This is a genomic window from Nocardioides sp. WJ219, from assembly GCF_058559815.1.
In genome coordinates, this window is the sequence record NZ_JBZUJV010000002.1 from 618524 (window position 1) to 674016 (window position 55493).

56 protein-coding genes and 1 pseudogene (2 of these 57 running past the window's edge) are annotated in these 55493 nt (G+C 74.2%); 18 read left to right on the forward strand and 39 right to left on the reverse strand.

What is annotated here, in order from left to right; genetic code table 11:
• The 5 genes in view from bioB to gdhA are tightly spaced (at most 33 nt apart) and all read left to right on the forward strand, a layout consistent with a single transcriptional unit that may run on beyond the window.
• Window positions 1–591 carry the 3' portion of a biotin synthase BioB gene (bioB, locus tag AC4MBH_RS07035; protein ID WP_491793802.1) on the forward strand. 489 nt of this gene lie to the left of the window's left edge, so 591 of the gene's 1080 nt are visible here — the last part of the coding sequence; its start codon lies off the left edge, out of view; its stop codon occupies window positions 589–591.
• Between the two features lie 21 nt (window positions 592–612).
• Window positions 613–1860, forward strand: coding sequence for an adenosylmethionine--8-amino-7-oxononanoate transaminase (locus AC4MBH_RS07040; protein WP_491793804.1), 1248 nt, complete (start codon window positions 613–615; stop codon window positions 1858–1860).
• A complete protein-coding gene (locus tag AC4MBH_RS07045) occupies window positions 1860–2981 on the forward strand; it encodes an 8-amino-7-oxononanoate synthase (RefSeq protein ID WP_491793806.1) in 1122 nt (373 codons plus the stop codon). The genes AC4MBH_RS07040 and AC4MBH_RS07045 overlap by 1 nt, the downstream gene beginning before the upstream one ends.
• Complete coding sequence (gene bioD, locus AC4MBH_RS07050; RefSeq protein WP_491793808.1) at window positions 2978–3658, forward strand: dethiobiotin synthase; 681 nt, start codon at window positions 2978–2980, stop codon at window positions 3656–3658. Before AC4MBH_RS07045 ends, bioD begins: the two co-directional genes overlap by 4 nt.
• Before the next feature lie 33 nt (window positions 3659–3691).
• Window positions 3692–5038, forward strand: coding sequence for an NADP-specific glutamate dehydrogenase (gdhA, locus tag AC4MBH_RS07055; protein ID WP_491793810.1), 1347 nt, complete (start codon window positions 3692–3694; stop codon window positions 5036–5038).
• Between the two features lie 111 nt (window positions 5039–5149).
• Here the strand turns inward: gdhA and AC4MBH_RS07060 are convergent, their stop codons facing one another.
• On the reverse strand, window positions 5150–5536 hold the full coding sequence (locus tag AC4MBH_RS07060; protein ID WP_491793812.1) for a VOC family protein: 387 nt from the start codon (window positions 5534–5536) through the stop codon (window positions 5150–5152).
• Window positions 5537–5559: 23 nt separating this feature from the next.
• Here AC4MBH_RS07060 and AC4MBH_RS07065 point away from each other — a divergent pair, with 23 nt between their 5' ends.
• Entirely contained in the window at window positions 5560–5865 is a 306-nt protein-coding gene (locus AC4MBH_RS07065; RefSeq protein WP_491793814.1) for a hypothetical protein, read from the forward strand.
• 36 nt (window positions 5866–5901) lie between these two features.
• Here the strand turns inward: AC4MBH_RS07065 and AC4MBH_RS07070 are convergent, their stop codons facing one another.
• The 5 genes from AC4MBH_RS07070 to AC4MBH_RS07090 all read right to left on the reverse strand — a co-directional run bounded on the left by AC4MBH_RS07070 (window position 5902) and on the right by AC4MBH_RS07090 (window position 12676).
• Complete coding sequence (locus tag AC4MBH_RS07070; RefSeq protein ID WP_491793816.1) at window positions 5902–9327, reverse strand: Ig-like domain repeat protein; 3426 nt, start codon at window positions 9325–9327, stop codon at window positions 5902–5904.
• 101 nt (window positions 9328–9428) lie between these two features.
• Complete coding sequence (locus AC4MBH_RS07075) at window positions 9429–10163, reverse strand: hypothetical protein (RefSeq protein ID WP_491793818.1); 735 nt, start codon at window positions 10161–10163, stop codon at window positions 9429–9431.
• A gap of 156 nt (window positions 10164–10319) precedes the next feature.
• Window positions 10320–11114 carry a HoxN/HupN/NixA family nickel/cobalt transporter gene (locus AC4MBH_RS07080; RefSeq protein ID WP_491793820.1) on the reverse strand — a complete coding sequence of 265 codons (795 nt, stop codon included), beginning with the start codon at window positions 11112–11114 and terminating at the stop codon, window positions 10320–10322.
• Window positions 11115–11312: 198 nt separating this feature from the next.
• Entirely contained in the window at window positions 11313–12113 is an 801-nt protein-coding gene (locus AC4MBH_RS07085) for a hypothetical protein (RefSeq protein WP_491793822.1), read from the reverse strand.
• Window positions 12110–12676 carry an RNA polymerase sigma factor gene (locus AC4MBH_RS07090; RefSeq protein WP_491793824.1) on the reverse strand — a complete coding sequence of 189 codons (567 nt, stop codon included), beginning with the start codon at window positions 12674–12676 and terminating at the stop codon, window positions 12110–12112. The genes AC4MBH_RS07085 and AC4MBH_RS07090 overlap by 4 nt, the downstream gene beginning before the upstream one ends.
• Window positions 12677–12759: 83 nt before the next feature.
• Here AC4MBH_RS07090 and AC4MBH_RS07095 point away from each other — a divergent pair, with 83 nt between their 5' ends.
• Window positions 12760–13326 (forward strand): hypothetical protein, encoded by a 567-nt coding sequence (locus AC4MBH_RS07095; protein ID WP_491793825.1) that lies wholly within the window; start codon window positions 12760–12762, stop codon window positions 13324–13326.
• 18 nt (window positions 13327–13344) lie between these two features.
• On the opposite strand, the gene AC4MBH_RS07100 is transcribed toward AC4MBH_RS07095, so the two are convergent.
• The 4 genes and pseudogenes from AC4MBH_RS07100 to AC4MBH_RS07115 all read right to left on the reverse strand — a co-directional run bounded on the left by AC4MBH_RS07100 (window position 13345) and on the right by AC4MBH_RS07115 (window position 16346).
• The gene (locus tag AC4MBH_RS07100; protein WP_491793827.1) at window positions 13345–13857 is read right to left on the reverse strand and encodes a GNAT family N-acetyltransferase; all 513 of its coding nucleotides are present in this window, start codon (window positions 13855–13857) and stop codon (window positions 13345–13347) included.
• On the reverse strand, window positions 13851–15299 hold the full coding sequence (locus tag AC4MBH_RS07105) for an amidase (RefSeq protein WP_491793829.1): 1449 nt from the start codon (window positions 15297–15299) through the stop codon (window positions 13851–13853). The genes AC4MBH_RS07100 and AC4MBH_RS07105 overlap by 7 nt, the downstream gene beginning before the upstream one ends.
• A 29-nt stretch (window positions 15300–15328) precedes the next feature.
• Window positions 15329–15763 (reverse strand): annotated as a pseudogene (locus AC4MBH_RS07110) (DUF6264 family protein); the annotation flags it as partial.
• A 31-nt stretch (window positions 15764–15794) separates the two neighbouring features.
• The gene (locus AC4MBH_RS07115; RefSeq protein ID WP_491793831.1) at window positions 15795–16346 is read right to left on the reverse strand and encodes an NAD(P)H-dependent oxidoreductase; all 552 of its coding nucleotides are present in this window, start codon (window positions 16344–16346) and stop codon (window positions 15795–15797) included.
• A gap of 73 nt (window positions 16347–16419) precedes the next feature.
• On the opposite strand from AC4MBH_RS07115, the gene AC4MBH_RS07120 reads away from it, so the two are divergent.
• Entirely contained in the window at window positions 16420–17013 is a 594-nt protein-coding gene (locus AC4MBH_RS07120) for a TetR/AcrR family transcriptional regulator (protein ID WP_491793833.1), read from the forward strand.
• A 40-nt stretch (window positions 17014–17053) separates the two neighbouring features.
• On the opposite strand, the gene cimA is transcribed toward AC4MBH_RS07120, so the two are convergent.
• Complete coding sequence (gene cimA, locus AC4MBH_RS07125; protein WP_491793835.1) at window positions 17054–18649, reverse strand: citramalate synthase; 1596 nt, start codon at window positions 18647–18649, stop codon at window positions 17054–17056.
• Window positions 18650–18863: 214 nt separating this feature from the next.
• On the opposite strand from cimA, the gene AC4MBH_RS07130 reads away from it, so the two are divergent.
• Window positions 18864–19496: a TetR/AcrR family transcriptional regulator gene (locus AC4MBH_RS07130; protein WP_491793837.1), complete on the forward strand. Its 633-nt coding sequence runs from the start codon at window positions 18864–18866 to the stop codon at window positions 19494–19496.
• Here AC4MBH_RS07130 and AC4MBH_RS07135 read toward each other — a convergent pair.
• The 7 genes from AC4MBH_RS07135 to AC4MBH_RS07165 all read right to left on the reverse strand — a co-directional run bounded on the left by AC4MBH_RS07135 (window position 19482) and on the right by AC4MBH_RS07165 (window position 27063).
• Window positions 19482–20165, reverse strand: coding sequence for a response regulator (locus AC4MBH_RS07135; protein ID WP_491793839.1), 684 nt, complete (start codon window positions 20163–20165; stop codon window positions 19482–19484). The genes AC4MBH_RS07130 and AC4MBH_RS07135 overlap by 15 nt on opposite strands.
• A complete protein-coding gene (locus tag AC4MBH_RS07140) occupies window positions 20162–21241 on the reverse strand; it encodes a sensor histidine kinase (RefSeq protein ID WP_491793841.1) in 1080 nt (359 codons plus the stop codon). Before AC4MBH_RS07140 ends, AC4MBH_RS07135 begins: the two co-directional genes overlap by 4 nt.
• A gap of 207 nt (window positions 21242–21448) precedes the next feature.
• Entirely contained in the window at window positions 21449–23164 is a 1716-nt protein-coding gene (locus AC4MBH_RS07145) for a serine/threonine-protein kinase (RefSeq protein ID WP_491793843.1), read from the reverse strand.
• Between the two features lie 66 nt (window positions 23165–23230).
• Complete coding sequence (locus AC4MBH_RS07150; protein ID WP_491793844.1) at window positions 23231–24073, reverse strand: helix-turn-helix transcriptional regulator; 843 nt, start codon at window positions 24071–24073, stop codon at window positions 23231–23233.
• A 33-nt stretch (window positions 24074–24106) separates the two neighbouring features.
• Window positions 24107–25000 carry an aldo/keto reductase gene (locus tag AC4MBH_RS07155; protein ID WP_491793846.1) on the reverse strand — a complete coding sequence of 298 codons (894 nt, stop codon included), beginning with the start codon at window positions 24998–25000 and terminating at the stop codon, window positions 24107–24109.
• 78 nt (window positions 25001–25078) lie between these two features.
• Complete coding sequence (locus AC4MBH_RS07160) at window positions 25079–25573, reverse strand: DinB family protein (protein ID WP_491793848.1); 495 nt, start codon at window positions 25571–25573, stop codon at window positions 25079–25081.
• A gap of 41 nt (window positions 25574–25614) precedes the next feature.
• Entirely contained in the window at window positions 25615–27063 is a 1449-nt protein-coding gene (locus tag AC4MBH_RS07165) for an FAD-dependent oxidoreductase (protein WP_491793850.1), read from the reverse strand.
• A gap of 144 nt (window positions 27064–27207) precedes the next feature.
• Between AC4MBH_RS07165 and AC4MBH_RS07170 the strand changes: the two genes are divergently transcribed.
• The gene (locus tag AC4MBH_RS07170) at window positions 27208–27828 is read left to right on the forward strand and encodes an SRPBCC family protein (RefSeq protein ID WP_491793852.1); all 621 of its coding nucleotides are present in this window, start codon (window positions 27208–27210) and stop codon (window positions 27826–27828) included.
• Window positions 27828–28154 carry an ArsR/SmtB family transcription factor gene (locus tag AC4MBH_RS07175; protein WP_491793854.1) on the forward strand — a complete coding sequence of 109 codons (327 nt, stop codon included), beginning with the start codon at window positions 27828–27830 and terminating at the stop codon, window positions 28152–28154. Before AC4MBH_RS07170 ends, AC4MBH_RS07175 begins: the two co-directional genes overlap by 1 nt.
• Here AC4MBH_RS07175 and AC4MBH_RS07180 read toward each other — a convergent pair.
• The 4 genes from AC4MBH_RS07180 to AC4MBH_RS07195 form a co-directional block, all read right to left on the reverse strand.
• Window positions 28151–29050 carry a matrixin family metalloprotease gene (locus tag AC4MBH_RS07180; protein WP_491793855.1) on the reverse strand — a complete coding sequence of 300 codons (900 nt, stop codon included), beginning with the start codon at window positions 29048–29050 and terminating at the stop codon, window positions 28151–28153. The genes AC4MBH_RS07175 and AC4MBH_RS07180 overlap by 4 nt on opposite strands.
• Before the next feature lie 493 nt (window positions 29051–29543).
• Window positions 29544–30614, reverse strand: coding sequence for a branched-chain amino acid aminotransferase (locus AC4MBH_RS07185; protein WP_491793857.1), 1071 nt, complete (start codon window positions 30612–30614; stop codon window positions 29544–29546).
• A gap of 81 nt (window positions 30615–30695) precedes the next feature.
• The gene (locus tag AC4MBH_RS07190; protein WP_491793859.1) at window positions 30696–31781 is read right to left on the reverse strand and encodes a 3-isopropylmalate dehydrogenase; all 1086 of its coding nucleotides are present in this window, start codon (window positions 31779–31781) and stop codon (window positions 30696–30698) included.
• A 10-nt stretch (window positions 31782–31791) separates the two neighbouring features.
• On the reverse strand, window positions 31792–31917 hold the full coding sequence (locus tag AC4MBH_RS07195; RefSeq protein ID WP_491793861.1) for a hypothetical protein: 126 nt from the start codon (window positions 31915–31917) through the stop codon (window positions 31792–31794).
• A 402-nt stretch (window positions 31918–32319) separates the two neighbouring features.
• Between AC4MBH_RS07195 and AC4MBH_RS07200 the strand changes: the two genes are divergently transcribed.
• Window positions 32320–32913, forward strand: coding sequence for an O-methyltransferase (locus AC4MBH_RS07200; protein WP_491793863.1), 594 nt, complete (start codon window positions 32320–32322; stop codon window positions 32911–32913).
• Between the two features lie 310 nt (window positions 32914–33223).
• Here AC4MBH_RS07200 and AC4MBH_RS07205 read toward each other — a convergent pair whose 3' ends face one another.
• Both AC4MBH_RS07205 and yczE read right to left on the reverse strand, forming a co-directional pair.
• Entirely contained in the window at window positions 33224–33460 is a 237-nt protein-coding gene (locus AC4MBH_RS07205) for a hypothetical protein (RefSeq protein ID WP_491793865.1), read from the reverse strand.
• A gap of 42 nt (window positions 33461–33502) precedes the next feature.
• Entirely contained in the window at window positions 33503–34180 is a 678-nt protein-coding gene (gene yczE / locus AC4MBH_RS07210; RefSeq protein ID WP_491793867.1) for a membrane protein YczE, read from the reverse strand.
• Window positions 34181–34241: 61 nt separating this feature from the next.
• On the opposite strand from yczE, the gene yczR reads away from it, so the two are divergent.
• Window positions 34242–35702, forward strand: coding sequence for a MocR-like transcription factor YczR (gene yczR, locus AC4MBH_RS07215; protein WP_491793869.1), 1461 nt, complete (start codon window positions 34242–34244; stop codon window positions 35700–35702).
• 85 nt (window positions 35703–35787) lie between these two features.
• Here yczR and serA read toward each other — a convergent pair whose 3' ends face one another.
• Window positions 35788–37386, reverse strand: coding sequence for a phosphoglycerate dehydrogenase (serA, locus tag AC4MBH_RS07220; RefSeq protein WP_491793871.1), 1599 nt, complete (start codon window positions 37384–37386; stop codon window positions 35788–35790).
• Between the two features lie 220 nt (window positions 37387–37606).
• On the opposite strand from serA, the gene AC4MBH_RS07225 reads away from it, so the two are divergent.
• Together AC4MBH_RS07225 and AC4MBH_RS07230 are read left to right on the forward strand one after the other, a co-directional pair.
• Window positions 37607–39217: an ABC-F family ATP-binding cassette domain-containing protein gene (locus AC4MBH_RS07225; protein ID WP_491793872.1), complete on the forward strand. Its 1611-nt coding sequence runs from the start codon at window positions 37607–37609 to the stop codon at window positions 39215–39217.
• A 7-nt stretch (window positions 39218–39224) separates the two neighbouring features.
• Complete coding sequence (locus AC4MBH_RS07230) at window positions 39225–39500, forward strand: hypothetical protein (protein ID WP_491793874.1); 276 nt, start codon at window positions 39225–39227, stop codon at window positions 39498–39500.
• Window positions 39501–39503: 3 nt separating this feature from the next.
• Here AC4MBH_RS07230 and AC4MBH_RS07235 read toward each other — a convergent pair whose 3' ends face one another.
• The 5 genes from AC4MBH_RS07235 to AC4MBH_RS07255 form a co-directional block, all read right to left on the reverse strand.
• Entirely contained in the window at window positions 39504–39962 is a 459-nt protein-coding gene (locus AC4MBH_RS07235; protein ID WP_491793875.1) for a response regulator, read from the reverse strand.
• Window positions 39963–40066: 104 nt separating this feature from the next.
• Window positions 40067–41311, reverse strand: coding sequence for an iron uptake transporter deferrochelatase/peroxidase subunit (gene efeB / locus AC4MBH_RS07240; RefSeq protein ID WP_491793877.1), 1245 nt, complete (start codon window positions 41309–41311; stop codon window positions 40067–40069).
• A gap of 2 nt (window positions 41312–41313) precedes the next feature.
• Window positions 41314–42474, reverse strand: coding sequence for an iron uptake system protein EfeO (efeO, locus tag AC4MBH_RS07245; protein WP_491793879.1), 1161 nt, complete (start codon window positions 42472–42474; stop codon window positions 41314–41316).
• Window positions 42471–43355: an iron uptake transporter permease EfeU gene (gene efeU, locus AC4MBH_RS07250; protein ID WP_491793881.1), complete on the reverse strand. Its 885-nt coding sequence runs from the start codon at window positions 43353–43355 to the stop codon at window positions 42471–42473. Before efeU ends, efeO begins: the two co-directional genes overlap by 4 nt.
• Window positions 43356–43419: 64 nt before the next feature.
• A complete protein-coding gene (locus AC4MBH_RS07255; protein WP_491793883.1) occupies window positions 43420–45615 on the reverse strand; it encodes an acyltransferase family protein in 2196 nt (731 codons plus the stop codon).
• 266 nt (window positions 45616–45881) lie between these two features.
• Here AC4MBH_RS07255 and AC4MBH_RS07260 point away from each other — a divergent pair, with 266 nt between their 5' ends.
• Window positions 45882–46778 (forward strand): ABC transporter ATP-binding protein, encoded by an 897-nt coding sequence (locus AC4MBH_RS07260; protein WP_491793885.1) that lies wholly within the window; start codon window positions 45882–45884, stop codon window positions 46776–46778.
• Entirely contained in the window at window positions 46775–47581 is an 807-nt protein-coding gene (locus AC4MBH_RS07265; RefSeq protein ID WP_491793887.1) for an ABC-2 transporter permease, read from the forward strand. The genes AC4MBH_RS07260 and AC4MBH_RS07265 overlap by 4 nt, the downstream gene beginning before the upstream one ends.
• Window positions 47582–47679: 98 nt before the next feature.
• Here AC4MBH_RS07265 and ilvC read toward each other — a convergent pair whose 3' ends face one another.
• The 7 genes from ilvC to AC4MBH_RS07300 form a co-directional block, all read right to left on the reverse strand.
• Complete coding sequence (ilvC, locus tag AC4MBH_RS07270; RefSeq protein ID WP_491793889.1) at window positions 47680–48705, reverse strand: ketol-acid reductoisomerase; 1026 nt, start codon at window positions 48703–48705, stop codon at window positions 47680–47682.
• Between the two features lie 32 nt (window positions 48706–48737).
• Window positions 48738–49280, reverse strand: a complete 543-nt coding sequence (ilvN, locus tag AC4MBH_RS07275; RefSeq protein WP_491793891.1) for an acetolactate synthase small subunit — start codon at window positions 49278–49280, stop codon at window positions 48738–48740.
• Between the two features lie 5 nt (window positions 49281–49285).
• Window positions 49286–51058: an acetolactate synthase large subunit gene (locus AC4MBH_RS07280; RefSeq protein WP_491793892.1), complete on the reverse strand. Its 1773-nt coding sequence runs from the start codon at window positions 51056–51058 to the stop codon at window positions 49286–49288.
• Window positions 51059–51305: 247 nt separating this feature from the next.
• Window positions 51306–51986, reverse strand: coding sequence for a 4a-hydroxytetrahydrobiopterin dehydratase (locus AC4MBH_RS07285; RefSeq protein WP_491793893.1), 681 nt, complete (start codon window positions 51984–51986; stop codon window positions 51306–51308).
• Window positions 51979–52713 carry a 4a-hydroxytetrahydrobiopterin dehydratase gene (locus tag AC4MBH_RS07290; RefSeq protein WP_491793895.1) on the reverse strand — a complete coding sequence of 245 codons (735 nt, stop codon included), beginning with the start codon at window positions 52711–52713 and terminating at the stop codon, window positions 51979–51981. The genes AC4MBH_RS07285 and AC4MBH_RS07290 overlap by 8 nt, the downstream gene beginning before the upstream one ends.
• Window positions 52710–53135, reverse strand: a complete 426-nt coding sequence (locus tag AC4MBH_RS07295) for a VOC family protein (RefSeq protein WP_491793897.1) — start codon at window positions 53133–53135, stop codon at window positions 52710–52712. The genes AC4MBH_RS07290 and AC4MBH_RS07295 overlap by 4 nt, the downstream gene beginning before the upstream one ends.
• Window positions 53136–53164: 29 nt before the next feature.
• On the reverse strand, window positions 53165–53857 hold the full coding sequence (locus AC4MBH_RS07300; protein ID WP_491793899.1) for a GNAT family N-acetyltransferase: 693 nt from the start codon (window positions 53855–53857) through the stop codon (window positions 53165–53167).
• A 19-nt stretch (window positions 53858–53876) separates the two neighbouring features.
• On the opposite strand from AC4MBH_RS07300, the gene AC4MBH_RS07305 reads away from it, so the two are divergent.
• A complete protein-coding gene (locus tag AC4MBH_RS07305) occupies window positions 53877–54233 on the forward strand; it encodes a UBP-type zinc finger domain-containing protein (protein WP_491793900.1) in 357 nt (118 codons plus the stop codon).
• A 33-nt stretch (window positions 54234–54266) separates the two neighbouring features.
• On the opposite strand, the gene AC4MBH_RS07310 is transcribed toward AC4MBH_RS07305, so the two are convergent.
• A complete protein-coding gene (locus AC4MBH_RS07310; RefSeq protein ID WP_491793902.1) occupies window positions 54267–55490 on the reverse strand; it encodes an FAD-binding domain-containing protein in 1224 nt (407 codons plus the stop codon).
• Window positions 55487–55493 carry the 3' end of a S66 family peptidase gene (locus AC4MBH_RS07315; protein ID WP_491793903.1) on the reverse strand. Its footprint extends 1013 nt past the window's final position, so only the last 7 of its 1020 coding nucleotides appear in the window; its start codon lies beyond the right edge, outside the window — the gene reads right to left on this strand; it ends in the stop codon at window positions 55487–55489. The genes AC4MBH_RS07310 and AC4MBH_RS07315 overlap by 4 nt, the downstream gene beginning before the upstream one ends.

The window sequence follows — 55493 nt, forward strand, 5'->3', positions numbered from 1 at the left end:
GTCGACGCCTACAACCACAACATCAACACCGCCGAGTCCCACCACGACAACATCGTCCAGACCCACACCTACGCCGACCGCGTCGACACCGTCGGCAAGGCCAAGGCGGCCGGGCTCTCGGCGTGCAGCGGCCTGATCGCGGGGCTGGGCGAGTCCGACGAGCAGCTGGTGGAGGCGCTGTTCGCGCTGCGCGACCTCGGGTCCGACTCCATCCCGGTCAACTTCCTGATGCCGTTCGACGGCACCCCGTACGAGAACACCTGGGAGCTCGAGCCGGCCCGCTGCCTGCGGATCCTCGCGATGGCGCGCTTCGTGTGCCCCGACCGCGAGGTGCGCATCGCCGCCGGCCGCGAGATGCACCTGCGCTCGATGCAGGGCCTGGCCCTGCACGTCGCCAACTCCATCTTCCTCGGCGACTACCTGACCTCCGAGGGCCAGGCCGCGGAGGCCGACCTCGAGCTGATCCGCGACCACGGGTTCGTGGTGCTCGGCGCGGCGCCCGCGCCCGCCGACGTCCCGACCGGTGACGTGACCCGTGACCCGGCCAAGCGTCGTCGCGGCGCCGGCACGACGGTCGCACCGAACGCGTGACGGTGGGCAGGTCCGACCACCATGTCTGACCACCTGCTCGCCTTCGACCGCGAGCACGTGTGGCACCCCTACACCTCGATGACCGACCCCACGCCGGTCCGGATGGTGACCGGCGCCCACGGCACCCGGCTGCGCCTCGACGACGGCACCGAGCTCGTCGACGGGATGTCGTCGTGGTGGGCCGCGATCCACGGCTACGGCCAGCCCGCGCTCGACGCGGCGCTGCGCTCGGTCGACCTCGCGCACGTGATGTTCGGCGGACTCACCAACGCGCCCGCCGTCCGGCTCGCCGAACGGCTCGTCTCGCTGGCCCCCGGCGGGCTGGAGCGGGTCTTCCTGGCCGACTCCGGGTCGGTGTCGGTGGAGGTCGCGCTCAAGATGGCGCTGCAGTGGCAGCGCGGACGCGGGCGACCCGAGCGCACGCGGATGCTCACCGTGCGCGGCGGCTACCACGGCGACACGTTCGGCTGCATGAGCGTGTGCGACCCCGACGGCGGCATGCACGCGATGTGGGCCGGCGTGCTGCCGGAGCAGCTGTTCGCGCCGCGACCACCGGCCCCGGGCGGTGACGTCGAGGGGTGGGCGGCCGCGTTCCGCGCCCTCGCGGCCGAGCACCGCGACGAGGTGGCGGCCGTGATCGTCGAGCCGGTGCTCCAGGGGGCCGGGGGCATGTGGGTCTACGACGCCGCGTGCCTGCGGGTGATGCGCGAGGTGTGCGACGAGCACGGGTTCCTGCTGGTGCTCGACGAGATCGCCACCGGCTTCGGCCGCACCGGCGAGCTGTGGGCCGCCGACCACGCCGGCGTGGTGCCTGACGTGATGTGCGTCGGCAAGGCGCTCGCCGGCGGCTACGTCACCCTCGCCGCGACGCTGTGCACCGACGAGGTCGCCCGCGGCATCTCGGCGTCGGACTCCGGTGTGCTGATGCACGGACCGACCTTCATGGGCAACGCGCTCGCCTGCACCGTGGCGCTGGCCTCGCTCGACCTGCTCGACGCCCACGACTGGCGCACCCAGGTCGCGCGCATCCGCGCGCGGCTCGACGCGGGCCTGGCCGGGCTGCCCGGCGTCCGCGTGATCGGGGCGGTGGGCGTCGTCCAGCTCGACCACCCCGTCGACGTGGTCAGGGCCACCGCCGCGGCGGCCACCGAGGGCGTGTGGCTGCGGCCGTTCCGCGACCTCGTCTACACGATGCCGCCGTACGTCGCGACCGACGACGACGTTGACCGGATCTGCCGCGCCGTGGCCCGGGCCGCCGAGGTCGCCTGATGACCTGGGAGACCTGGCTCGCCGAGCAGGCGTCGACGCGAGCGGCGTCGTCGCTGCAGCGGACCCTGCGCCCCCGCGGCGCCGACGACCCGACCGTCGACCTCGCCGGCAACGACTACCTCGGGCTCGCGCGCGACCCCCGGGTGGTGGCGGGCGCGGTCGCGGCCGCCGAGCGCTGGGGCGGCGGCGCCGGTGCCTCGCGCCTGGTCACCGGCACCCTCGAGCTGCACGCCGACCTCGAGCGCGAGCTCGCCGACTACCTCGGCCAGCCGGCCGCCCTGGTCTTCTCCACCGGCTACCACGCCAACCTCGGCGTCGTCTCCGCGCTGGCCGACCGCGACACCCTGGTCGTCTCCGACGCCCACGTGCACGCCTCGCTGATCGACGCCGTCCGCCTCTCCCGGGCCGCGGTCGAGGTGGTGCCGCACGACGACGTCGACGCCGTACGCCGCGCGCTCGCCGCCGCCTGCGGCCGGCGGGCGATGGTGCTCGTCGAGTCGGTCTACTCGGTGCTCGGTGACGCCGCGTCGCTCGTCGCCCTGGCGTCGGTGTGCGCCGAGCACGACGCGTTGCTGGTGGTAGACGAGGCGCACGGCGTGGGGGTGCACGGCCCCGGCCTGGTCGCGGGCGCCGGCCTCGCCGGGCTCCCCCACGTGCTCGTCACCGCCACCCTGTCCAAGTCGCTCGGGTCGCAGGGCGGGGCGGTGCTCGGCCCGCGGGCCGTCGTCGACCACCTGGTCAACCGGGCGCGCCCGTTCGTCTTCGACACCGGTCTCGCGCCCGCCTCGGCCGGCGCGGCGCTGGCCGCGCTGCGGGTGCTGCGGTCCTCCCCCGGACTGCCGGCCCTGGTGCAGCAGCGCATCCGCGACCTCGCGGCATCCCTCGGAGTCGAGCCGTCGGTGGGAGCGGTGCTCTCGGTCCCGATGCCGTCGCCGTCGGTGGCGCTCGCCGCGCAGGCGGCTGCGCTGGCCCAGGGCGTCCGGGTCGGCTGCTTCCGGCCGCCGTCGGTGCCCGACGGCGTGTCCCGCCTGCGGATCACCGTCAACGCCGGCCTCGCCGACGCCGACTGGGCGCGCGCGGTCGACGTGCTCGTGGCCGTCGTCAAGGAGCACACCGCATGACCCGGGTCGTGGTCGTCACCGGCACCTCGACCGAGGTGGGCAAGACCATCGTCACGGCGGCGCTGGCCGCCACCGCCGAGGGCCGGGTGCTCGTCGTCAAGCCCGTCCAGACCGGTGTGACGTCCGGCGAGCCCGGCGATGCCGACGTCGTGGCGCGCCTGGCCGGCGTCGACGTGGTCACCCTCGCGAGCCTCGACGAGCCGCTCGCCCCCGACACGGCCGCCCGGCGCGCCGGGGTGGCGCTGCCGCCCGTCGCCGACCACGCGGCCCGCGTGCGCGGGCTCGCGGCGTCGTACGACGTGGTGGTCGTCGAGGGCGCGGGCGGGCTGCTGGTGCGCCTCGACACCGACGGCGGCACGGTGCTCGACCTGGCCGCCGACCTGGCGACCACCCATCCCGTCGCGGTCGTGGTCGTGTGCGCCGCCGGTCTCGGCACGCTCAACCACGCCGAGCTGACCGTGGGTGCCCTGCGCTCCCGCGGGCTGGACCCGGCGGGGCTGGTGATCGGGTCGTGGCCCGCCGAGCCGGGGCTGGCCGAGCGCTGCAACGCCGACGACCTGCCCCGGGTGACCGGTGCGCCGCTGCTCGGGCGGGTACCGGCCGGTGCCGGGTCGCTCGACCCCGCCGCCTTCACCGCCGCGGCGGCTGGTTGGCTGGCCCTTCCCCCGTCCCGCTGAGGTCGGGTCGACCGACCACGACAGGAGACCGGCGTGCCCACGCTCGACGAGAAGCTGGTGGACGACTACGACGAGGTGCTGCGCCGCAACCCCGCCGAGACCGAGTTCCACCAGGCCGTGCACGAGGTGCTCGACAGCCTGGGCCCGGTGGTGGCCAAGCACCCGCAGTACCGCGACGCGGCCGTCATCCGCCGCCTGTGCGAGCCGGAGCGGCAGATCATCTTCCGGGTGCCGTGGGTCGACGACCAGGGGCAGGTGCAGCTCAACCGCGGCTTCCGCGTGGAGTTCAACTCCGCGCTCGGGCCCTACAAGGGCGGGCTGCGGTTCCACCCGAGCGTCAACCTCGGCATCGTGAAGTTCCTCGGGTTCGAGCAGATCTTCAAGAACGCGCTCACCGGCATGCCCATCGGCGGCGGCAAGGGCGGGTCGGACTTCGACCCCAAGGGCCGCTCCGACGGCGAGGTGATGCGCTTCTGCCAGGCGTTCATGACCGAGCTCTACCGCCACATCGGGGAGTACACCGACGTGCCGGCGGGCGACATCGGCGTCGGCGGCCGCGAGATCGGCTACCTGTTCGGTCAGTACAAGAAGATCACCAACCGCTACGAGTCCGGCGTGCTCACCGGCAAGGGCCTGTCCTGGGGCGGGTCGCGGGTGCGCACCGAGGCCACCGGCTTCGGCACCGTGTTCTTCGTCGACGAGATCCTCAAGGCGCGCCAGGACTCCTTCGACGGCAAGTCGGTCGTGGTGTCCGGCTCGGGCAACGTCGCGATCTACGCCATCGCCAAGGCCCAGCAGCTCGGGGCCACCGTCGTGGCGTGCTCCGACTCCGGCGGCTACGTCGTCGACGAGCGCGGCATCGACCTCGAGACGGTGCGCCGGATCAAGGAGGTCGAGCGCGGCCGCATCGCGGCGTACGTCGACCACCACCCGCACGCGCGCCACGTCGAGGACGGCTCGGTCTGGGACGTCCCGTGCGACATCGCCCTGCCGTGCGCCACCCAGAACGAGCTCACCGGCCGCGACGCCACCACCCTGGCCCGCCACGGCTGCACCGTCGTCGCCGAGGGCGCCAACATGCCGTGCACACCCGAGGCCGTCAAGGTGCTGGGCGAGGCCGGCGTCGTCTTCGCCCCCGGCAAGGCCGCCAACGCCGGCGGGGTCGCCACCAGCGCCCTGGAGATGCAGCAGAACGCCTCGCGCGACTCGTGGTCCTTCGCGCACACCGAGCAGCGGCTCGAGGAGATCATGCGCGGCATCCACGAGCGGTGCCTCGCGACCGCCGACGAGTACGGCAGCCCCGGCAACTACGTCGCCGGAGCCAACATCGCCGGCTTCGTGCACGTCGCCGACGCGATGCTCGCCCAGGGCGTCATCTGAGCCAGCGTCGGCAGACGCAGAAGGGCGACCAGATGTCGGCGGGCCTCCCCCTCCCGCGCCTGGGCACCGCCGCCGGGACGGACATTCGGTCGTCCGTCTGCGGCGCGACGACTACGCCGCCGGGGAGTTGAGGAACCAGCGGTGCCCGAACGGGTCGATGAACACCGCGACCCGGCCCGCCGGCTGGCTGTCCTCCGGCCCTCGGGTCATCGGGGTGCCGGCCTCCTCGACCCGGGCCGCGAGCGCGTCGACGTCGGTGACGGCCAGGTGGAGGGTCACGCTCGAGCCCCGGTCGGCGGCGGGCGCCGCCACACCGGCCTCGGGGAACTCCTCCGAGAGCATCCACCCCGCCCCGTCGACCGCGAGCTCGCAGTGGCCGATGCTCCCGTCGTCCATGACGATCGGGTCGAGGGTCACCACAGCACCGAGGGTGGCGACGTACCACTCGATGGCGGCGCGCCCGTCGTGGACGCAGAGGTAGGGCGTCAGCTGGGTCATGGGGTCGAACCTACGCTGGAACCATGACCGCGACCCTCGAACCGCTGGCCGCCGGCGAGGTCTACCTCCTCGGGCTCGAGCCGCGGCGCCGCCGCCGGCTCGGCCGGGTCGTCGCCGGGGCCCTGGACCTGTGGTGCGCCACGACCGGCGGCCGGTTCGAGCTGACCGGCGAGGGCGTCGTCGTCGTGCGCCGACGCAGCGACGGCGTCGCCGAGCTCGAGGTCCCGGTGGGTGGGCCCGACGACGCCGCCGTGCTGATGGCCCTGCTGCGCGACCACCTCGACGAGATGGCCCCCGACGAGTTCCGGGCGGCCTGGGCGATCGACTGACCGGCCACCGGGGTCACGACGGCCGGCGCCCGGCTGCTACCGCCGCTTGGTGAAGGTGAAGGTGTCGCGATCCGGCAGGTAGCTGCCGTTGCCCGGGTAGGTCGCGACGACGGTGTGGCGCCCCGGCTCGAGCGTGGCGCCGATCCGGCACGAGGCCCGGCCCGCACTGATCGTGGCGCTGCACGACGTCGTCCCGCGCGTCCTGAACACCACCTTGCCGGTGACGCCGGAGGCCACGGTGGCCTTGAGGACCACGGGCTTCCGGCGCGCCACCTGCCTGGGCGCGGCCGACGCCTCCAGCCTCGGGTCGGCCTTGGCCACGTGCAGCCGGAGGGCACCTGAGGACGGCGCGTGCCCGTCGTCCCCGCCGTAGGCGAGCGTCACCCGGTGGGTGCCGGCTCCGACCCGGCCGAGCGAGCAGGTCGCTGCACCGTCGACCAGGGGTGCCCGGCAGCTCGTCGCACCCGCGGCGAAGGTCACGGTCCCGGTGGCCTCGACCGGGTCGACCTCCGCGCGGACCGTGGCCGCGGCGCCGTAGGTGATCCGCACGGGGTCGCCCGACACCGCCGTCGCGGTCGGCTCGGGCGCGACCTCCTCGCCGGTCGTGAACTCCCAGACCGGTGACGTCGCGCGGTACCCGTCGGCGTCGGTGACCTGGGCGTACCACTGGTAGGTGGTGCTCGGCGTCAGGTCACCCGCGTCGACCGTCGCCCGGCTCCCCGACGCGACCCCGGTGGCCAGGCCGACGCGACTGGTGCCGAGGGCCGTCACCTCGAGGTGGTCGGTGGAGATCGCCCGGGTCGGGGTGTCGATCTGCAGCTCGGTGGTGAAGTTCTCGGCGGCGGGGTCGCCGAACGCGCTCTCGGCCTCGGGGTTGAGCACCGAGAACGAGTCGTGCGTCATGGTGTCGTCGGCCGCGTCGAGGTCGATGGTCCGCATCCAGCCACCGCCGGACGTGGGCAGCTCCTGGGTGTCGTAGAGGACCTCGACCACCACGCGCCCGTCGTCGAGGTGCTTGATGTTGTAGGCCGTGTTGTGGATGTGCCCGCACAGCACCAGGTCGACGTTCTTGTTCGGGACGACGACCTCGTTGAAGATCCGCTCGCCCACGCCCGTGAACGCACCGCCGCCGCCGATGTACCAGTGCGTCGCGATGATGACGTTGTGGTCCGGGTGGCCCTGGATCACCTCGTTGGCCCACGCGATCTCGTCGTCGTCGAGGGTCCAGTCGAGGTACATGACCAGGTAGTCGGCCTTGGGCGTCGAGACCAGGTCGAAGTGCTGGACGTTGTCGTGGACGGTCCCGCCGTACCAGGGGTTGTCGTCGTACCGCTTCGCGCCGAAGTGCTCGCGGTAGGGGCGGTACTCACCGGTGCCGCCGACGTCGTCGTGGTTGCCGGGCACGACGCCGTACGGGAGGTCGGCCTCGTCCCAGGTGCGCATCACCTCCGAGGCCCGCGCCCACTCCATCGAGGCCGTCGGCGTCTGGACGATGTCGCCGGTGTGCACGCCGTACCCGATGTCCTCGGCCTCCCGGTTCTCCACCGCCCAGTCGACCATCTTCTGGAAGGTCTGCGGCTCCCGCTCGGAGTAGTGCTGGGTGTCGGTGATCCAGGCGAAGGTCGCCTCGTCGTCCTCGTCGACGACGGCCGGCGGCACGTCCTGGACCATCAGCTGGGCCACCTCGTCGCGGACGGTGTCGGCGACGGCGGCGTCGGCCGACAGGGCGAGCGGCTCGCCGCCCTGGCCCTCGGCCAGCAGCTGCCACGAGCGGGTCGTGTGGTTCCACACCGAGAGCGCGGCACGGTGACCGAGCTCCACCTCGCCCGCCCACTCCACGGTGAACCGCGGGGCGTGGATGTCGTCCGGCACCGCGACGTCGAACTGCTGGAAGGGGTAGGCCCCCTCGGCGGACGTCGTCAGCCCGGACGCGTCCACCGCCTCGATCGCCGACCCGTCGGCGACCGTGTCGCCGGCGCGACGGCCGGGCACCGCGGTCGTGGACGACCCCTGCCGCACCGCTGCTGCGCCGTCGGCCCGGTGGCCCCACCGGAAGGCCACGTCGAGCGCGTCGCCGGCGGGGTCCGCGGCGGTCACCGAGAGCTCGGCGCCGGTCGGGGTCACCTCGGCGGCACCGTCGGCGGGCGTCGGCTCGGACGGCACGTCCGGCGAGTTCCCGCTCGTGGTGAAGGTGACGGTCTCCTCGCTGGTGTTGAGCACGCCGTCGGTGGCCGTGACGACGAGCGTGTGGGCCCCGTCCTCGACCACGTCGGGGTCGACCACCGAGCCGTTCTCGACCGGCACCCCGTCGAGCACGAGCTCGAGGGCGTCGACGCCGGCCGGGTCCTCGGCCGTCACGTCGATCGTCAGGGGCTCCCCGACGTAGTCCGTCCCGTCGACGGGCGAGGCGACGGTGATCTCCGGGCCGGTGGCGTCGACGCTGAAGGCGACCGTCTCGGACTCGGTCGTGCCGTCGGCCGCCTCCGCGACGACCTCCAGGCGGTGGTCACCCGTGGTGACACCGGTGACCTGGCCGTCGAACGTCCCGTCGAAGTCGCCGAGGTCGACGGTCGCGCCGCCGTCGAGGGTGTAGGAGACCGATGCCGGCTCCGTCAGCAGGCCGGCGATGGCGACGCTCCCGCCACCGACCGTCGACCCGTCCTTCGGCGACCGGAGGGTGACCAGCGAGTCCGCCTCCTCGAACGTCTGGTCGGCGAGGACCGCCACCTGCTCGGCCGTCAGCGCTCGGCTGTAGACCCGGCTGGTCGCGACCGACGACAGGCTGTAGTTCTGGATCCCGCCCTGGCCCGCGGAGTCGGCCCCGACGACCCAGTTCTGGGCGTGGGCCGGCGGGGGTCGCAGCGCACCGGTCGCCGCGGCCTGCGCTGCCACCTCACCGTCGAGGTAGAGCTTGACGGTGGCGCCGTCCCAGACCGCCATGACGTGGTTCCAGCGGTTGCCGACGAGGGGCGCGTTGATGCGCTTGTAGGCACCGCCGACGTGGGCCCAGAGCTCGATGATGTTGCCGCCGACGTCGATCGCGACACCGCCGCCCTCGGCGTTGGAGCAGACGTTGCCCTGGGCGGCCGGGGTGGACCCGTCGTACCGGAACACGCACTCGACGCTGAACCCGGTGGCCAGCTTGCCCCACTCCTGGACGAACGGGTAGGCGTACGCGTCGTTGCCGTCGAACGTCGCGATCGGGCCGGGGACGCCCGGGTCGGTGCCGATGACGGGAGCGCCGACGGTCCGCGCGGGGAGCGCCTGGGCGCGGTCGGTCGGAGTGCCGTCGGCGAGGTCGACGTCGAGCACGTCGGCGACGGGGACGACGATCGGGGCAGCCGTCGGCACCGGGTCGGGTGCGGCGTGGCTCGGCTGCCCGATCAGGCCGCCGGCCACGGCGGCGAGGCCGGCGACGGCCACGATCGCGCGGCGGACAGGACGGTTCGGTCGTGGGGTCACGACAGCTCTCTCCTCGGGTGGGACGGACGGAAGGCGACACCTGTCGGCCGGACGCCGCAGGTGGGGAAGGAAGTGAGGGACGCACCCGCGACGGTCATCGGTCAGGCCGTCCGTCCGCGTCGGCGCAGCCACCGGAGGCTCGCCACGGCGACGAGCAGGACGAGGAGCGCGCCCCCGACGGCCGACAGCTGGATCGCGGCGCTGCGGCCCAGGTCCTGGCCGGCGCCGTCCGAGCCTTGGAGCTGCTGGTCGGTCGCACCCCCGGCCCCACCATCGGCAGCGGAGAACGTCCAACGGGCGGTGTCGGCCGCTGCCGTGTAGACGTGCCGCTGGCCGTCGTGGCCGGTGGCGAGCGTCTTGTAGGCCGGGTGGACGTCGAGCAGCGTCGACACCGTGACCTCGGCCGCGGCCACGTCGGCCGAGCACACGAACTCCAGGTCGGCGCCCTCACCGCCGAGGTCCTCGAGCGAGGTCACCTCCCCCGCGCACCCGCGCCCGTCGACCGTGACCGCGATCCGCTCGAGCAGGTAGTCGGCCAGCCGGGGTCCGGCCGTCAGCGCCTGGATGTCGGTGGGGTCCGACTCCTCGGGGACGAGGGCGCCGTCCTGGTAGACGAAGGTGCGTCGGTCGTCGACGACCCCGAGCGCGAGGGCGAGGGCGGTGAGGTCGTCGGGTGCCGCCTGCCAGCGGACCTGGACGTGGGCGCCGTCCGCGGTGATCTCGACGGTCTGGGGATCGCCGAAGGGGTGGGCGTACGCCGTGCCCGCTCCGAGGACGCTCACCGCGACGGCGACGTGCAGCACGGCGGCCACCCGCAGCGCCCACCGCCAGGTCATCGCCACTGCCGTCCCTCCCCGGGGCCGAGGCCCCGTCGCGGCCCGGGCGGCCGCTGACCCGGCCACCGTGGACACGGGCGTTGACGGCCGCCGCTCACCTCGGTGGCCGGACCGGGTCGAGCGCGTTAACACTCGAGGCGTCGCGCGGACCGGCCCTCACGCCGCGGTCCCGGTGAGGTCGGTCAGGGCCACGACCGTCAGGCCGGCCCCCAGGATCGCGATGGCGCCGGCCGCGAGCACGGGCGCCACCCGGGTGGACAGCCAGAGGACCCCCCGCGACTCCGCGCTCCGGACCAGCACGCTGCTGCCGGCAAGGGCGAGCAGGCCGACGCCCACCAGCACCACGGCCATCCCCAGCCCGAACGTCGCGACCAGCAGGAACGCGAACGCCGCCCGGCCGGCGAACAGGCCGGTGGTGAGGACCAGGAACGCGGACGGCGACGGCACCAGGCCACCCGACGCGCCGAGCAGCACCAGCCCCGGGCGCGTCGTCTCCGGCCGCGCGCCGTGGCCGTGTCCGTGGCCGTGTCCGTGTCCGTGGCCATGTCCGTGGCCGTGGCCATGTCCGTGGCCGTGGCCGTGGCCGTCGTCCCCGAGCTGGCGGACCCAGCGGCGCAGGAGCCAGCCGCCGGTGGCGAGCACCACCAACCCGGCGGCCAGCTGCAGCAGCGTCGTCAGCGTCTCGAGCTCGACGAGGTCGGAGAGCGAGAAGAACGTCCACGCGAGCGCGATCACCAGGACCGAGAAGGTGTGCATGAGCGCGACCGAGGCACCCATCCAGAACGCGTCGCGCACCCGGCCCTGCGTGCCCACCAGGTAGGCCGCCGCCAGGCTCTTGCCGTGGCCCGGTCCCGCCGCGTGGGCGGCGCCGGCGAGGAACGCCACGACGAACGCCGTCACCGCGATCCCCGGCGTCGTCACGAACCCCTGCAGCCGTTCGTCGAGGCTCACTGCTGCCACTCCCTCGGGACGGTTCGCCGGCCGCGCGCGCCGGAGGCGCTCCGCGCGGCTGCGACTGTGGCGGCACGGCGTGAACCACCGAGTCGCGCCAGCGAGCCTCCCGGTAGCCACCGCGTGAACGACAGGCAGCGGGGCCGCAGGGCACCCGCCCCGCGTCCTCGCTTTCCCCGGGCCCGGCCGAGGGCGGGCTCAGAGCCGCAGGGTCACGGTCCCCGTCGTGCCGTCGCGGTAGGTCACGTCGACGACGACGCCCGCGCGGTCGGCGTCCGCGAGCTCGTCGCCGGGGAACCAGAGCGCGAAGTGCCCGTCGGACACGGTGGCCGCGACGGTGCCGTGGGCACCGCTGCGGTAGGCGACCGCGGCCACGTCCGCCCCGGCGGAACCGGCGGCCAGGGACAGGTCGCCCGCGTCGAGGGTGCCGCTGCCCAGGTCGGTGGCGACGAGGTCACGCGGGGCGGGCGTCGCGTGGTCGGTGGGGGTCCCGACGGAGCCGATCCAGTCGTGCGCGAACAGCCGGGTCGACTGGTCGGTGATGCACAGCGCCGCGAAGCCGGCGTCGCCCGCCAGGAGCACGGTGGTCCATGCCCCGCGGCGCTCGGCGACGGCGACCGTGGCGGCGTCCAGCTCGCGGCTGAGGTCCGGGGCCGGGCCGCTGCGCTGGGCGTCGCGACACTCCTCGGCCGCCGCAGCGCGCGTCGCGGGGTCCGCCAGGGGCTCGGGGGTCGGGGTCCAGGTCGCGAACGCCCGGTCACCGCCGGTGACGGAGGGGAGCACGACGACGGCCGTGGCGGCGACCGTGACCGCGCCACCCGCCGCCACGAGCCTCCAGCCGCGGCGACCACGGTGCGGCCGGCGACCCGCGGACGGCGGGCGGGGGCTGGACACGATGCGTGCGAGGTCGTCCCGAGCCCGTGGACCCTGCGGGTCGGGGTCCCGGTCGGCAGCGTCGAGCGAGCGGAGGACGGCCAGGGTGTCGTGGGTGGAGGTCATGACTGGGTGGTCCTCTCGGGGATGCCGGCGGGGGTCGCCGACGGTCGGGGCAGGTGGTCCAGGTGGAGCCGCAGCGCTCGGCGGCCGCGACTGAGTCGCAACCGGAACGCCACGGGAGAGATGCCGAGCACGGCCGCTCCCTGAGGTGCGGTCATGCCCTCGAAGACCGCCAGGCCCAGCGCCTCCTGGTGCACGGCGGACAGCCGCTTCCAGGCGCGCACGAGGTCGACCTGTCGGGCCACGAGGTCGGCATCCACGTCCGCCGCCGCCTCCACGGGGAGCTCGGTGAGCCGGACGCCGAGAGCGCGCTCTCGCACGGCCCCCCGGGCGTCGTTGAGGATCACGTGGCGAGCGATGCCGAACAGCCACGCGCGGGCGTCGTCGCCGTCCCGAGGGAGCTGGTCGATCCGGCGCCACGCGACCAGGAACGCGTCGGCGACGACGTCCTCGGCGTGCGTGGGGTGCGTGCGTCGCTGCACGAACCTCAGGAGGTCGGCGTAGGTCGACTCGTAGAGGGGGACGAAGATCGACTCCGGGTCCGGAGCCCGTCTCGAGGTGCTCATGCCCCTACCTGTCCGCCACGCACCGAAGTGTGTCGCAGACCTTCGTCGCGCCAGGGCCTCGGACCGGGTCTAGGGTCTCGTCGATGACCCGAGCACCAGGCAGTCACCGCCGCACCTTCGTCCTGGCAGCCGTCGCGGTCGCGACCGTGGGGTGCGGGGCGCGGGACGGTGCGGAGGGCGGTTCGCCGCCACTGGCCGGGCCCGGCGAGCGGCCCACCCGGTTCACGATCGTCCCCGACGACTACCACGTCCCCTACGCCGGCACCGCCGGGGACGGACGCAGGTTCTTCCTCAGCGAGGAGCTGTTCTCCGCCAGGCAGGGCTACGTCGGCCTCTTCCTGTGGAAGGCCGACGGCACCTTCGACGAGGTCGTCGTGACACCGGTCCCGCGGGGCGTCGAGCGCCCGCTACCGCCCGGCCAGGCCGGACCGGCCGGACCGGCCGGTCGCGACCTCGTCGAGGCACACCTGGCCGAGCTGGGCGACTACGAGCTCGAGCCCGTCGTCGTGGAGCCCTTCACGACCGAGGTCGACGGGACCACCTTCGGGTGGGAGGTCAGCCGGTACGCCGGCGAGTACTCGATCAACGTCGTCCCGGGAGACTTCATCGCCTACTACGCACCGTGGGACGGGTTGTCCTACGACACCTAGGCCGCAGGCACGGACGGCTCACCAGACGTCGCCGTCGCGCCAGTCGCAGGCGATCGGGGCGTCGAGGTCGAGGCCGGTGCCGCCGAGCACGTAGATGGCGCCGTCGTCCTCGGGCGTCGCCAGCAGCCCGTCGGGCGTCAGCACCGACGACGGCCCGCGCCACAGGTGCCACCCGCGGGCCTCGTAGAACGCGACGGCGGCGCTGGACGCGCTCAGCGCCAGCACGTCGTACGCCGTGGCGTGCGCCTCGACCTCGGCCATCACCTCCGAGCCGAGCCCGCGGCGCTGGAGGCGCGGGTCGACCGCGACGGCCTCGACGTAGCCGCAGCGCAGCGACCGGCCCCGCACGAGGAGCCGGCGCTGGACCAGGGCGGCGTGGGCGACGACCTGGCCGTCGTGGCGCACGATCGCGTGCAGCCCGCCGAGGGAGTGCGACCAGTCGTGGTCGGTGAAGTCGTCGAACGCCGCGTCCATGAGGTCGCGCACCTGGCGCGCCTCCTCGGTGCTCAGCAGCGCGGTGGGGGTCACCATCCGGGCGGTCTCCTGTCGTGCCAGGGGCGGGCGGCCTCGACCTGGGCGGCGAGGGCGAGCAGGGCTTCCTCGCCGGCGGGACGGCCGGCGAGCATCACGCCCACGGGGAGCGGGTCGGGGTCGTCGGTCCAGTGCAGCGGCAGCGAGATCGCGGGCATGCCGGTCACGTTCCAGGCCGACGTCCAGGGGGTGAACGCCTTCTGGGCCTCGAAGTCGGCAGCCGGGTCGGCGTCGTCACGGATCGCACCGACCGGGAGCGGCACCCGCGCCAGGGTGGGGGTGAGCACCGCGTCGTAGGGGTCGAGAGCGGTGATCGCGGCCGCGGCGTACCGCCGCATCGCCGCGATGGCCAGGCCGAGGTCGGGCCCGGAGACCGCCTGGCCGCGTGCCGCCAGCCAGCGGGTCAGGGGCCGCAGCAGGTGCTCGCGCTCGGGCGGCACCGGGCTCAGCGCGGTCAGCACCGCCCAGCAGGTCTCGAACACCGGGACCGCCTCCGGCGGCAGCGGCACCGGGACGTCGACGACGTCGTGACCCAGGCTCTCGAGCAGGCGGGACGCGTCCTCGTACGCCGTGACGACGGCGTCGTCCACAGGGGTACCGCCGGCACCGCCCGGACTGTCGGCGGTCGGTGCTGTGATCACGGGGGTGAGGAACCGGGCGATCCGGAGCCGCCCCGGGTCCCGGTCGCACGCCGAGACGAACGACGCGGAAGGCGGTGGCGCCCACGACGGATCCCCGACCCGATGACCGGCCATGACGTCGAGCAGCGCCGCTGCGTCCCGCACGGTGCGCGCGATGGAGCCGGCAGTCGCCAGTCCCACTGGATCCCCGTACGCGGGGAAACCGCTGATCCGCCCGCGCGTGGGCTTCAGGCCCACCAGTCCGCAGCACGACGCCGGGATGCGGATGGACCCGCCACCGTCCGAGCCCTGCGCCACGGGTACCAGCCCGGCGGCCACCGCGGCGGCCGCCCCGCCCGAGCTGCCGCCGGCCATCCGGCTGCGGTCCCACGGCGTCACCGCCGCCGGTGCGCCCTCGGGCTCGGTGTAGCAGGGCGAGCCCAGTTCGGGCGTGCTCGTCTTGCCGACCATCGGCAGGCCCCCGGTCTCGAGCGCCTCGACGACGGCGTCGGAGACGTCCGGCACGTGGTCGTGGAAGGCCGCCGAGCCGAACCTGGTCGGCACGCCCGCGGTGAGGTTGAGGTCCTTGACCGCGGTCGGTACGCCGTGCAGCGGGCCGGCCGCGGCACCGGCGGCCCGGCGCCCGTCGGCGGCGCGCGCCTGTGCGAGGGCGACCTCGGGCGTGTGCAGCACGAACGCGCCGACGTCGTCCAGCCGGCGTGCGCGGTCGAGGTAGTGCTCGGTCAGCTCGCGGGAGGAGACCTGGCCACGCCGGACGAGGTCGGCCTGGTCGAGGGCGGAGAGGTCGTGCAGCTGTGCCACGAGCCGAACCTACCGACGGCCGGGCCGGTTCAGGGCTGCAACACCTCGGCGGCGCCCACGTAGCCCACGACGAGCACGACCCACAGCGCCGCGGCCACGAGCGGGACCCACCACGCCCGGCGCCGACGCAGCAGCATCACGACCGAGGCGACGGCGGCCGCCACCCACAGCACGGGCGGGGAGACGACGAGCACGATCACGTACGTCGACAGGACCGACTCGCAGGTCCCGCTCGTCTCGCAGCCGCTGACGGCGAGTCCGCCCAGCAGACCCACGAACATCGCGACCAGGGCGAGCGGGAGGAGCAGCACCAGCAGCACGGTGGTGGCCGCGGCGTCGAGGGTGCGGCGTCCGTCGTCGGGCACGGGCCCCGACGGTCCGGCTACGCGCACCGTCCCCGGCGCCGGGTCCTGCGGTTGCCACAGCGGCTCGGACACGGTGGCGAGTCTGCCACCGTGCCCGGGCCGCGGTCGGTCAGGCGGGTGTGGGGGTCGGTCAGGCGGCGGCGGGCTGGTAGCCCGCGACGGCGCGGACGACGCCGAGGAACCGCTCCAGCACCTCGGGGTCGGTCAGCGGGTCGACCTCGAGCACCGACTGCGACACGACGGCGCCGTCGACGGCGATGGCCCCGGCGATACCGGCGGAGCGCACGGTGTCCTCGTGCGCCCACTTGCCGCCGTACGGCGTCGGGGTGGTGCCGAGCACGCCGATCGGCTTGCCCACGATCGCGCCGGTGCCGTAGGGGCGGGAGAGCCAGTCGATGGCGTTGTTGAGCACGGCCGGCATGGTGCCGTTGTACTCCGGGGTGACGACCAGGACGGCGTCGGCGGCGGCGACCTTCTCGCGGAGGGCGACGGCGGCGGCGGGCGTGGCGGAGGCGTCGAGCCCCTCCTCGTAGAACGGCAGGGAGCCGAGGCCGTCGACGATGTCGAGGACGACGCCCTCGGGGGCGCGCTCCGAGAGCAGCTCGGCGACCTTGCGGTTGGTGGAGTCGGCGCGCAGGCTTCCGACGAGGACGGCGACACGGGTGCTGGTGGTGGTGGTCATGACCGGCCAAACGGACTGTGGTCCGGTTCTATTCCCGGCCCGTCTCACTTCGTCGGATCGATAGGCTCGGGGCATGACCGGCCCCCGCCTGCTGCCGCTCGCCGGCGAGCAGCCGGCCGAGCGGTCCGACGCCGCGCGCAACCGGGAGCTGCTGCTGCGGGCCGCGGGCGAGCTCATCGAGCACTGCAGCGTGGAGAACGTCACCATGGACGCCGTCGCCCAGAAGGCCGGGGTCGGCAAGGGCACGGTGTTCCGCCGCTTCGAGAGCCGCGAGGGCCTGATGGCTGCGCTGCTCGACCACGAGGAGTCGGCCTGGCAGGGCCGGGTGATCTCCGGTCCCCCGCCGCTGGGCCCCGGCGCTCCCCCGATGGACCGGTTGCTCGCGTTCGGCCACTCGCGCATCGACCAGACCATGCGCAGCGCCGGGCTGATCCGGGCGGCGGGTCGGGCCGGTTCTCGGTCCTACGCCGCCGCGTCCTTCACCGCGATGCACGTGCGCTACCTGCTCGCCGAGCTCCGGGTGCAGGGCGACGTCCCCTACCTGGCCACGGCACTGCTCGCACCGCTGGAGATCCCGATCCTCGAGCAGCAGCTGCGGCACGACGAGCTGTCGCTCGAGCGGATCCGCAGGGGCTGGGACGACCTGGTGCGCCGGCTCGTCTGCTGAGCGGCCAGTGCGCCGGTCAGCCGGTCGGCCGGCCAGCCGGTCAGCCGCCGTGGAGGCGGCGCAGCCCGTAGGTGAGCCCGTCGAGGAGCGCCTCCCACGACGCCTCGATCACGTTGTGCCCGACGCCGACCGTCACCCAGGTCGACTCGCCGTCGGTGGTCTCGATCAGCACGCGGGTGATCGCGTCGGTGCCGTGGCCCTGGTCGAGGATGCGCACCTTGTAGTCGATCAGCTCGAACTTGGCGACCTCCGGGAACGCCTGGGTGATCGCGGCGCGCAGCGCGAAGTCGAGGGCGTTGACCGGCCCGTTGCCCTCGCCGGTGACGACGTAGCGCACGCCCTCGGCGGTCAGCTTCACCGTCGCCTCCGAGACGGCCTCGTCGGCGGCCCCGCGGTTGGCGAGCGTCTCGGTGATGACCCGCCACGACTCGACGTCGACGTACGCCGGTCGCCGGCCCTCGGCCTCCTCCACCAGCAGCAGCTCGAACGAGGCGTCGGCGGCCTCGAAGGTGTAGCCCCGCTGCTCCATCGCCTTGACCCGGGCGGTCACGCGCGAGACCAGGTCGCGGTCGCCGGACAGGTCGTAGCCGAGCTCCTTGCCCTTGAGCTCGATCGAGGCCCGGCCGGCCATGTCGGAGACCAGCAGCCGCATGTCGTTGCCGACGCCCGTCGGGTCCATGTGCTGGTAGAGGTTCGGGTCGACCTTGATCGCACTGGCGTGCAGCCCGGCCTTGTGCGCGAACGCCGACGTGCCGACGTACGGCTGGCGCGACGCCGGCGGGAAGTTGGTCACCTCGGCCACGGCGTGGGCGATGCGGGTCGACTCGGCGAGCAGCCCCGGAGGAAGCACCTCGCGCTCGAGCTTGAGCTCGAGGTTGGCCACGACGGAGATCAGGTCGGCGTTGCCGGTGCGCTCGCCGTAGCCGTTGATGCACCCCTGCACGTGGGTGGCCCCGGCGTCGACGGCGGCCAGGGTGTTGGCGACCGCGCAGCCGGTGTCGTTGTGGCAGTGGATCCCGACCCGGACGCCGGTGGTGTCGATGACGTCGGAGACCACCTCGGAGACCCAGGGCGGGAGCATGCCGCCGTTGGTGTCGCACAGCGCGATCACCTCGGCGCCCGCGTCGTACGCCGTCCGCAGCACCTCCAGGGCGTAGTCGCGGTTGCGGCGGTAGCCGTCGAAGAAGTGCTCGGCGTCGAGGAAGACCTGCTGCCCCTCGGCGCGGAGGTGGCTGACCGTGTCGCGGACCATCGCGAGGTTCTCCTCGAGCGTGGTGCGCAGCGCGAGCTCGACGTGCCGGTCGTGCGACTTCGCGACCAGGGTCACCACGCTCGCGCCGCTGTCACGCAGGGCCGCGACCTGCGGGTCGTCGGCGGCCCGGACGCCGGCCTTGCGGGTGGCGCCGAACGCCGCGAGCCGGGCGTGCCGCAGGTCGAGCTCGGTCGCGGCCCGCCGGAAGAACTCGGTGTCCTTGGGGTTGGCCCCCGGCCAGCCACCCTCGATGTAGCCGACGCCCAGCCCGTCGAGCTGGCGCGCGATCGACAGCTTGTCGGCGACGGAGAGGTTGAGTCCCTCCTGCTGCGCGCCGTCGCGCAGGGTGGTGTCGTAGACGTGGAAGGCGCCGTGCAGGTCCATCGGTCGGCTCTCTGGTCGTGGCGGGCAGGTGTCGAGGCAACAAAAAACCTCCCGGGGAACGGGAGGTGGCGCACCGGGCGGGGCTCGGTGCGCTAGCGAATGATGACGGTGCGGTGGTGCACGCGGTCATCGTGCCACGCGCCGCCGCCGAGCGGGAACCGTTCCACCCACCGGGACTTGAGCGACCGCTCAACGACGCCGTACCGTGCTGCGGGTGACCGACACCCGCCAGCGCCTGCTCGACGCCACCGCCGAGACCCTGCGCCGCGACGGCATCGCCGGGCTCTCGGCGCGCACCGTCGCGGCTCGCGCCGAGGTCAACCAGGCGCTGGTGTTCTACCACTTCGGCACCGTCTCCGAGCTGATCCAGGCCGCCACGCGGGCCGCCGTCGACGAGAGCGTCGGCTACTACCGCGAGCAGTTCGCGCAGATCGGCTCCCTCGCCGAGCTGCTCGAGGTGGGTCGCACGCTGCACGACCGGGAGCGCGAGACCGGCAACATCGCGGTGATGGCGCAGCTGCTGGCCGGGGCCCAGCAGGACCTGCTGCTCGCCGAGGCCGCGCGCTACGCCATGGCGCGCTGGAGCGAGCAGATCGAGGCCGTCGTGCGCCGGCTGATGGTGGGCAGCCCGCTCGCCGAGGTCGTCGACCCGGCCGGCCTGGCGCAGATGGTCGGCGCGGTGTTCATCGGCCTCGACCTGTATGACGGCGTCGACCCGGTCGGCTCGCGCGCGGCCCTCGACGCGGTCGAGCGGCTCGTCGTGCTCGTCGACGTCGTCGAGGACCTCGGCCCGGTGGCGAGCCGCGCGCTGCGCTCGCGGCTGCGCAAGGCCTCAGCCCCCCGCTGACCCGCCCGGCGAGACCAGGCCATGGTCGAAGGCGAAGACCACCGCGGCCGCCCGGTCGCGCAGGCCGAGCTTGGCGAAGACGTGCCCGACGTGGGTCTTGACGGTCCCCTCCCCCAGCACCAGCTCGGCGGCGATCTCGCCGTTGCTCAGGCCGCTGCCCATCAGCACGAGCACCTCCCGCTCGCGCGCGGTGAGCACGTCGAGCGCGCCCGAGCTGCCGCTCGGCGTCGGGGCGCCCGACCGGTAGGCCGCGAGCACCCGCCGGGTCACCGCGGGGTCGAGCCACGAGCCGCCGGCCGCGACCTGGCGGACGGCGCGCTGGAGGTCCTCGGCCGGGACGCCCTTGAGCAGGAAGCCGTCGGCGCCGGCGCGCAGCGCCCCGGCGAGGACCTCCTCGTCCTCGAACGTCGTCAGCACCAGCACCGGCGGCGCGTCGTCGAGCGCCGCGAGCCGGCGGGTGGCCTCCACCCCGTCGATGCCGGGCATCCGCACGTCCATCACCACGACGTCGGGCCGCAGCTCGCGCACCGCGGCCACGACGCCGGCGCCGTCGCCGAGCTCGCCGACGACGTCGAAGCCGTGGGAGGCACGCAGGATGCCGCGCAGGCCGGCGCGGATGAGCTCCTGGTCGTCGACCAGGAGCACCCGCACGGGCGGGGAGGTGGTCACGACGGCAGCACCGCCTCGACGCGCCAGCCGCCGGCGTGCGGCCCGACGCCGAGCGATCCCCCGAGCGCCTCGGCCCGCTGCCGCATCCCGACGAGACCGCTGCCCTCGTGCACGGTCGCGGGCGGCGTACCGGTGCTGTCGACGAGCACCACCGTGCGGTCGGGGCCGACGTCGACCCGGGCCGACACCGCGCTCCCGGCGGCGTGCCGGGCGGCGTTGGTCAGCGCCTCCTGGAGGATCCGGTAGACGGTCAGGCCGACGGTCGCGGTCAGCGACGACCGGTCGCCGGAGACCGACCAGTCGACGTGGGTGCCGGCCCGCTCGAACGACGAGACGAGGTCGTCGAGCTGCTCGGCGCCGGGCAGCGGCTGCGCACCGGCGGCGTCCTTCATCAACCCGACGACGGCGCGCACCTCGGCCAGGCTCTGCTGCGCGAGCCGCTCGGCCTCGGCCAGCGAGGCCGCGGCCTCGGCGGGGTCCTCGTCGAGGGCGAGCCGGGCGCTGGTGACGTGGAGCAGCGACACCGTGAGGGCGTGCCCGATGACGTCGTGCAGCTCGTGGGCGATCCGGTTGCGCTCCTCGGCCGCGACCCGCTCGGCCAACCCGGCCTGGGCCTCCTGCAGCGCGGCGAGCAGCTGGCGCTGGCGGCGCGCCATGCTGCAGGCCACCGCGGTGAAGAGGGTGCCGGCCGCCCAGGGACCCCAACCCGGCTCGGAGAGGTCGGCCGCGAGCTGCACGCCGAACCCCACGAGCACGGCGACGGTGAGGGCGGCGACGAGCGGGGGGTCGGCCACGAACGCCGCCCACCCCACCACCACGCACATGGTGAACCAGCCGAGCTCGGCCGAGGTGCCGAAGCACATCACGTACACGGCAGCCGCGACCACCGCGAGGCCGGCCACCGCCGGCCACCCCTCGAGGCGGCGCGCGGCGACCACCACCGCCACCAGCACGCCGACGACCGCCGCCGCGACCGCCAGCCCGACCGGTCGCGCGCTCTGCGCCGCGCCCGCGGCGAGGAACAGCGCCACCGACGCCGGTCCCGCGGCCCACCGGGTGCGCTCGACCGTCGTCACGGACGCATCATCACAGGGCAGGCGGGGCTCATGGCACCAGCATCCCCGCCCCCGACGGCCACGCGCATCGGCCCACGGGCAGAACGCGGCCTCTGCCTGCGGGCAGAGCCCGTCTCGAGACCACCGACGCTGGTCGAGCCGGGCGAGCGCCAGCGAGCCCGAGTCGAGACCCGGTGAGGTACGCGCCGGCGGCGACCGCCGCCGGCGTCAGCGGTCGGCGAAGGGGCGGCCGGAGGCAGGGGTCCAGCTGGTGCCGTTGGCCTCGACCCAGCTGCCGGTGAGCAGCGCGAAGGCGAGGACGGCGGCGGTCGCGACCAGCCAGTGCGGGAGTCGGCGCGAGACGGGGTCGACGACGCGGCCGAGCGGTCCGCGCAGCCGACGGCCCCCGGGACCCCACCACAGCGCCAGGGCGACGGTGACGCCCGCGGCGGCCAGGGTGACCGCGGGGGTCGCGGCGACGGCGTAGCAGACCAGGGCGACGGCGACGCCGAGGCCGGCGGCCCAGCCGAGCAGGAGCGCCGCGCCGGGGACCGACTGCACCAGGTGCCAGGGGGCCTGCACCAGCACCTGCGGGGCGTCGTACCACCGCCGACCGCGGACCGTGCGCCGCCGGCCGGCGGCGCTCGCGGCGAGCGAGCCGCTGCGCAGCAACCAGACCGCGAGCACGACGACGCCCAGCACCACCCACGGCGCCGCGGCGGTGGCGGCGCCGGTGGCGAGCGCGCCGGCACCCACCAGCGCGAGCCGCCGGACGCGCTCGCCGACCGGGACCGGCGGGGGCGGCTCGGGCCACGGCGCGTGGGCGGGGAACGGCTGGTGGTGCGGGGCGGCGTACGGCGCGGCGTACGGCGCCGCGTACGGCGCCGCGTACGGCGCGGGCGGCGGTGGCGCGGGCCGTGGCTCGACCAGGGTCGGTGGGAACGGCGTCGGCGTCGGGTCCGCCCTCAGCACCTGGGTGTCGGCGTCACCCGCGGGAGTCGGGTCGCCGTGGGCCTGCGCGGCGAGCAGCAGCGGCGCGTCGAAGGGGTCCTCGTCGGCGACCGGGTCGGGAGCGATGACCGCGGTCGGCGGGGCCGCGAGCAGCGGGGCGGGGCGGGTGGTCTGGGGCCGCAGCCAGGCGAGCACCGCCTCGAGCGTGGGTCGGCGGCCGGGCTCGGGGTCGAGGGCCGCGCCGACGACCTCGCGCAGCGGGCCGTGGAGCCCGCGGAGGTCGTGCTCACCGCGGCGGACGCGGTCCATGATCGCCATCGCCGGGCCGCGACCGAACGGTGCGGCGCCGATGGCGGCGTAGGCGACGGTCGCCGCCCAGGAGTGCAGGTCGGAGGCCGGAGAGGCGTCGTCGCCGTAGAGGATCTCGGGCGCGAGGTAGCCCGGCGTGCCGAGCAGCCACCCGGTGTGGGTGAGCCGGGGGTCGTCGGCGACGCGCGCCAGGCCGAAGTCGATGAGGATCGGGGTGCGGCCCTCCATCAGCACGTTGGAGGGCTTGATGTCGCGGTGCAGGACGCCGACGGCGTGCACCGCCGCCACGCCCTCGGCGAGCCCGGCGGCGAACCAGAGCAGGTCGTCGCCCTCGATCGGTCCCTCGTGGAGCACGTGGTCGTGCAGCGAGAGGCCGGGCACGTAGCGGGTGGCGACGTAGGGGACCGGCGCCCACGGGTCGGCGTCGAGGATCTCGGCGACCCACCGGCTGCGGACGCGGCCCAGCGAGCTGACCTCGCGAGCCAGGCGCTGGCGGGCCTCGTCGTCGCCGACGATGTGCGGGCGCAGCACCTTGAGCGCGACCCTGGCACCGGTCTCGCCGCGGCGGGCGAGGTGGACCACGCCCATGCCGCCCTCGCCGATCTTGGCCAGCAACGTGTAGGGCCCGACCTGCCGCGCCACGGCCGGGGCGGCGGGTCCGTCCTCGCGCGGCTGGGTCGTCACGGCGCTGAGGCTACCTGGGCCGGGCACCCTGACGGCGTACCCCGGGGACGGGTCGGGGTGGCCGGTTCAGCCGACCGACATGTCCTGCAGGCCGACGACGATCGCCATCGCGAGCGCGTCGGCGTCGGGCGTGCCGGGCTCGGCGGAGAACACCACGATCTGCAGGTCGCTGCCGTGGACGCCGAGGACGTCGCAGTCGAGCGTCATCCGCCCGACGACCGGGTGGTCGACCGTCTTGCGCTGCGCGCCGCGCACCCGCGCGGGCGTGCTCGACCAGAGCTCGGCGAACCGGGGGCTCGCCTCGCGCAGGTCGCGCACCAGGGCGGCGAGGTCGGGGTCGTCGGGCAGCCGGATCAGCGCCGCGTGCAGGTCGGCGACGACGTCGGTCTCGACCATCGACCGGGTCTGGGGCTCGAGGTCGCCCATCTGCGGCAGGTCCATGAAGGTGCGCCAGGCGCGGTTGCGGGCGCGTCCGGTGAGCGCGGACAGGTCGCCGAGGAGGGCGTCGGCGGCGCGGTTCTGGGTCACGGTCTGCCAGGCGGCGTCGATGACGGCGACCGGGACGTCGTCGAACCGGTCGACGATCCGCTGGATGCTCGGCGTCAGGTGCCGCGACATCCGGCCGGGCACCGGTGGAGCGTGCCCGGTCATCCGGTGCAGCCGGTCGCGCTCCTCGTCGTCGAGCCGCAGCGCGCGGGCGAGCGCCTGCACCACCTGGGCCGACGGGTGCCGGGCGCGACCCTGCTCGAGCCGGACGACGTAGTCGGTCGACACCCCGGCGAGCTGGGCGACCTCCTCGCGCCGCAGCCCCGTCGTACGCCGCCGCGCCTGCTCGGGCAGGCCGGCGGCGGACGGCGTCGGGCGGTCGCGCCAGGCCCGCAGCTGCGAGCCCAGCTCGTCGGAGGTCATGGCCCGATCAAACCCCATGAGCGGGACCGGCGCTCAGTGCGCGACCTGCACGGGCTGCACCTCGTCCAGGGTCGCGAGGTCATCGGCGTCCAGGTCGAGGTCGAGCACGGCCAGGTTCTCCTCCAGGTGCGCCACCGACCGGGTGCCGGGGATGAGGAGCAGCCGGTCGTACTGCGCGAGCAGCCACGCGAGCGCCACCTGGCTCGGCGAGACGCCGTGCTTGGCGGCGACCGCGGCGACGTGCGGGTCGGCGGCCAGCGCCTGCGGACCGCCGCCGCCGAACGCCGAGCCGAGGGGGAAGTACGGGACGAACGAGACGTCGTGCTCGCGGCAGAGCTCGAGCACCGGCGCGTCGGTGCGGTCGAGGATGCTGAACGGGTTCTGCACCTCGCCGATGCCGACCGTCTCGATCGCCGTGCGGACGGTCTCGGTGGTCACGCTGGAGACGCCGATCATGTCGATCTTGCCGGCGTCGCGGAGCTCGGCGAGGGCGCCGAGCTGGTCGGCGAGCGGCGGCTCCTCGGCGCCGGGGGCGTCGCGCTCGAAGCGGCGCAGGTTGACCAGGGCGAGGCGCTCGGTGCCGAGGGTGCGCAGGTTCTCCTCGACCTGCGCCTGCAGCTGCGCGGGCTCACCGGCCGGGACCCACCCGCCCTGCTCGTCGCGGGCCGCGCCGACCTTGGTGACGAGCCGCAGGCCCTCGGGGTAGGGGTGCAGCGCCTCGCGGATCAGCTCGTTGACGACGGCCGGGCCGTAGAACTGGGCGGTGTCGATGTGGTCGACACCGAGCTCCACCGCGCGCCGCAGCACCGCGCGGCAGGCGGCGGGGTCGGGGGGCGGGCCGAACACACCGGGCCCGGCGAGCTGCATCGCCCCGAAGCCGATGCGGTGGACGGGGAGGTGGCCGAGGAAGGACGTCGTGGTGGTCATGCCTCCACGGTGGCGCACCGGTCGGGGCGGCTCCAGAGACCTGATGTCCTGGGACCGGCGGTCCCACGCTGGGCGGCGTCAGCGTCCGGTGACGCCGTCGACCTGCTCGCGCAGGATGTCGGCGTGCCCGACGTGCCGGGCCACCTCGGACGTCATGTGGGCCAGCACCCAGCGCAGCGTCTTGGGCACGCCGTCGACCAGGACGACCGTCGGCGTCTCCGGCGAGCCGGCGGCGGCGATGTGCCGGTCGCTCTCCGCGATCGCCGCACGGTAGTCGTCGATCACCTCCGCCGCCGACCGCTCGGGCGGGACGACCATCGAGAAGTCGGTGTCGGCGTACGCCGGGTCGCCCCCCACGTGGTGCGCGAACCACCACCGCTCCCCCGCCGCGCAGTGCTGCACCAGCCCGAGCAACGTCGTGTCCGACGGCACGAGCCGCCGCCGCAGGTCGTCCTCGCCCACCCCCTCCACCTTCTTGAGCAGGCAGGCGCGGGCGAAGTCGAGGAACGCGAGCGCGGTCTCGAGCTCGCCCCCGTCGTCCCGGGGCGTCTCCTGGCGTTGGGTCTCGGGCATGCCCGGGAGGGTAGCCGGGGCAGCGCGGCGCACGAGCGCCGTCAGGCCGCTCCGCACCACCGTCCCAATGCCTCCCGCAGCCCGTCGTCACCGCCCCGGCCCACCCAGGCCACGTGACCGTCGGGCCGGACCAGCACGGCGGACGGCGCCGCGACGGCGCCCACCACGGGGAGCTCCCACGGCCCCGGGCACCCGGCGGCGACGTGGCGGACCCGCCCCGCCCACGGCCCGGGGTCGACGCCGGCAGCGGGGTCGAGGTCAAGCAGCAGCCACCGCGCGTCGTGCAAAAGCGGGTAGACGCGCGCCGGCCCGTCCGCGGTGGCGAGGTCGAGGTCGGGCACCCGGCGGCCGACCAGCGGGTGGTCGCCGCCCTCGTAGGCGACGTCGAGCCCGGAGACCAGACCGGCGACCAGCGTGCGCGGGCCGTCGAAGCCGAGCAGGTCGCCGATCGTGGCGTTGAGCGCCCCGGCGCGCTCGTCGGCGCGCTGCAGCAGCGACTGCGCCATCGTGTAGCCCAGCACGCGCGCACCCGCCGCGTGCCGCTCGGCGTGGTAGGTGTCGAGCAGCGCGTCGGGCGAGACGCCGGCGACGACCTGCGCCAGCTTCCAGCCCAGGTTGACGGCGTCCTGGATGCCGAGGCCGATGCCCTGACCGCCGGCCGGGTGGTGCACGTGGGCGGCGTCGCCGGCGAGCAGCACCCGGCCGTCGCGGTAGGCCGCCGCCTGCCGGGTGGCGTCGGTGAACCGCGAGACCCACGTCGGGCTGTGGACGCCGAAGTCCGTCCCGTAGACGGCCACCAGCGCCGCGGAGAGGTCGGCCAGGGTCGGCTCCGAGGCCGGGCCGAGCTCGCGCTCGGTGACGACGACCCGCACGGTGCGCCCGTCCTCCAGCAGCTGCAGGCCGTGCACGCCGATCGCGTCGTGCCGCACCCCCGCGGGCGTCTCCTCGCTCACCTCGACCTCGGCGATCAGGTGGCTGCGGGTCGCGTCCGGGCCGACGAGCGCGATGCCGGCCGCCCGTCGTACGGCGCTGCGCCCGCCGTCGGCACCGACCAGGTACGCCGTCCGCAGCGGCGGGCCGTCGGCCAGCAGCACGTCGACCCCGTCGTCGTCCTGCCCAAGGCCGACGACCTCGACCCCGCGGCGGATCGCCACCCCGAGCTCCTCGACCCAGCCGAGCAGGATCCGCTCGATGCGGTTCTGCCACAGTCCCAGCGAGTGCGGGTAGCGGGTCGGCAGGCCGGCGAGGTCGATCGGCGTCGTGCCGAGCACGGCGACCTGCACGACGTCGCCCTCGGCCAGGAACCGGTCCACGATCCCCCGCTGGTCGAGGACCTCGAGCGTCCGCGAGTGGAACCCGCCCGCCCGCGAGCCCGCCAGCTCCGGCGTCGGCCGGCGTTCGACGACCTCGACGTCCACGCCCGCCAGCGCCAGCTCGGCGGCCACCACCAGACCCGTCGGCCCGCTCCCCACCACCACGACATCAGCCACGCCGCACCCTCTCCTCGGTCTCCGGCGGAGCAGTGTGGGTGACGACGGGGGTCTTGCCGCAAGCCCCCTGGTGCTCTATACGTTGAGGAGGGAAGGGGCACGCGACCTCGTTACATATCAAGATCAAATGATATGACTGGTGCCATGACGTTCTCCCCCGCTGACCACCTCGCCGCCACCACGCGCACCCTCTCCACCGTCTCCCGCGACGGCGAGGAGCTGCGGCTGCTCACCGTGACCCGCACGTTCGCCGCCGGCCCCGACGAGGTCTGGGACGCGCTGGTCAGCCGCGAGCGGATCCCGCGCTGGCTGATGCCGGTCACCGGCGACCTCGAGGTCGGCGGGCGGTTCCAGCTCGAGGGCAACGCCGGCGGCGAGGTGCTCGCCTGCGTGCGGCCCGAGCGGCTGGCCATCACCTGGGAGTACGGCCCGATGACCTCGTGGGTCGACGTCTCGCTGCGCCCCGTCACCGACGGCACCCTGCTCCAGCTCGACCACAGCGCCCCGGTCGACCCGCAGATGTGGCAGCAGTTCGGTCCCGGCGCCGTCGGCATCGGCTGGGAGCAGGGGCTGATCGGGCTCGCGATGCACCTGTCCGACCCCGCGGCGCCGCGCCCCGAGGAGGGCTCGCTGGTCGGGATGGACGACTTCATCCGCAGCTGCGCGCAGGCCTGGGGCGAGGCCGCGGCCGCCGCCGGCGACGACCCCGAGGAGGCGCGGGCCGCCGCGCGGCGGTGCGCAGCGGCGTACCTCGGCGAGGAGTGATGCACGCCCTGGACGTGCTCGGCGACCCCGTGCGCCGGCGCATCCTCGAGGTGCTGGCCACCGGCGAGCAGTCGGCGGGCGACGTGGTGGAGGTGATCTCCGCGGAGTTCGGGATCGGTCAGCCGGCGGTCTCGATGCAGCTGCGGCTGCTGCGCGAGACGGGGTTCGCGACGGTCCGGCCCGAGGGACGCCGACGCCTGTACGCCGTCTCGGCCGCGCCGCTGCGGGAGGTGGACGCCTGGCTGGCGCCGTTCCGCCAGTTCTGGGACGGCGCCCTCGACGCGCTCGACACCGAGATCAGGCGTGGCCGCCGGGACGCGACCTAGCGACAGCCGCCGGAACCGAGCCGGCGCAGCCCCTCCAGGTCGCCTTCGCCGAAGCTCGCCTGGAACGTGGTCGAGGGGTACATCAGCTGCCGGTCGTCGTCGACGTGGTCGAGCCCGACCAGGTGCCCGAGCTCGTGCATCATGATCGCGCGCTGCAGCTTCTGGCCGCCGCCGCTCCGGGCGATCTCGTAGAACTGGGGACCGTCGAAGACGACGCTGCCGGTGACGTAGGTGCCGTTGCGGTCGGCCTGCGGGCCGGCGAGGCCGACCGTGTCGCCCCCGAGCTCCGGCTCCTCCGCCGGCGTGACCCAGGAGACCAGCACGGGCTCGGGGCGGCCGAACCGGCTCCGCCGGTCCGACGACGGCGACTCGTCGGTCGTGCCCTCCAGCCGGAGCTCGAGCCCGGTCGCGTCCGACACCGCGGCGAAGGCATCGGCCAGCGTCGACTCCCACCCGTCCGGCGCACCGTCGGGGTTGACCTCGAAGCGGATCGGGTCGCACGAGCTCCAGGTCAGCGGCTCCCCGGACAGCGGGTCCTCGTTGAGGAAGACGTACGTCGACCGGTCACCGCGGTCGCCCTCCCACCCGACGAGTCCGCGGATCGGGTCGACGATCGGCGAGGCACTGGCCCCCATCACGGCGACGATCACCGCGACGGTGAGGCCGACGGTCAGGTAGGTACGCCGCCGCTCGGAGCGGGTGGCCGGCGCGCGGCCGGCCTCGCGGCGTGCTGCCGCCCGGCGGGCGCGTCCCCGCGGCGGCTTGGGCAGCGTGCGGTCGACCGGTTCGACCGGCCCGCCGTCGGGGGTCTCGCCCTCGTAGGTCGGCAGCGCCCGCAGCTGCTCCTCGAGCTCGCGCTGCCACCGGCGCTGCTCCCGGTCCTCACCCCATCCCACGCGAGGATCATCCCTGGTCGGTGGTGACGGCGACGCCGGAACGCGGGAATCGACGGGCTCCCGCCGTCGCGTGCGCGTGACGCAGGGGCGGCGGCGTGCCGCGATCAGACGCCGCGAAGCGGCAGCGGCACGCCGCCGCCCTCGGCCGCTGCGGCTCGTGCACGCATGCCCACGCCGCGAGCCGCACCCACGCCGTCGCGTGCGCGTGACGCAGGGGCGGCGGCCTGCCGCAATCAGACGCCGCGAAGCGGCACGCGGCGCGCCGCCGCCCTCGGCCGCTGCGGCTCGTGCACGCATGCCCGCGCCGCGAGCCGCACCCACGCCGTCGCGTGCGCGTGACGCAGGGGCGGCGGCGTGCCGCAATCAGACGCCGCGAAGCGGCACGCGGCGCGCCGCCGCCCTCGGCCGCTGCGGCTCGTGCACGCATGCCCACGCCGCGAGCCGCACCCACGCCGTCGCGTGCGCGTGACGCAGGGGCGGCGGCGTGCCGCAATCAGACTGAGTGCATCCAGCCGAAGGTGTCCTCGGCACGGCCGTACTGGACGTCGACCAGGGCCTGACGCACCCGCATCGTGAGGTCGGTGCTGGCCGGGGCCGGGACGTCGCCGTCGGCCGAGCGCAGCGCGCCGACGGGCGTGACCACGGCGGCGGTGCCGCAGGCGAAGATCTCGGTGATCCGGCCGCTGGTGACGCCCTCGCGCCACTCGTCGATGGAGAACCGCCGCTCCTCGACCTGGTGGCCGAGCTTGCCGGCGAGCTCGATGATGCTGGCCCGGGTGATGCCCTCGAGGATGGTGCCGGTCTCGGGGGTGACGACGTGGCCGTCGTCGTGGACGAAGTAGAGGTTCATGCCGCCGAGCTCCTCGACGTACCGCCCCTCCTGAGCGTCGAGGAAGACCACCTGGTCGCAGCCGTGGCCGGTGGCCTCCTGCTGGGCGACCAGCGAGCTGGCGTAGTTGCCGCCGGTCTTGGCGGCGCCCATGCCACCGCGGCCGGCGCGGGTGTAGTCGGTGGAGAGCCAGAGCGTGACCGGCTTGACCCCGCCCTTGAAGTAGGCGCCGGCGGGGCTGGCGATCACCATGAACGTGACGTGCTGGGCCGGGCGGACGCCGAGGAACGCCTCGCTGGCGAACATGAACGGCCGCAGGTAGAGGCTCTTCTCGCCCTCGTGGTCAGGCACCCACCGCTGGTCGACGCGCACCAGCTCGTCGACGGCGCCGACGAAGTCGTCGACCTCGAGCACCGGCAGCGCGAGCCGGTGGCTGGACCGGACCATGCGCGCGGCGTTCTCCTCGGGGCGGAAGGTCCACACCGATCCGTCCGCGTGGCGGTAGGCCTTCATCCCCTCGAAGGTCTCCTGCGCGTAGTGCAGCACCGCCGTCGCCGGGTCGAGGGTCAGCGGCCCGTACGGCGTCACCCGCGCGGCGTGCCAGCCGTCGTCGGGCGTCCACTCGATCGTGACCATGTGGTCGGTGAAGTGCGTCCCGAACCCGGGGTTGGCCAGGATCTCGGCCAGCCGCTCGTCGGAGGTGGGCGCGTCGGTCAGCGTCGTGCTGAAGTCCATGGGGCGCAATGTAGTCGGGCTTCCTATCAGATGGATGCCACACCCCGCCCCAGCCGAGCTCTGGGACAGGAGTGACCTGGGTCAGGCCAGCCGCGCCGCGATCGCGTCGCCGACCTCGGACGTCCGCCGTCCGCCGGTGGGGCCGGCGCCGGGCTCGCGCTCGGCGAGGTCGGCGACGGCGGCCGCCTCGACGGCGGCAGCGGGGTCAGGGTGGCCGAGGTGGTCGAGGAGGAGGGCGACGGAGAGGATCGCGGCGGTCGGGTCGGCCTTCTGCTGACCGGCGATGTCGGGGGCCGAGCCGTGCACGGGCTCGAACATGGAGGGGGCCGTGCGGTCGGGGTTGACGTTGCCGGAGGCGGCCAGACCGATGCCACCGGTGATGGCGGCGGCGAGGTCGGTGATGATGTCGCCGAAGAGGTTGTCGGTGACGATCACGTCGAAGCGGGCGGGGTCGGTGGTCAGGAAGATCATCGCGGCGTCGACGTGCATGTAGTCGACGGTGACCTCGGGGAACTCGCGGGCGACCTCCTGGGTCAGCCGCCACCACACCGCGCCGGCGTGGACGAGCACGTTGGTCTTGTGGACCAGGGTGAGCTTCTGCCGCGGGCGCCGCTGGGCGCGGGCGAAGGCGTCGCGGACCACCCGCTCGACGCCGTGGGCCGTGTTGACCGAGACCTCGGTGGCGATCTCGGCCGGCGTGCCGACGCGCAGGGCGCCGCCGTTGCCGGTGTAGGGACCCTCGGTGCCCTCGCGGACGACGACGAAGTCGACCTCGCCGGGGTTGGCGAGGGGCGAGACGGCGCCGGGGTAGATGCGGGACGGGCGCAGGTTGACGTAGTGGTCGAGCTCGAAGCGCAGCCGGAGCAGGAGGCCCCGCTCGAGGATGCCCGGGGGGAGGTTCGGGTCGTTGGGCTTGCCGCCCACGGCACCCAGCAGGATCGCGTCGTGCCCGCGGATCTCGTCGAGCACGGAGTCGGGCAGCACCTCGCCGGTCGCGAGGTAGCGCTCGGCGCCGAGGTCGTAGCGGGTCTGCTCGAACGTCACGCCCTGGGGGGCGACGGCCTCGAGGACCTTGACGGCCTCGGCGGTCACCTCGGGCCCGATGCCGTCACCCGGGATGACGGCCAGCGTGACGGTGCCGGTCTGTGGTCCTGCTGCGTTGCTCATGGAGCGGAACCTAGTTGTCGTCGGGCCGTTCGCCGCCGTTGTCTCGCAGGTCGAGGGCCGTCTGGACGGCGCCGTACCAGCTGTGGTCGTCGGCGCGGTTCTTGGCGGGGCCCCACTCGGGGTACATGTCGTACATCGCTCTTCTCCTTCGTCGTGGTGCCGGAGCACGCGGGGACACCGGGATGTGGTCGTCACACCCGGAGATGCCCCCACGGAGGAGGAACCCGTGGATCACACGGGACGAGCCTGCGGACGAGCGGATCGCGCTTCTGCGCCGAGGGCGGACCGCCGCGGAGACATCACCGGGAATGGTGGTGCGAGGGCCGGGAACGCACGAAAGCCACCGCGACGGGGTGGCCTCTCGCCGCAGATTCTCAGATCTGCCAGGCCCCGTCGCGGCGCTCGATAAGTACGAACACGCTCCGCATGATGGTCCGACGGTAGGACGGGGTCGGCGGCCTCGCCACCGGAATCGACGAACTGTTCGCATCGCGAGACGCGCGTCTCGCTCGGGGAGACCGACCCGGAGACTCGCACCATGAGCGCCTCCCCCGACCTGCCCGACGTGGTGGAGCGGGCGTTCGCGGTCTCGCGCCGGGCCGGCTACGTGTCGTTCTGTCGCAACGAGACCGGGCGGCTGCTCGCGATGCTGGCGGCGACCCGCGACGGCACGATGGCCGAGTTCGGCACCGGGTGCGGGGTCGGGACGGCGTGGCTGCGCTCCGGCGTCCGCGGCGAGAAGGCCCGCATCGTCACCGCCGAGCTCGACCCCCGGCTCGCCCGCGCGGCCACCGAGATCTTCGCCGACGACGACCAGGTCGAGGTGCTCGCGGCCGACTGGTCCACCCTGCTCGACAAGGGCCCGTTCTCGCTGCTGTTCCTCGACGCCGGCCAGGGCGACGGCGGCTGGGCCGGCGGCGAGGGCGCCGTCGGCGTCGACGCCGTCGCCGACCTCGTCGAGGACGGCGGCATCGTCGTGCTCGACGACTTCACGCCCAGCGAGGGCTGGCCCCCGGTCACCTACGGCCGGGTCGACACCCTGCGCGAGCAGTGGCTGACCGACGAGCGGTTCACCACCGTCGAGGTGATGGTCGCCTCCGACGCCGCGACCATCATCGCCACCAAGCGCTGAGGGTCACCGGGGCGCGGTCCGGGGCTGGATGTGTCGTTCCCGTGCGATCGCGCGGCAACGGCAGATCGCGGGGGCACGAATGTGTCGTTCCCGTGCGATCGCGCGGCAACGACAGATCGGGATGGCCCGGAAGTGTCGTTCCCGTTCGATCGCGCGGCAACGACAGATCGCGGGGGCCCGGACGTGTCGTTCCCGTTCGATCGCGCGGCAACGGCAGGTCCGCAGCCGACGTCAGCGGGCCCCAGGACGCGCCGTGAAGGCGCTACCCAGACGCCACGCCGCCAGCGGCCCACCCGGCGCCCGAGGCGGCTCAGGAGTAACGGTGGCTCTTGGCCTCGTGACCCTGCTCGCGGGTGCAGGTGCGGCCGCTCATGTTGCGGTGACCGCACAGCCCGTCGGCGTTCGCCTCCGCGGGGGCGGCGGCCGGGGCGGCCTTGGCCGGGGCCGAGGTCGGGCGGCGCGGGGCGATCGGGGGCTCGCCGGCGACCGCGCGGGCTCGGGCGTACTTCTCGTCGCGCATCGCGCGCAGCTCGTTGGTCTTGCTCATCGTGTACTCACCTGACCGAGCCTAGACGGCGGCACCGACAGCTCACGACAGGCGCGGCGCGGGGTCGCCGACCGGCGGGGAGACATCGACCAGCAGGTGCGGCAGCAGCGCCTGGGTGACCGGCCCGATCGCCAGCGCGTAGAGCACCGTGCCGACGCCCAGGACGCCGCCGAGCACGAGCCCGACCAGCACCACGGCGACCTCGAGGCCGGTCCGGACCAGGCGGATCGAGAGCCCGGTACGCCGGGCCAGGCCGGTCATCAGGCCGTCGCGGGGACCGCGGCCGAGCTGCGCCCCGATGTAGAACGCCGACGCGAAGCCGCACAGCAGCACCCCGCCCACCATGAGGCCGACCCGCGCCGCCCAGGCGTCCGGCGCGTCGAGCAGCCACAGCGTCGCGTCACAGGCGAGACCGACGACCAGGGCGTTGGCGATGGTGCCCAGCCCCGGCTTCTCCCGCAGCGGGATCCACAGCAGCAGCACCACGAAGCTCATCACCACCACGGCCTGCCCGAGCGTGAGCGGCACGTGCCGGATCAGGCCGGAGTGCAGCACGTCCCAGGGCGCGAGGCCGAGGTCGCCGCGCACCATCATCGCCAGCGACACCCCGTAGAGGACGAGGCCCACGAAGAGCCGCACGAGTCGCTCGGTCAGGCGACCGGCCCGGATCTGCGCGAGGGGTCCGAGGTCGACGAGGGCCGGCTGCGGGGTCGTGGTCACGACACCAGCCTGGAGCAGATTGGCCTTCTGTCGAATAGCCAATCGTGCCAGGGTGGCCTGCATGACCCAGGCCATGAACATCTCGGCGACCCGCGTCGCCACCCTGGTCGGCGCCTTCGACCGCTCCCCCGCCTACGCCGGCCTGGCCGAGGCCCTCACCGAGCTGGTCGGCGACGGCCGGATCGGGCTCGACGTCCGCCTGCCGAGCGAGCGCGACCTCACCGTCGCCCTCGACGTCTCCCGCACCACCGTGACCCGGGCCTACCAGCTGCTGCGCGAGGGCGGGTACGCCGAGACCCGCCGCGGCGCCGGCACCTTCACCGCCGTGCCGGGCGGCCGGGCCCGCGCCCACGACCGGGCGCTACACCCCCGCCCCGGCGACGGCGAGGCGATCGACCTCAGCTGCGCCGCCAACTCGGCCCCGCCCGGCACCGCCGCCGCCTACGCCGAGGCGGCCGCCGAGCTGCCGGCCTACCTCGCCGGGCACGGCTACTTCCCGGCCGGCCTGCCGGCGCTGCAGGCCGCGATCGCGCAGACCTACGTCGACCGCGGGCTGCCCACCGACCCCGAGGACATCATGGTGACCCCGGGCGCGCTGACGGCGGCGGCGGTCGTCGCCCAGACCTTCACGGGCCCGCGCGACCGGGTGCTGGTCGAGTCGCCGGTCTACCCCAACGCCGTGCAGGCGATCCGACACAGCGGCGCCCGAGTCGGCGCGATCCCCGTCGACCCCGGCGGCTGGGACCTCGACGCCGTCGGCGACGCGCTGCGCGACGTGGCGCCCACGCTCGTCTACCTGGTGCCCGACTTCCAGAACCCCACCGGCCACCTGATGACCGACGCCCAGCGCGCGGTGTACGCCGCCCACCTGCGGCGCAGCGGGACCGTCGCCGTCGTCGACGAGGCCCACCAGGCCCTGGCGCTCGACGGCCAGACGATGCCCGCGCCGTTCGCGCGGCACGCGCCGTCGACGGTGACCATCGGCAGCGCCGGCAAGTCGTTCTGGGGCGGCCTGCGCCTGGGCTGGATCCGCGCGCCCCACGGCCGCCCCGACCTGATGGCGCGCCTCACCGACGCCCGGCTCGGCCTCGACCTCGGCACTCCGGTGCTCGAGCAGCTGGTGCTGACCCGGCTGCTCACCGACGGCGGCTTCGACGGGCCGGTCGTGCGCGCCCACCGCGACCGGCTCCGCGTGCAGCGCGAAGCGCTCCTCGCCGCGCTCGACCGGCACCTGCCCGAGTGGCGCTTCCACCGACCCGCCGGCGGGCTCGTGGTGTGGTGCGAGCTGCCGGCCGCCCGCGGCACCGCGGTCGCCGACGAGGCCGAGCGCCTCGGCGTCATCGTCGCCCCCGGGCCCGCGTTCGCGGCCGAGGGCGGGCTCGACCGGTTCGTCCGGATCCCCTGGACCCGCCCGGCCGCCGAGCTCGAGGAGGCCGTACGCCGCCTCGCCACCGCCTGGCACGTCGTCCGCGACCGGGCCGCGTCGGCGCCGACCCGGCCGGCGCGGGTGATCGTGGCCTGACGGCCGCCGGGGATAGTTCGATACCTCATCAACGTGTAGGGAGCGCTCTTACGTTGATGAGGTATCGAACTATCCCGGACCAGCGTCAGACGAGGTCGATCGTGCGGGCGGAGTGGGCGCTCATCGCGGTCTCGATGTCGGCGAGGACCTCGGGCGGGATCGCCGAGTCGACCGACAGCGCGACCAGGGCCTCGCCGCCCTTGGCGTTGCGGGAGACCTGCATGCCGGCGATGTTGACGCCGGCCTCGCCCAGGACGCGACCGACGGTGCCGACCATGCCCGGGCGGTCGTGGTAGGCGAAGAACGCGAGGTGCTCGGTGGGCTCGAGGTCGAGGTCGTAGCCGTTGACCTCCACCAGCCGCTCGCGCTGGTTGATGCCGACCAGCGTGCCGCTGACCGAGACCTGGGACCCGTCGGCGAGGGTGCCGCGGATGGTGATCAGGTTGCGGTGGTCGGGGCTCTCGGGGTCGGTGACCAGGCGGACGGCGGTGCCGCGCTCGGCGGCCAGCAGCGGCGCGTTGACGTAGGAGACGGCGTCCTCGATGACGTCGGTGAAGATCCCCTTCAGCGCCGCCAGCTCGAGCACCTTGACGTCGTTCTCGGTGATCTCGCCGCGCACCTCGACGTCGACCTGCTGGGCGACCTCGCCGGCGACGCCGGTGAAGATCCGGCCGAGCTTCTCGGTGAGCGGGATGCCGGGGCGCACGTCCTCGGCGATCACCCCGCCCTGCACGTTGACGGCGTCGGGCACCAGCTCGCCCGAGAGCGCGAGCCGCACCGAGCGGGCGACCGAGATGCCGGCCTTCTCCTGGGCCTCGACCGTCGACGCGCCGAGGTGCGGCGTGGCGACGACGTTCTCCAGCTCGAACAGCGGGCTGTCGGTGCAGGGCTCGGTCGCGAAGACGTCGAGACCGGCCGCGGCGATCTGCCCGGTCTTGAGGGCGTCGTACAGCGCGGCCTCGTCGACGATGCCGCCACGGGCCGCGTTGACCAGCACCAGCGACGGCTTGGCCACCGCGAGCTGGTCGGCCCCGATCAGGCCCACGGTCTCGGGCGTCTTGGGCAGGTGGACGCTCATGAAGTCCGACTCGGCCAGCAGCGTGTCGAGATCGACCAGGCGGACGCCGACCTGCGCCGCTCGTCCGGCCTGCACGTAGGGGTCGTAGGCGATGACGCTCATCCCGAACGCCGCCAGCCGCTGCGCGACGAGGACGCCGATCCGGCCCAGGCCGACGATGCCGACGGTCTTCTCGTACAGCTCGGTGCCGCTGTAGCGCGACCGCTTCCACTCCCCCTGCCGCAGTGCCGCGTGGGCCGGCGAGACGTGGCGGGCGGCGGCGAGCATCAGGGCGACCGCGAGCTCGGCGGCCGAGACGATGTTGGACGTCGGTGCGTTGACGACCATCACCCCGGCGAGCGTCGCGGCACGGACGTCGACGTTGTCGAGGCCGACCCCGGCCCGGGCGACGACCTTGAGCCGGCGGGCGGCGGCCAGTGCCTCCGCGTCGATCTTCGTCGCCGAGCGCACCAGGACGGCGTCGACGTCGGGGAGCGCGGCGAGCAGCTCGGTCCGGTCGGCGCCGTCGCAGTAGCGGATCTCGAAGTCGGGCCCGAGCGCCGCCACCGTGGCGGGGCTCAGCTCCTCGGCGATGAGCACGACGGCACGGTCGGGGGCGTGGATCACAGCGGTCCTCGAGGGCAGGCGGGCTGGCATGGCGGGCTGGCAGGGCGGCGCACGGCGCTGTGCGTCGGCCACGCTACACGGACGACGACCGGGCAATTCGGTGGTCCGCGGGCGCGTGGCGACGTAGCGTGGCCGACGTCCTGCCCCCGACGACAGAGGTCCGCGTTGAAGCTCTGAGGCCGTCCGCCACGTCCTCCACCCTGACCCAGGGAGCTTCCGCATGCCTTCGTCCACCTCTGTCCTCAGCCTCGCCGGCGTCTCGTTCGCCTGGCCCGACGGCACCCCGGTCCTGACCGGCCTCGACCTGCTCGTCCCGCCCGGCCGGTCGGCGCTCGTCGGCGTCAACGGCGCCGGCAAGTCGACCGTGCTCCGGTTGGTCGCCGGCGAGCTGGCGCCCACCTCGGGCCACGTCGCGGTGAGCGGCCGGGTCGGCTACCTGCCGCAGGACCTCACCCTCGACGCCGGCCGCAGCGTCGCGGACTTCCTCGGCGTCGCCGAGGCGCTGCGCGCCCTCCGGGCGATCGAGGCCGGCTCGGTCGACCCGGCCGACTACGACGCCGTCGGCGACGACTGGGACGTCGAGGAGCGGGCCGTCGCGTCCCTGGCGCGGCTCGGGCTGCCCGACGTCCTCGGCCGGCGCCTCGGCGAGCTGTCCGGCGGCGAGGTGGTGCAGCTCGGCCTGGCCCGGCTCGCGCTCGACGCCCCCAACGTGCTGCTGCTCGACGAGCCCACCAACAACCTCGACGCCGACGCCCGGGCGCGGCTCGTCGACCTGGTGTCGTCGTGGTCGGGCTCGCTGCTCGTGGTCAGCCACGACCGCGAGCTGCTCGAGCACGTCGACCGGATCGGCGACCTCCGCGACGGCCGGGTGCGCTGGTACGGCGGCGGGTGGACGTCGTACGCCGAGCAGGTCGCGGCCGAGCAGGAGGCCGCCGAGCACGCGGTGACGGCCGCCCGCTCCGACGTGCGCCGCCAGCGCGCCGACCGGCAGGAGGCCGAGCGGCTCCTCGCGCAGCGGCGGCGCCAGGGCGCGCGCAACGCGGCGACCAGCAACATGCCCAAGGGGGCGCAGGACTTCTGGCAGAACCGGTCGGAGAAGCACGCGGCGAAGTACCGCCGGCTCCACCAGGACCGCCTCGAGACGGCGCGCGACCGGCTGACCGACGCCGAGTCGCGGCTGCGGGAGGACCGCACGATCCGGGTCGACCTGCCCGGCACCGCGGTGCCGCGCGGACGGCTCGTGCTGAGCACCGACGACCTCGTGCTGCGCCATGGCGTGCCGGTCGACCTCGACATCAGCGGACCCGACCGGATCGCCGTCGTCGGTCCCAACGGCGCCGGCAAGACCACGCTGCTGCACACCGTCGCGGGGCTGGTGCCGCCGGCGTCGGGGTCGGTCCGGGCGCACGTGCCGGTCGGGCTGCTCCCCCAGCGCCTCGACGTGCTCGACGACGACCTCAGCGTCTACGCCAACGTGCAGTCCGTCGCGCCCGGCGTCGACCGCAACGAGGTCCGGGCGCGGCTGGCGCGGTTCCTCTTCCGTGGCGGGCGTGCCGACCGGCCCGCGGGCACGCTGTCGGGCGGCGAGCGGTTCCGTGCGGCGCTGGCCCGGGTGCTGCTCGCCGACCCCGCACCCCGCCTGCTGCTGCTCGACGAGCCCACCAACAACCTCGACCTCGCGTCGTACGACGCCCTCGTCTCGGCGCTGGCGGGGTACCGGGGGGCACTGGTCGTGGTCAGCCACGACCAGACGTTCCTCGACGACATCGGGGTCGACCGACTGGTGCAGGTGGGAGAGTGCTCGGGTGCGGGTGACGGTGACGGCGGATGAGGTCGCGGTGGAGCTGCGCGCGGTGCGGCTCGCCGACCGCCGGCTCGCCGCGCCGGTACCCCCTCAGCTCGAGCCGTTCCTCGCCGGAACCGGCCCGCTCGAGCTCGCCCTGGTGGTCGTCGAGGACGACGGTCGCCGCCTGGAGACGCCGGCGACCGCGACGGTCGTGCGCTCGGGGCGGGCCTGGACCGAGGCGCGCGGTCGGTTGCGCGACCGGCGGGGCTGGGCGCGCCGGTTCGTCCGCTCGCCCGTCGAGGTCGTGGTGATCACGCCGCGGGCGTGACCCTCAGGAGCGGCGGTCGCCCGGCAGCAGCTGGCCGAGCGTCTCGAGCACGCCGCGCCGGTTGCGGGTGCGCTCGTCGGGGTCGTCGAGGTCCTGGCCGAGCCACACCATCCGCTCGACCCGCCGCTGCAGCTCGAACGTCTGGAACGGCTTGGTGACGTAGTCGTCGGCGCCGGCCCGCAGCCCGCGCTCGATGTCGTCGTACGTCGAGTTGGCCGAGACGAGCAGGATCGGCAGGTCCTTGCGCTCGGGGTCGCGACGCACGGCGGCGACCACCTCGGGGCCCTCGAGGCCCGGCATCGTGACGTCGAGCAGCGCCACGTCGAGGTCGCCGTTGAGGCACCAGTCGAGCGCCACGTCTCCGTCCCCGGCCTGCACCACCGTGTGGCCTGCGGACTCCAGCTTGACCTGCAGCACGAGCCGCATGTCGGCGTCGTCGTCGGCCACCAAGATCTTCGCCACATCGATCCCCTCTCTCGATCGGCTGCGGGCGCCCGAGACGCCGCCCACCACCCCAGCATGTCAGCATCGGCGACGGGTGTCCGCTGAACACCGGACGGCCGCCGTCAGGCGAAGAGGGCCTGGCCCACGTGCTCGCCGTCGCCGACGCCGGCCGGGACGGCGAACAGCGCGGAGCCGGTGACCTTGAGGTACTCCATCAGCGCGTCCGACCTGGCCATCGCGTTCTGGACCGGGACGAACTGGGTCGCGGGGTCGCGGACGAACGCGACGAAGAACAGGCCCGCGTCGAGGCCGCCGAGCGCATCGGTGCCGTCGACGAAGTTGTAGCCGCGGCGGAGCATCTTGGCGCCACCGTGGGCCGAGGGGTGCACGAGACGCACGTGGGCGTCGACGGGGACCGTCGGCTCGGTGCCGGTGATCGCGTCGAAGTCGGGCTCGTCGAACTCGGTGCCACCGGTGAGCGGCGCGCCCTCGCCCTTGGTCCGGCCGACGAAGAGCTCCTGGTCACCGAGCGGCTGGCGGTCCCAGACCTCGATGGTCATGTTGATCCGGCGGGCCACGAGGTAGGAACCGCCCGCCAACCAGGCGCCGGCCGGGTCGTCGTCGGCGCCGACCCACACGTGGGTCGCGACCTGCTCGGGCTGCTCGGCCTTGAGGTTGGCCGTGCCGTCCTTGAACCCGAACAGGTTGCGCGCGGTGTCCTGGGTGGTGCTGGTCGACGACGTGCGCCCGAAGCCGAGCTGCGACCAGCGCACCGAGGCCCGGCCGAACGCGATCCGGGCCAGGTTGCGCACCGCGTGCACCGCCACCTGCGGGTCGTCGGCGCAGGCCTGCACGCACAGGTCGCCGTCGGACAGGGCGGGGTCGAGCACGTCGGCCGGGAAGTGCGGCAACCGCTCCAGGGACGCCGGACGCCGGTCGGCGAGCCCGAAGCGGTCGTCGAAGAGCGAGGGCCCGAAGCCGAAGGTGATGGTCAGCCGCGACGGCGGCAGCCCGATCGCCTCGCCGGTGTCGTCGGGCGGCAGCGCCGGGTCGCCCGCGACGGCGCCGACCTCGCCGGCGTCGTCGCCGCGCGTCATGCGCTCCGCGGCGGCGGTCCAGTCGCGGAGCAGCCCGACGAGCTCGTCGCGGTCGTCGGTGATCACGTCGAAGGCGGCGAAGTGCAGGCGGTCCTGGGCCGGCGTGACGATCCCGGCCTGGTGCTCGCCGCGGAAGTCGTACGACGCCGCGAGCGCGGTGTCGGCGTCGTCGGCGCTGGCCCGGCCGGCCACGAACGCCCCGCCGACCCCGACGGCGGCCGCGCCGCCGCCGAGGAGGCCGCGTCGGGAGATCCGGGGTCCGGGGGCCATGGTCAGACGACCGCCGCGGTGAGGCGTCCGAGGGGCTCGGACAGCGCGTTGACGGCGTCGGCCAGGGCCTTGACCTCCTCGGGCGTCAGCTCGGTGTAGAGCTTGAAGCCGTCGCCGACGCGATGCTGGTCGAGCAGCACCTGCAGCTCGTCGAACCGGGTCGCCAGCTCGTCGGCGAGCTCGGGCTCGTTCTCGCGGACGATCGGCTCGACGCCGTCGAACGCGACGCGGGCCCCGTCGACGTTGGCCTGGAAGTCCCACAGGTCGGTGTGCGACCAGAACTCCTCCTCGCCGGTGACCTTGCCGGTGGCGACCTCCTCGAGCAGGCCGCGCGAGCCGTTGGCGACGCCGTCGATGGTGTACTCCAGGTCCTGGATCTGGGTGTCGAGCGCCTCGGTGTTGGCCAGCAGGTCGTCGCCGAACGTGGTCCGCTCCGCCGGGGTCAGCGGGGTGTAGTCCACGGCCTCCTGGGGCCACAGGTCCTTCTCGATCTTGTGCCAGCCGGTCCACTCCTGGCCCGGCTCGAGGTCGGCCTCGCGCAGGTCCATCTTGGGGTCGAGGTCGCCGAAGGACTCCGCGACGGTCTCGATGCGCTCCCAGTGGGTGCGGGCGTCGGGGTAGAGGGTGCGCGCCTCGTCGTCCTGGCCGGCCTGGTAGAGCCGGACGAACTCGGTGGTCTTCTCCAGCAGCTGCGCCGACTGGTCGCGCACGTACAGCTGGTAGCCGGCCAGCGCCTCGTCGACGAGCTCCTGGTCGGAGGCGCTGAGCTGGTCCTCGGCCTCGTCGGACTCGGTGACGGTGAACTCGGCGCTGATGCCCTCGCCCTTCATGCCGGGCCGGCACTTGGTGAAGTAGTCCCCGGCGGGGGCCTTGACGGTCAGCGTGTTGCTGCCGTCGGCCCCGATGTTCTCGACCTCGCCGACGACGCGGAGGCCGTCCTCGCCGAGCAGGTAGAACTCGGTCACGGCGTCGTCGGCGTTGCTGACCTCAAAGGTGAGCACGCCGGCCGGCGCGGTGTCGCCGGAGACCTCGCAGCCCTCGGCACTGGACTCGACGGTGAAGGCGCGGTCGCCCTCGGCCTGCTCGGTGCTCTCGGTGCCGCAGGCGGCGAGCGAGGTGGCCGCGACCAGGAGCGCGGTCGCGGGGAGGAGGGTGCGGATCATCGGGTTCCTTCGGGCTGGGGCACGGGCGTGCTGGAGGGGCTGCGAGGCGCGCTGGACCGGCGCCGGACGGCGAGGAGGAAGAGCGCCATCACCGGGACGACGTACAGCACCCAGACGGTGGCCTCGAGGACCGTCGGGGCGGGGGTGAAGTTGAACATCCCACCGAGCAGCGACCCGTACCAGGAGCTGGCGTTGACGGTGCCGGAGATGTCGAAGAGCGTGGTACCCAGGCCGGGCAGGACGTCGATCTCCTGCAGGTCGTGGACGCCGTAGGACAGCACGCCGCCGGCGACCAGGATCAGCAGCACGCCGGTCCAGGTGAAGAACGTGGTCAGGTTGATCGTCACCGCGCCGCGGTAGATGAGGTAGCCGATCACCACGGCCGCGACGATGCCGAGGAAGGCGCCGACCAGCGGCGTGGTGGTGAGGTCGGTGCCGTCGGGCTTGTCGCGACCGGTGGCGGTCTGGGTGTTGGCCCAGAGGATGGCGGCGGTCTCCATGCCCTCACGACCCACGGCGAGGAAGGCGATCACCACGATGGAGAACGGGCTGTCGGCGGCGGCGTCGAGCTTGCCGCGCAGCTCGCCGGCGATCGACTTCGCCGCGCCGGCCATCCAGAAGATCATCCAGGTCACGAACACCGCGGCGACCAGCGACAGCACTCCCCCGAGCAGCTCCTGGCTGCGGAAGTCGAGCTTGCGTGACTGGAGCCCGAGCAGCAGCGTGAACCCGGCGCTCAGGACCACCGCGGCACCCACCCCGGCCCAGATCCACTTCAGCTGGTGGCGCCGGTCGGACTTGACGAGGTAGGCCACCAGGATGCTCACGACGAGCGCGGCCTCGAGGCCCTCGCGCAGGCCGATCAGGAAGTTGCTGAGCACGAGCGACCACGGTACGCCGGTGAGGGTAGGTTGTCCTAACTCCTGAGGGGTGGGCTGGTCCGGGTCAGGCCGACCAGATCCCGAGCCGCTGGCCCAGCGACTCGCCGAGCAGGTCGACGTAGATCGCGGTCAGGTGGCTCCGGTCGATGTAGGGGATGACGTCCCCGACCACCGCGGCGCACCGGCCGCGCCAGCACAGCCAGGGCCGCGGGTCGACGCTGCCCACGCCGGCTGCCGCCGCGGCCCGCACCGAGGCGTCGGCCTCGGCCTCGTAGGTCTGGTCGGGACTGAACAGGCAGTCGCCGAGGTCGGGGTCGCCCCGGGTCAGGCAGGTGCCGGGCGCGACGTCGGCCAGCGGGACGTCGCGGATGAGCCGCACGGCGTCGGTGTGGGGCGCGAGCCGCTCGAACGTCTCGCCCCACGCCTGCTCCATCAGCCCGGTGCGGCGGGGGTCGTCGGCCGCCACCGTGCGGCCCGACGGGCTGTGGACGTCGCCGCCGGGGGCGGCGCTGGCGACCACGGTCAGGTCGGGGTGCAGCTGCTCGACCTGCTCGAACGCCCAGTCGCGGAACGCCGTGCAGTCGGTCCAGGGATCACCGGTGACCGGCGCGCTCACCGTGACCGAGGCGGCGGTGCACTCGGGCTTGACCAGGTAGTAGGTGGTGAAGCCGGACTGCAGGGCGATCTTCTCGAACGCCGAGATCCACATCTGGGCGTGGGAGTCGCCGATGACCACGATCGACCGGTCGGCGTCGGTGTCGCCGCGCGGGCACAGGTCGCGCTCGCCGGCGGGCCCGTAGTCGCACTCGCCGACGCCGGCGATGTTGTCGGCCAGGTCGAGCCGCCCCGGGCGCAGCCGCTCCGGCACCGGGCGGCCGCGCTCGCCGGCGTACACGGACGCCTGGACGAGGGCCACGACGGGGTCGGGGCTCACCTCGACCTCCGGGTCCTCGGCCACGCCCGAGCCCTGCAGGGTGACCGCCGGCCCGTCGCCGTACGTCGAGGCGCGGTGATGGGCGTAGGACCAGCCGAGCGCGCAGGTCAGGGCGAGCACCGAGACCGACGCCGGGTAGAGCGCGAGCGCGCGGAACCGCGGGATCCGCACCGGGTCGCGGAACGGCGTCTCGACGAAGCGGTGGGTCAGGGCCGCGAGACCCAGGGTCAGCAGCACGAGGTCGACGCGGGCCAGGGTCGACACCTCGACCTCGGTGGCCTCGAGCACCACGAGCAGCGGCCAGTGCCACAGGTAGAGCGAGTAGGACCAGTCGCCGATCGCGCGCATCGGCCGCACGCCCAGCAGGCGCTGCGGCCAGGCGTCGACCGGGGCGCCGTCGGGACGGCGTACGCCGGCGAGCAGCACCAGCGCGGTCGCGGCGACGGGCAGCGCCATCAGCTCACCACGGGCCTGGCTGGCCTGGTCGAACGTCGCGAACGCGTAGCCCATTGCGGCGAGCCCGGTCAGCGCGAGCAGCCCCCGCGCCCGCACCGTCAGCGCCCGGGTCAGCCGCACGCCGACCAGGGCGACCACCGCGCCGGCGGTGAGCTCCCAGGCGCGGGCCGGGGTGGAGAAGTAGGCGGCCACCGGGTCGGTGTGGGAGAGGTGGACGGCGTAGGCGAACGACGCGGCGCCGAGCACGACGAGCACCGCGAGCAGCGGCACGAACGACGGCTGCCCGGCCGGGCGGTCGGACCCGCGGCCGCGCCGACCGCGCCGGCCGAGGACGGCGACGCAGAGCAGCACCAGCAGCGGCCAGGCGACGTAGAACTGCTCCTCGACCGCCAGCGACCAGTAGTGCTGCAGCGGCGAGGTGAGCTGGTCGCGCGCGAAGTAGTCGGTACCCACCGCGGCGAACCGGATGTTGGCGGCGAACACCGCCGCCCAGCCGGCGTCCTCGACGGTCTCGAGCGACTCGGCGGCGCCGAGCAGCAGCGACGACAGGGCCACGGTGACCACCACGACGACCGTCGCGGCCGGCAGGATCCGGCGCGCCCGCCGGGCGTAGAACCCGCCCACGGAGACCGTGCCGGTACGCCGCACCTCGCCGAGCAGCAGCTGGGTGATGAGGAACCCCGAGACCACGAGGAACACGTCGACGCCGAGGTAGCCGCCGGCCATCCCCGGGACGCCGTAGTGACCGGCGACCACGGCGAGCACGGCGACCGCCCGGAGGCCCTGGATGTCGGCGCGGTGGTGGCTGCGGTCGCGGCCGGCGGGCTGCGCCGGGGCAGCGTCGCCGACGGCCTCACGCCGCTCGGACATCCCGCTCCCTCACGCTGTACCTCGCTCCGACGCCCCCACGCTAACGACGCCCGACGTCCGCTCCGGGGAGCGCGCGCGGCGCGTCGGCGGTGCTGGTCGGTGGGTTGGTCACACCAGTCACAACAGCCACAGATCTAGACGGCGCGAGCGCTCTGTCGTCGGCCCACCCCGAGCCGACCCCGAGACACCTCGGGGGCGCGGACCAGGGTCGGGGTCAGCGGTCTCCCCGATGTGCCGGGGGACGCCGCGCCGCCAGGCTTCGGGACATGATCACCATCGAGAACCTGACCCGTACCTACGGGTCCTTCACCGCCGTGGACGACGTGTCGTTCACGGCCCGGCCCGGCAGGGTCACCGGGTTCCTCGGCCCCAACGGGGCCGGCAAGTCCACCACCATGCGGGTCCTGGTCGGCCTCACGCCGCCGACGTCGGGCACCGCCACCGTCGCCGGGCGCCGCTTCGCCGACCTGCCCAACCCGGGCCGGGAGGTCGGCGTCCTCCTCGACGCCTCGGCCCAGCACGCCGGCCGCACCGGCCGCGAGATCCTCACCCTCGCCCAGCGCACCCTCGGCCTGCCGGCCGACCGCGTCGACGCGATGCTCGCCCGGGTCAGCCTGACGCCGCGCGAGGCCGAGCGGCGGGTCCGGCACTACTCGCTCGGGATGCGGCAGCGCCTCGGCATCGCCGTCGCCCTGATCGGCGACCCCACGTCGCTGATCCTCGACGAGCCGGCCAACGGGCTCGACCCGGCCGGCATCCGCTGGATGCGCGACCTGCTGCGCGACTACGCCAACGCCGGCGGCACCGTGCTGCTGTCGTCGCACCTGCTGCACGAGATCGAGGTGATCGCCGACGACATCGTGGTCATCGGCAACGGCCGGATCGTCGCGTCCGGCACCAAGACCGAGCTGCTCGCCGGCTCGGGCACCATCGTCCGGGCCCGCGAGACCGACGCCCTCGGTCGGGCCCTGACCGAGTCGGCCGTCCCGTTCCGACTCGTCGACGGCGGTTTCCGGGCCGACGCCGAGGCCGAGCACGTCGGCAAGGTCGCCCACGCCGCCGGCGTACCCCTGCTCGAGCTGCGCGGCGCCGACGGCGCCGGCCTGGAGGAGATGTTCCTCGAGCTCACCGCCGAGACCCAGCGCGAAGGAGTCGTCGCATGACCACCGCCACCACCATCTCCACCGGTCCCCCGCCGGTCACCGCCCGTCCGTTCGACCCGATCCCGTTCTCCCGGGTCGTCTCGGTCGAGCTGCGCAAGATGTTCGACACCCGCTCGGGCTTCTGGCTGATGTGCAGCATCGGCATCCTCGCGCTGCTGGCCACCGCCGCCGTCGTGGCCTTCGCCCCCGACGACGAGATGACCTACGAGACCTTCGCCTCGGCGATCGGCATCCCGATGTCGATCATCCTCCCGGTCATCGCGATCCTCTCGGTGACCAGCGAGTGGAGCCAGCGCACCGGCCTGACGACGTTCACCTTCGTCCCGAACCGCGGCCGCGTCATCGGGGCCAAGGCGCTCTGCGCGGTCGGCATCGGCGTCGTCTCGATCGGCGTCGCCGTCGCCATCGGCGCCCTCGGCAACGTCGTCGGCACCGCGATCGCCGGCGTCGACACGGTGTGGAACGTCACGGTGTCCGAGCTGGCGATGATCGTGCTGGCCAACGTGCTCGGCCTGCTGATCGGCTTCATGCTCGGCGTGGTGCTGCGCACCTCGGCCGCCGCGATCGTGGCCTACTTCGTCTACGGCTTCGTGCTGGCCGGCCTCACCGCGCTGCTCGCCGCGAGCCAGGAGTGGTTCGCCGACCTGCAGCCGTGGATCGACTTCAACTACAGCCAGACCGCCCTGTTCGAGGGCCTGCCCTCCGCCGAGCAGTGGGCCCAGCTCGGCACCTCCGGCCTCCTGTGGCTGGTGATCCCCCTCGCCATCGGCGTCCGCCTGGTCCTCCGCTCCGAGGTGAAGTAGTCGTCACCACGAGCAAATGACGCTGACCCGTCGCAACGATGCGACGGGTCAGCGTCCATTTCGCGGTGACCCGTCGCAACGATGCGACGGGTCAGCGCTCAGCGGGCGGCGGAGCCCTCGGTGTAGTCGGAGTCGGCCTGTTGCCAGGAGAAGTGGGCGCGGAGGGTCTTGCCGGTGGCCTCGATCGGGTGGCCGGCCTCCTCGGCGCGCAGGCGGTTGAACTCCTCGGCGCCGTTGTCCTGGTCGGCGATGAACCGCTCGGCGAACGAGCCGTCCTGGATCTCCGACAGCACCTCCTGCATGCGGGTCTTGACCGAGGCGTCGATGATGCGCGGGCCGGAGACGTAGTCGCCGTACTCGGCGGTGTCGGAGATGCTCCAGCGCTGCTTGGCGATGCCGCCCTCCCACATCAGGTCGACGATGAGCTTGAGCTCGTGGAGGACCTCGAAGTAGGCGATCTCGGGCTGGTAGCCGGCCTCGGTGAGGGTCTCGAACCCGGCCTGCACCAGGTGGGAGACGCCACCGCAGAGCACGGCCTGCTCGCCGAAGAGGTCGGTCTCGGTCTCCTCGGTGAACGTCGTCTTGATGACGCCGGCGCGGGTGCCGCCGATGGCCTTGGCGTAGGACTTCGCCAGGTCCCAGGCGGTGCCGCTGGCGTCCTGCTCGACGGCGATGATGTCGGGGATGCCGCGCCCGGCCTCGTACTCGCGGCGCACGGTGTGGCCCGGCGCCTTGGGGGCCACCAGGATCACGTCGACGCCGGCGGGGGCCTTGATGTAGCCGAACCGGATGTTGAAGCCGTGGCCGAAGACCAGGGTGTCGCCCTCGGCGAGGTGGGGCTCGATCGACTCGGCGTAGACGTGGCGCTGCACCTGGTCGGGGGTGAGGATGACGACGACGTCGGCCTCCTCGACCGCCTCGGCCACGGTGCGCACCGTCAGGCCGGCCTCCTCGGCCTTGGCCTTGCTCCGCGAGCCCTCGGCCAGGCCGACGCGGACGTCGACGCCGGAGTCGCGCAGGTTGAGCGCGTGCGCGTGACCCTGCGATCCGTAGCCGATGACGGCCACGTTCTTGCCCTGGATCAGGGACAGGTCGGCGTCGTCGTCGTAGAAGATCTCAGCCACAGGTGGGGTTCGCTTTCTCTGGATGGGTGTGGTCAGCCGGCGGAGGCCGGCGGCACGGGGACGGTGACCGGGCGCAGGGAGCGCTCGGAGATGGAGCGGCTGCCGCGGCCGATGGCGACCTGGCCCGACTGGACGAGCTCGCGGATGCCGAACGGCTCGAGCACCGCGAGGAAGTCGCCGATCTTGCCGGCGTTGCCGGTGATCTGGATGGTCACGGCCTCGGGCGAGACGTCGATGACCTTGGCGCGGAACAGCTGCACCGTGTCGAGCACCTGACCGCGGGTCTCGGCGCTGGCGGAGACCTTGACGAGCACGAGCTCGCGGTTGACCGAGGCGCCCGGGTCGAGCTCGACGATCTTGATCACCTCGACCAGCTTGTTGAGCTGCTTGGTGACCTGCTCCAGCGGCGACGACTCGACGTTGACCACGATCGTCATCCGCGAGACCTCGGGGTGCTCGGTCGGGCCGACGGCGAGCGAGTCGATGTTGAACCCGCGGCGGCTGAACAGACCCGCGATCCGGGCCAGGACGCCGGGCTTGTTCTCGACCAGGACGGAGAGGGTGTGGCGGCTCATCTGCGTCACGCTCCGTTCATCGCGTCGGTGGTGCCCCAGTCGTCCTCGACCCGGTCGAACTCCGGCGCGAGGTCGCGGGCGTACTTGATGTCGTCGTTGCTGGTCCCGGCGGCGACCATCGGCCAGACCATCGCGTCGCGGTGCACCCGGAAGTCGACCACGACCGGGACGTCGTTGATCTCCATCGCCTTGGCGATCGTGGTGTCGACGTCCTCGGGCGACTCGCAGGCCAGCCCCACGCAGCCGTAGGCCTCGGCCAGCTTGACGAAGTCGGGGATCCGCTTGGAGTGCAGGTCGGTGTTGGAGTAGCGCTCGTTGTAGAACAGCGTCTGCCACTGGCGCACCATGCCGAGCGACTCGTTGTTGATGATCGCGACCTTGATCGGGATGTCGTTGATCGCGCAGGTGGCGAGCTCCTGGTTGGTCATCTGGAAGCAGCCGTCGCCGTCGATCGCCCACACCGTCGAGCCGGGCATGCCGACCTTGGCGCCCATCGCGGCCGGGACGGCGTAGCCCATCGTGCCGAGACCGCCGGAGTTGAGCCAGGTGTTGGGCTTCTCGTACTTCACGTAGTGGGCCGCCCACATCTGGTGCTGGCCCACCCCCGAGGTGTAGATCGCGTCGGGTCCGGCGATCGCGCCGAGCCGCTCGATGACGTACTGCGGGGAGAGCGAGCCGTCGGTCGGCTCGTCGTAGCCGACGGGGTACCTGTCCCGCACGCCGGAGAGGAACTCCACCCAGCCCTCGTAGTCGCCGGTGCGGCCGGCGGCCTGCTCGGAGCGCAGCGACGCGGCGAGGTCGATGAGCACCTCGCGGACGTCGCCGACGATCGGGACGTCGGCGTGGCGGTTCTTGCCGATCTCGGCCGGGTCGATGTCGGCGTGGATCACCTTGGCGTCGGGGGCGAACGAGTCGAGGTTGCCGGTGACGCGGTCGTCGAAGCGGGCACCGAGGGTGATCAGCAGGTCGCTCTTCTGCAGCGCGGCGACGGCGGCGACGGTGCCGTGCATCCCGGGCATGCCGAGGTGCTGGACGTGGCTGTCGGGGAACGCGCCCCGGGCCATCAGGGTCGTGACGACCGGGATCCCGGTCAGCTCGGCGAGCACGAGCAGCTCGGCCGACGCGCGGGACCGGATCGTGCCGCCGCCGACGTAGAGCACCGGCTTGCGCGACTCCAGGATCAGCCGGGTGGCCTCGCGGACCTGCTTGGCGTGCGGACGGGTCACCGGGCGGTAGCCGGGCAGGACCAGCTCGGTGGGCCAGTCGAACGTCGTGCGGGACTGCAGGGCCGACTTGGCGACGTCGACCAGCACCGGGCCGGGCCGGCCGGTCGAGGCGATGTGGAACGCCTCGGCCACGGTGCGCGGGATGTCGGCCGGGTCGGTGACCAGGAAGTTGTGCTTGGTGATCGGCATCGTGATGCCGCGGATGTCGGCCTCCTGGAAGGCGTCGGTGCCGATCATCGCCGCCCCGACCTGGCCGGTGATGGCCACCATCGGGACCGAGTCCATGTGGGCGTCGGCAATCGGGGTGACCAGGTTGGTCGCCCCCGGGCCCGAGGTCGCCATGCAGACGCCGACCCGCCCGGTCGCGGCGGCGTACCCCTGGGCGGCGTGGCCGGCCCCCTGCTCGTGGCGTACCAGGATGTGGCGGATCGAGGAGTCCATCAGCGGGTCGTACGCCGGGAGGATCGCGCCCCCCGGGATCCCGAAGATGGTCTCGGTCCCTGCTGCTTCCAGCGACCTGATCAGGCTCTGTGCGCCCGTGATCTCGCTCATCCCACTTCTTCCCTCGTCTGTGGTGGCCGTCCGGCGGCGGTTTCCTGGCAACAAAAAACCCCTCGGCCACATGGCTTCGAGGGGTGACGTGTCGGCTGACCGGTCAGCCGGCACGTCGCAGTCGTACGGAGATCTGTCCACGCATGGGGCCACCGTAGCCGTCGGCCCCTCGGGCCTGCGGGAGAGTCTGCCACGGTCCCACATCGTGGGACTGCGGTCCCACGATGTGGCAGGCGGGCGCTGCCGCTCAGTCGCGTCCGCGCCACGTGGTGACGCACGCCTGGTTGCCCTGGGCGTCGGCGAGCACCCAGAACGCCGGCGCCCGCGCGTCGCTGACCAGCGTGCCGCCGGCGTCGAGCGCACCACGGATACGGGCCTCGGCGGTCTCGGGCGGCACCCGCAGGTCGGCGTGCCAGCGCTGCCGCGGCGTCTCGTGCGGCTCAGTGCGCTGGCCCCAGATGCTCGGCATGGTGCCGTCGGGGTCGTTGAGCTCGCCGCCCTGCTGCGGGTGGGGCTCGTAGCCCAGCAGCGCCGCCCAGAACGGCGCGACCTCGTCCCAGTCCCACGTGTCGAGCCCCAGCTCGAGCACGCTCAGCCGGTCGGGCCGGGGCGTCGCCCCCAGGGCCGCGGCCGCCGCGCTGACCTCGCGCGCCAGCCGTACGTCGCGCGACGTCACGCCGCCGACGCCGGGGGTGGTCAGGCGCAGGTCGACGTGGTCGGCGGTGAGGTCGACCTCCGGGTGGTGGCCGGCCGCGAGGCCGAGAGCGGCGACCTCCTGCACCAACCGCGCGCCTGTCCCGAAGTCGGCGGTCTCGAAGCGGGCGTGCAGGTGGCGGAAGAGCAGCCGCCAGTCGTCGAGCCGCTCGGCCTCGACGTCGTGGCCGTCGAGGCGGACGAGCCCGCCGTCGTCGTCCCCGTCGTCAGGCACCGTCGGCACCGGCCTTCTCCGGCGGCACCTCGTCGGCCGCGACCTCCTCGGTCGAACCGATGGAGGTGCAGATGCAGGCCCGGTTGCCGTGGGCGTCGGAGAGCACCCAGAAGCTGGGTGCGCGCTCGTCGCTGACCAACGTGCCCCCGGCGGCGACCGCGTCCTGCACCCGCCGCTCGGCCACCTCGGGCGCGACGACGACGTCGACGTGCCACCGCTGCTCGACCGGCTGGTCGACGGTGGAGGCGGCCTCGGGGGCCTCCTGGAACCAGACCCCGAGGCCGGTGCCGTCGGGGTCGGTCAGGTCGACGCCGTCCTCGGGGACCTCGCGCCCGAGCACGGCCGCCCAGAACGGCGCGATCTCGGTGTGGTCGCGGGTGTCGAGCGCGATCTCGACGACGCTGACCTCCTCGGGCCGGGCCGGGGCGACACCGTCGGCGAGCAGGCTGATCTCGCGGGCGAGGCGGACGTCGCGCTGGGTGACCCCGCCGACGTCGTGGCTCCGGAGCCGGACCGAGAGCAGGGGGTAGCGCAGGTCGAGGTCGGGGTGGTGGTCGGCCTCCTCGGCCGCGGCGCCGATCTCGGCGACGAGCCGCAGCCCGGTGGCGAAGTCGCCGGTGGCGAAGCGGGCGTGCAGCGCGCCGGAGAGGTAGCGCCAGTCGTCGAGCAGCTCGGCGGCGACGTCGGCCGGGGCCAGCGTCGTCCGGTCGTCGGGATCCTGGGTCATGGCAGCACCTTCCGTCCGATCTCTTGGGGGTTCCAGGCGACTTCCCAGCGGTAGCCGTCGGGGTCGGCGAAGTAGCCGGTGTAGCCGCCCCAGGCGCGCTCGGCGGCCGCGCCCACGTGCGGCGCCCCCGCGGCCCGCGCGACCTCCAGGACGGCGTCGACCTCGGCGGGCTCGGCCACGTTGTGCGCCAGCGTGAACGGCGGTACGCCGTCGGGCCCGGGCGGCATCGCGATCGCGCCGACCTCGGCCTCGAAGTGCCCGCGGTCCCACAGCGACAGCACCACGTGCTCCCCGACGGCGATCATCACCACGTCGTCGGGCACCTCGAGGTCGGGGCGCCAGCCCAGGCCGTCGCAGTAGAAGCGCCGCGAGACCCCGAGGTCGGCGACGGCGAGCGTGACGAAGCTGATCCGTTGGTCCATCGCCGCCGACCCTGCCAGAACCGACCCGGTCAGGTCACCCCTCGCAGCGGGGACCGCTGCTGCCCGGCGGCGTCGAAGTTGGCGGGGTCGAGCCACCGCTCGTGCGCGGCGCGGACGACCGGCCACTCGGCGTCGGTGACGGAGTACCAGTCGGTGTCGCGGTTGCGGCCCTTGGTGACCATGTGCTGCCGGAACCGGCCCTCGTGGGTGAACCCGAGACGGCTCGCCGCGCGCCGCGACGGCTCGTTGAGGCTGTCGCACTTCCACTCGAAGCGCCGGTAGCCGAGCTCGTCGAACGCCCACCGCATCAGCAGGTGGGTGGCCTCGGTCGTCACCGGCGTCCGCTGCAGGTGCCGCCCGTAGAGGACGCCGGCGACCTCGACCTGGCCGTGGGCCGGCTCGATCCGCATCAGCGAGGTGAGCCCACCGGCCTCGCCGCCCACCGGCACGACCGCCCAGGTCTCGGTGGCCGGGGCGGTGAGGTAGGCCTCGACCCAGGTCCGCATCGCGGCGACGTCGGCGGGCGGCTCGGTGGGCCGGTAGGTCCACAGGGCGTGGTCGTCGGGGCCGCAGAGGGCCCGGTGCAGTGCGGGCGCGTGGGCTACCGCGAGCGGTTCGAGGACGACGTACCGGCCCTCGAGGCGGACGGGTGTCGGCCACGGCCGCGGCGTCCAGCCGGGGACGAGGTCGCCGACCGGCTGGCCGTGGTCGTCGTGGGGCACGAGTGGCAGGGTAGGGGCCGTGAGCGAGAACGGCATCGACCCCAGCGTCCCGCCCAGCGGCACCGGCTGTGCCGAGTGCGACCAGGCCGGGGGGTGGTGGGTGCACCTGCGCCGCTGCGCGCAGTGCGGGCACGTCGGGTGCTGCGACTCCTCGCCGGGCCAGCACGCCTCGGCGCACTTCACCGCGACCGGGCACCCGGTGATGCAGAGCTTCGAGCCGGGCGAGGAGTGGTTCTGGGACTTCACCAGCGGCTCCGACGCCGGCGTGCCCGAGGGCACCGAGCTCGCGGGGCCGACGTCGCGCCCCGAGGAGCAGGCGGTGCCCGGACCCCGGGGCCGGGTGCCGGCCGACTGGCGCGCGCACGTGCACCGCTGACCCGGGCCCGCCCGCCGGTGCGGGGCGGCGGGGTCAGCGTCCGGCGGTCCGGCGCCACGCGCTGAACGACCGCACCGCCGCCGGGCGCGGCCGGACCAGCCAGGGCCACGGGTGCACCTCACGCACGTCGAGCCGTGCCCGCTGCCGGGCCCACCCCGGCACCGGCGCGTACGTCGTGGCGAGGGGCCGGCCGGCCAGCTCGGCGCCGACCACCCCGCGGCGCACCTCGACCTCGCGCTCGGCCGCCAGGTCGCCGAGGCACTCCGCCAGGAACACCAGCCGCTTGCCCGACAGCCGCAGCCGGGCGAGCAGGGGCTCGTCGAGGACGAACACCGCCGGCCGGTCGGTCTCGGCGGCGAGCGCGGGGTCGCCGGTGCCGAGCGACTCCGCGGTGAGCCAGACGACCTCACCGCCGTCGCCCTCGACCTCGTCCGGTCCTCCGGGAACCGGGCCGGTGGCGAGGTCGGGGCCGTCGACCGGCGGGCCGACGGTGGCCTCGGGCCAGTCCTGGATCGGGCAGGCGTCGCGCAGCGGGCAGCCGCGGCACAGCTCGGGCGCCCGCTTCTCGACCTGCCAGCGACTGAACCCGTAGGCCTTGCCGCTGCCGGTGCCGACGGTCCACTGCCAGCCGAGCCGGTTGGCCGCCCGCGACCCGTCGAGCAGGTGCGCGAACATCGCGTCCTCCCCCGCGCGCCAGTCCCCGCCGCCGCGCACCGACCACTGCGAGGCGAGCCACATCCGGGTCTGGTTGACCAGCCAGCCGTCCTCGGTGAGCGCCCGCACCAGGTAGTCGCTGCACGCCATGTCGCGCCGCAGCGGCTCCTCCCAGGGGTCCGGCCGCGGCTGCTCGCGCCGCAGCGACCGGCCGAGGTCGGCCCCGAGCCGGGCGTAGAGGTGGCGCGCGAACTCCTGCCACAGCAGCTCGTCGCGGTAGCGGCCCCGGTCGCGCGAGGGGCTGCCCGCGACGGCGTCCCAGAGCTCGGGGAGCGTGATCAGGCCGTGCCGCACGTACGGCGACACCCGGGTAGCCCCCCGGCGCGACTCGGGCAGCACGGTGCTGCGCGAGCGGGCGTAGCCGCCGATGTCCAGCCCCGCCAGGGCTGCGTCGGCCGCGGCCTGGCCGCCGCGCACCACCCCAGGCTGGATCCCGTCGGCGCCCTCGCGGGCGAGGTCGCCGAGGTGGGTCGCGACCCAGGCCACGGTGTCGTCGGTCGACGCGCCCGCCGACGGCGCCGGGGGCGGGGGCAGCAGGCTCACGCC

Excerpts from the sequence above, each read along its gene's own strand:
- AC4MBH_RS07175 (WP_491793854.1), top strand. The coding sequence starts at position 27,828 with ATGCACGCCCTGGACGTGCTCGGCGACCCCGTGCGCCGGCGCATCCTC.
- efeB (WP_491793877.1), bottom strand. The coding sequence starts at position 41,311 with ATGGCCCCCGGACCCCGGATCTCCCGACGCGGCCTCCTCGGCGGCGGC.
- AC4MBH_RS07040 (WP_491793804.1), top strand. The coding sequence starts at position 613 with ATGTCTGACCACCTGCTCGCCTTCGACCGCGAGCACGTGTGGCACCCC.
- AC4MBH_RS07295 (WP_491793897.1), bottom strand. The coding sequence starts at position 53,135 with ATGGACCAACGGATCAGCTTCGTCACGCTCGCCGTCGCCGACCTCGGG.
- AC4MBH_RS07190 (WP_491793859.1), bottom strand. The coding sequence starts at position 31,781 with ATGAGCAACGCAGCAGGACCACAGACCGGCACCGTCACGCTGGCCGTC.
- AC4MBH_RS07150 (WP_491793844.1), bottom strand. The coding sequence starts at position 24,073 with ATGACCTCCGACGAGCTGGGCTCGCAGCTGCGGGCCTGGCGCGACCGC.
- AC4MBH_RS07255 (WP_491793883.1), bottom strand. The coding sequence starts at position 45,615 with ATGTCCGAGCGGCGTGAGGCCGTCGGCGACGCTGCCCCGGCGCAGCCC.
- AC4MBH_RS07265 (WP_491793887.1), top strand. The coding sequence starts at position 46,775 with ATGACCACCGCCACCACCATCTCCACCGGTCCCCCGCCGGTCACCGCC.
- AC4MBH_RS07085 (WP_491793822.1), bottom strand. The coding sequence starts at position 12,113 with ATGACCTCCACCCACGACACCCTGGCCGTCCTCCGCTCGCTCGACGCT.
- AC4MBH_RS07075 (WP_491793818.1), bottom strand. The coding sequence starts at position 10,163 with ATGACCTGGCGGTGGGCGCTGCGGGTGGCCGCCGTGCTGCACGTCGCC.
- AC4MBH_RS07160 (WP_491793848.1), bottom strand. The coding sequence starts at position 25,573 with ATGCCCGAGACCCAACGCCAGGAGACGCCCCGGGACGACGGGGGCGAG.
- AC4MBH_RS07060 (WP_491793812.1), bottom strand. The coding sequence starts at position 5,536 with ATGACCCAGCTGACGCCCTACCTCTGCGTCCACGACGGGCGCGCCGCC.
- AC4MBH_RS07095 (WP_491793825.1), top strand. The coding sequence starts at position 12,760 with ATGACCCGAGCACCAGGCAGTCACCGCCGCACCTTCGTCCTGGCAGCC.
- AC4MBH_RS07200 (WP_491793863.1), top strand. The coding sequence starts at position 32,320 with ATGAGCGCCTCCCCCGACCTGCCCGACGTGGTGGAGCGGGCGTTCGCG.
- AC4MBH_RS07120 (WP_491793833.1), top strand. The coding sequence starts at position 16,420 with ATGACCGGCCCCCGCCTGCTGCCGCTCGCCGGCGAGCAGCCGGCCGAG.
- AC4MBH_RS07155 (WP_491793846.1), bottom strand. The coding sequence starts at position 25,000 with ATGACCACCACGACGTCCTTCCTCGGCCACCTCCCCGTCCACCGCATC.
- AC4MBH_RS07195 (WP_491793861.1), bottom strand. The coding sequence starts at position 31,917 with ATGTACGACATGTACCCCGAGTGGGGCCCCGCCAAGAACCGCGCCGAC.
- AC4MBH_RS07115 (WP_491793831.1), bottom strand. The coding sequence starts at position 16,346 with ATGACCACCACCACCAGCACCCGTGTCGCCGTCCTCGTCGGAAGCCTG.
- cimA (WP_491793835.1), bottom strand. The coding sequence starts at position 18,649 with ATGGACCTGCACGGCGCCTTCCACGTCTACGACACCACCCTGCGCGAC.
- AC4MBH_RS07065 (WP_491793814.1), top strand. The coding sequence starts at position 5,560 with ATGACCGCGACCCTCGAACCGCTGGCCGCCGGCGAGGTCTACCTCCTC.
- bioD (WP_491793808.1), top strand. The coding sequence starts at position 2,978 with ATGACCCGGGTCGTGGTCGTCACCGGCACCTCGACCGAGGTGGGCAAG.
- AC4MBH_RS07225 (WP_491793872.1), top strand. The coding sequence starts at position 37,607 with ATGCCTTCGTCCACCTCTGTCCTCAGCCTCGCCGGCGTCTCGTTCGCC.
- AC4MBH_RS07100 (WP_491793827.1), bottom strand. The coding sequence starts at position 13,857 with ATGGTGACCCCCACCGCGCTGCTGAGCACCGAGGAGGCGCGCCAGGTG.
- AC4MBH_RS07205 (WP_491793865.1), bottom strand. The coding sequence starts at position 33,460 with ATGAGCAAGACCAACGAGCTGCGCGCGATGCGCGACGAGAAGTACGCC.
- AC4MBH_RS07290 (WP_491793895.1), bottom strand. The coding sequence starts at position 52,713 with ATGACCCAGGATCCCGACGACCGGACGACGCTGGCCCCGGCCGACGTC.
- yczR (WP_491793869.1), top strand. The coding sequence starts at position 34,242 with ATGACCCAGGCCATGAACATCTCGGCGACCCGCGTCGCCACCCTGGTC.
- AC4MBH_RS07090 (WP_491793824.1), bottom strand. The coding sequence starts at position 12,676 with ATGAGCACCTCGAGACGGGCTCCGGACCCGGAGTCGATCTTCGTCCCC.
- AC4MBH_RS07260 (WP_491793885.1), top strand. The coding sequence starts at position 45,882 with ATGATCACCATCGAGAACCTGACCCGTACCTACGGGTCCTTCACCGCC.
- AC4MBH_RS07045 (WP_491793806.1), top strand. The coding sequence starts at position 1,860 with ATGACCTGGGAGACCTGGCTCGCCGAGCAGGCGTCGACGCGAGCGGCG.
- AC4MBH_RS07185 (WP_491793857.1), bottom strand. The coding sequence starts at position 30,614 with ATGGACTTCAGCACGACGCTGACCGACGCGCCCACCTCCGACGAGCGG.
- AC4MBH_RS07280 (WP_491793892.1), bottom strand. The coding sequence starts at position 51,058 with ATGAGCGAGATCACGGGCGCACAGAGCCTGATCAGGTCGCTGGAAGCA.
- ilvN (WP_491793891.1), bottom strand. The coding sequence starts at position 49,280 with ATGAGCCGCCACACCCTCTCCGTCCTGGTCGAGAACAAGCCCGGCGTC.
- AC4MBH_RS07170 (WP_491793852.1), top strand. The coding sequence starts at position 27,208 with ATGACGTTCTCCCCCGCTGACCACCTCGCCGCCACCACGCGCACCCTC.
- efeO (WP_491793879.1), bottom strand. The coding sequence starts at position 42,474 with ATGATCCGCACCCTCCTCCCCGCGACCGCGCTCCTGGTCGCGGCCACC.